Source organism: Flavobacterium sp. W20_MBD1_R3 (assembly GCF_052119725.1).
Classification (GTDB): domain Bacteria; phylum Bacteroidota; class Bacteroidia; order Flavobacteriales; family Flavobacteriaceae; genus Flavobacterium.
Genome location: NZ_JBGQOR010000005.1, coordinates 115,344 through 173,014 on the forward strand (window position 1 = coordinate 115,344; position 57,671 = coordinate 173,014).

Below are 57,671 nucleotides of genomic sequence, written 5' to 3' on the forward strand. Positions count from 1 at the left end.
TCACGCCTACGCTTCCCGAAACGGAAAATACTCCAGTCTTTCACACGCCAAAATAGAAAATGGTATTTTTACTTTTTGGCTAGAAATCCCTTTAGCATTAGGAACTGTTGGTGGTTTGACTTCCCTGCATCCATTGGTAAAATTGTCACTGGAAATGCTGGAAAAACCATCTGCCAAAGAGTTAATGCAGTTTGTAGCCGTAGCTGGTTTAGCCCAAAACTTTGCCGCTTTACGTTCCTTGACTACAACAGGAATTCAGGAAGGACATATGAAAATGCATTTGAATAACATCATCAACCAATTTGAAGCTACTGATGAAGAACGTATTTTAATCCAGAAACATTTTAGAAAAAATGCCGTTTTGCATAGTGCAGTAGTAAGTTTTATTGAAAATTTAAGAAAATAATTTTATCTTGAAGCAACAAAGAATAAGGTTGCTTCGTTCCTCGCAAAGACAATGAAAAAAACATTCTACAGTAACGGAAAACTTTTAATAACAGGAGAATATCTAGTTCTGGATGGCGCCAAAGCATTTGCACTACCCACAAAAATGGGACAAAACCTCATTGTAGAAGAAGGAAACAACGAAGAAATCATCTGGAAAAGTTACGATGCAGATGGAAGCATTTGGTTTGAAGACACCCTTTTATTTTCTGATATTTCTAAAGAAGTTAATCCTGAAACTGAATCGGTGAAGGCTACACTTACGACCATTTTGCACGAAGCATTTAAACTAAATCCGGATTTTATTTTAAATTCAGACGGCTACACAATCACTACCGAACTTAGTTTTCCAAAAAGCTGGGGTTTGGGAACGTCATCGACTTTGATCAACAATATTGCACAATGGTTGCAAATCGATGCTTTTACATTGCTTAAAAACAGTTTTGGAGGCAGTGGTTACGACATTGCCTGTGCGCAAAATGACACTCCTATTGTCTATCATTTAAAACAAGGAAATCCTGCAGTTGAAAAAGTATCTTTTAATCCGGATTTTACTAAAAACCTTTATTTTGTCTATCTGAATAAAAAGCAAAGCAGTAAAAGTGCAATAGCGGCTTACAATATGAATAAGAAGAACAATCTGCCGAGAACAATCGCTTTAAATGACGAAATAACTTCTGAAGTTTTGAATGCCACTACAATTCCATCTTTTGCTACAGCAATTCAAAAACACGAAGTACAAATGAGTATTATATTGGAAACTCAAACAATAAAAGAATCTTTATTCCCTGATTTTAATGGCGTAATAAAAAGTCTGGGAGCTTGGGGAGGTGATTTTGTAATGGCAATTGCAACTGAAAATCCAAGCGAGTATTTTATTTCAAAAGGTTATGAAACTATAATTCCATATAATGAAATGATATTGTCCTAACTTTTATTATTCTTAATATTCCTCAAAAAACCTATGAAATAAAAAATCCCGATACATTCAGCATGTATCGGGATTTTTTATTTGATTACTTACGTTATAACTAGTAATTGAATTCTTGTCTGTTGTCTTCAATTTTAGCATTTCCTTTCAACGCAGGAACTACTCTATTAGCATCTGAAGCACTTTGCTCTTTAAGTTTCAACACATAAGAAGTATGACTTTTTAAAACGGGCGCTTTTACAGTGCTATTGTTTTTTACCACATAAACCCCTGTATTTCCTTCAATTGGAGCTGACATTTTATTTGCCGCTAGAGCAAATGCATTTCCTACTACACTTGGCTCTTGACCAACACCCGGCAACATAGTATTTAGCATTGTTAAGTCAGTAGCTTGTTGCACTGTTCCTCCTACTGCTTTCGCGATTACTTCCAGCGAAGAACCTGCCATTTTAGCCTTAATTAATACTGCTTTTTTCTTATTTTTAAGTATTTGCTCTACATAAGGTCTGGCTACAGAAACGGCTACTAAACCAGAATCGTCAATACTTTTCAATTTGGCGATTACGTGACCTACATTGGCTACTTCAAATCTTTTTACAGCACCAACTTTTACTCCTTTTTCAAATGCCCAACGAACGATTGTTCTTTGATTTCCTAAAGTTCCAAAATTCTCATCCATCCCTTTTACGGAAACAGCCGGTGCAACTACAAGTCCCATATCTTTAGCGACTTTGTTAAAATCTTTATCCACAGCATCCATTTCTAATTTAGTTGCTTGTGTAAACATTTTATCGGAAGTAGCCTCTGAGGCTTCTATTTTTTGCGCTACAGTTGCTAAACGAATTCCGTCTTGTTTGTCCGTAACCTTAATAATATGAAATCCAAAATCAGTTTCTACTAAACCTATTTTCCCAATACTATTATTAAACACAAAATCATTAAATGGCTTTACCATTTGGTTTGGACCAAAATAACCTAAATCTCCACCTTGTTGAGAAGACGAATCATCAGAAGCGGTGAAAGCTAACATCAAGAAACTATCAGGACTAGCGGTAACTTGTGCTAAAACACTTTCTGCTTTTGCTTTTGCTTCTTCTTTAGTTCTTCTTTCTTTTTGATTTGGAACCTGAGTACCTTCATAACTGATCAAAATATGACTTGCTTTTGCATTCACACCTGATTTCATTCCCATTGATTTTGAAATACAGTAATATTTTCCATAAATATAAGGACCGTAAACAGCTCCAGGAGCAAGATTAAACAATTTCTCCGCATCAATTGCAGGTAAATCTTTTTTAGCCACATAAGAGGAATCATAAGGAACATCTGAATTTGAATTTACAAAATCAATTGTATTAGTTGTTGCTCTAAATCCAGGCAAAGTATCATTTTTTCCAGTAGTTTGATTGTATACTACCGTTCCATCTAACAAAGCATTTATTTTTGATTTCACTTCGGCTTCATCAGCTGGAGAAGCTTTGTCTTCAATCAAGACATATTCTACTTCACGAGACTCATCTGCTTTGAATTTTTTTTCATTTTTCTTCATGTAATCAACAATTTCAGCATCAGTGACTTTTACTTCACTGTCTTTAATTGTTGAATATAAACCTGCAACGTAAGCAAAGTTTACTTTATTAGCCTCCATTTCATACTGCATTTTCCCTTCGCTTTCCGTTGTAAAAACAGACGCCTTGATCAATGTGTTATAAATTTGGTATTTCGCATTAAGATCTGCATCTTTCTCTCTGTCTTTCAAAAACTGAGCTTGTGCTGGATTCGCTTTAAAATATTCTTTAAATTTCACAACATCAAAAACACCAGCTGCATTCAAGAACAATGGATTTCCACCAATATTTTGATCTCCTTTCAATACTTCTAATAGGTGTTTAGCACCAACTCTCAATCCTAATTTTTCAAATTCAGAAGTTAGTAAGGCTACAGAAACTTCTTGTTCCCAAACTCTATTAGCGGCTTGAGTTGAAGTAATTCCTTGACCACTTTTTTCAACATTACTTACTTTAACTCTAAAATCTTCGAATGAAATATCCTTTCCGTCAATGCTTCCTACATCTTTTGATGTACTACTGAAACCTCCACTACTAAATATATCACCTATGATAAATGCTAATAAACAAAATCCAATAACTAAGATCAGAAGAAGCGAACGTTGTCTAATTTTTTGTAATAATGCCATTTTATTGTTGTTAATTTTTATATTCAGGTTGCGAAAATACAATTATCTAATTAATAATTATAGTAGTAGCGTTTTATTTTATAAGAAATTTCAATTTTACAAAAAAAACTACTCTTGCACGGTCATTTTCACTAATTCTATTTTCTTATTTGTTGCTTCTTCAATTACAAAGCGAAAGATTCCGATAGTAATAATAGCTCCGTTTTGAGGGATTTCAGTAGTAAAATTGACAATAAATCCGCCTAGTGTACCATACGAATCACTTTCCGGGATAGCTAGTTTATAAGTGTCATTAAGATACTCAACGTCTAACCGAGCTGAGAAAATATATTCGCCGTCACCAAGTTCTTTTTCAATCAATTCTTCATCTGAATCGTGTTCATCTTCAATTTCTCCAAAAAGCTCCTCTACAATGTCCTCAATAGTAATGATCCCTGAAGTACCGCCGTATTCATCTAGAACAATAGCGACACTTTTGCGTTTTTTAATCAACAAACTCATTGCATCTTTAATAAATATCGTTTCAGGAACAAATTCTACCGGGATCACGATATCCTTGATACTTACTGGTTTTTTGAACATATCAAACGAATGTACATACCCTACAATATCATCTAGTGAATTTTGATACACCACTATTTTAGAATAGCCTGTTTCTATAAATAATTCCTTGAGATCTATTATGGTATCAAATAAGTCAATTGCAATAATTTCTGTTCGAGGGTTCATGACATCTCTGGCTTTGACTCCTGAAAACTCTAACGCATTTTGAAACATAAGAATTTCAGAATCCATTGCGTCATTATCCTCAACACTGCTCATTTGTTCTGTGATGTAATTTCCCAATTCTACTTTACTAAAAAAAAGCTGCACATTATCGCCTTCTGTTTTGAAAAATTTTCTCAGAACAAAATCAGAAACCCAAATGAAAAATGTAGATATATAATAGAAAAAGCTAAAAAAGAAATAGGCTGGTATTGCAAAAAACTTAAATAAGGAATTGGCATAAATTTGGAAGAATACTTTCGGAAAAAACTCTGCAGTAATCAATACAATAATAGTAGAGATTATAGTCTGAATCAATAAATTAAAAAAGTCCGAAAATTGAAAACCGAGTGTAAGAAACCACCTCATCAACAATTCACCCATAAAAAAACCATATACTACCATGGTTATATTATTTCCAATAAGCATGGATACAATAAACTTGGATGGTTTTTCAGTAAGTTTAGTTAATATTTTTGAAACAAAACCGCGTTGTTTTTTTTCAATTTCAAGATATATTTTGTTCGAAGATACAAACGCTATCTCCATTCCTGAGAAAAAAGCACTTAGTATTAGACACAATATAATAATACTAATCTCCATTGCTTATGATTTTTTGTTTCGGTCTTCAAATTTTTTGGCAAACTTTCTTCTGAAGAAAAACATAAAAATAGCTAATCCTGCAATCATAAAACTCAACCAGGGATTGGCCTCAGGAGTATTTAGTTTAGTAAAACCATCAAAAATAAAATAGGCTCCAAAAACAAGGTAAACGTATTGTGTGTATTTTAAGTAGTTCATATCATTTTGTATTATTCGGCGGTTTCCAGTTCGCCTGTTATTTTTTGAGAATTAATCACTTTGAAATCTTTACTAAAATCGATTCCTTGTCCATTTGAAACTCCCTTTGGATCTGTTAATTTAAATTTTCTTTCGGTAAAAAACCACTCATTTCTTTGATCAAAATAAAGTTGTTCTGTTTCTAAAAGCTGGCCATTTTCAGTAGAAATCCTTACTTTTCCCTGCAAATCAATCACTGTGGTTCCTTTGTAAGAAATGGCATAATTCGATTTGATAAATGTTTTCTTCCCCTTTTTGTCGTACAAAGTAACATCAATTCCTTTTGGAAATTCGGTAAAAGGAAAGTCAACCGTAGCATAATCCAACATTTTTGAGGTGATCAGAATAGAGGTGATTCGTCCTGAATCGGTATATTTCAAATTTACCATATCAGCATCGCTGCTAGGAACAAACTCAGAGAAATTTATTTTTTGTATTTCCTTAAAGTTACTTTCGCACCCCAAAAAAAGCGCAGCGGCAAAAACCGTGATACTTAATTTGATATAATATTTTTTGACTATTGTCATATTGGTTAGGACGAAATAATTTGAAAATGCAATTCTATATATTCTAGTTGAATTTTCTTCTAACAAACCATTGATCGTTTAGAGAAAAACTCACACTTACGTTAGCGTAATTTTCTTGCACTAAATTTGATGCTGTAGTTCCTTTTTTACCTAATTCAAAACCAATATTCACATTAGAAAAAGAACCTGTTAACGGCAATCCAACTCCAAAAGTTAATCCCATATCATCAATGGATTCTGAGTTGATAACCATGCCCGTTTTCTCAAATTTCAAACCACCTCGGTAGGTAATTCTTTTGGCATAACTTGTAAAAGAGTTATACTCAGGAATGAAATAGCCTCCAATACTGTATTTCGAATATTTTTCGTAAGTCACATTTGACATCGAATTGTAATTGTTTGCCAGTGAACTCGCATCTTGAAGTGTCAATCCAACTCCTACAAGCCATTTTCTGGCCTGACCAAAACCTGCTGCTAGGGCTAATTTATTGGGCATTTTCAAATTTACTTCCTCTTTTACATCATCTAACGCATCCACCACAACAATATCAAAATTTGAATTAAAAACTACCGTCGATATGTTTCTATTATTTTTAGACACTAACGTACTTTCAAGTGTATAATTTGCACTACTAAAAAAAGAGATTTTTTTGAATATTTTAGCCTGATACATCATTCCTAAATTGAAATTCACTCCTGATAAATCAATCGTATTCAATTCTCTGGTTCCAACAGGTACGCCAGTGACAAATTCTAAATTATTAGATTCAATTTTTCCAAAATTATAATTCACATCGGCACCTAAACTAAAGTTTGGTGTAACTTTGTATCCAACTCCTAAAAAGGCTTTATTCAAACCACCAGTTCCATTGAAACGCTTGTTAGTAAGCGACGCATCATCAGCGAGAGATTCGATTTTGTAACCCACTGAAGAATATGGAATCAACCCAAAACCCAATCCAAATTTACCAATAGGCAAACCCACGGCCAAATAATCTAAAGTTGTTCTTCTGGCATTTGCAGATTCAGTATCTGTTTTCATATTTGTAGTAGCATAGGTACCACCCAAAGTAAAAGTAGTCAGCTTAAGACTCGCGTAACTCGCAGGATTTTGCAAGTTCATGTGTATGCTATCTTGTTCAATCGCTATTCCTGCCATCGAACGATTTTCCAACGTTCCTTTGAATCTAACATCGCCTATTCCATAAAAAGAATATGGAGATGCTGTTCCTTCTTGAGCAAAAGACATTAAAGACAAAAGCAAACACGCGATTATGACAATTTTTTTAATCATTTTTGGTTTTATGTTGAAATGTTTGGTTTAAACTTTCCAGAAGAAAATTTGAATTGGCAAATATGGTATTTTTTAATCGTTTAGCCAAAAAATCTGTGTCCCCACCCGTTAAAATTATTATAAAATTTAAATAACGTGCTTTATATTCATTAATAAAACCATCAATCTCAAAAACAAAACCATTTACCACTCCAGAATGAATTGATTCTGAAGTTGAATTTCCGATTAGATTATCAGGATTTTTAAATGACAATAAAGGTAGTTTAGCCGTATACTGGTGCAAGGCCTCATAACGTAATCGAAGTCCGGGAGCAATAGCGCCGCCTAAATAATTATCGTCCTGATCTATAAAATCATAAGTAATACATGTTCCTGCATCAATAACCAACCGGTTCTGATTAGGAAACTGAAGCGTTGCTCCTGCGGCAAGAACCATCCGATCTATACCTAAGGTTTGCGGCGTAGCATATTTATTTTGGAACGGGAAGACATCCCTATTTGTAATAAAGTGAACATTTAAAACATTTTCAAAAGCTAAAAACCACTGTTTTCCGAGATCGCCAACAGAACAAACGACCAAATCTGTTGTTTTTTGAAAGTTTTTTAAAATATTTTGAATTTTTTTTTCTGCTTCTATATTGGTAAAAATAAAAACTTCCAAAAGCATAGTGCCCTCAAAAACAGCGGCTTTAATTCTGGTATTTCCTGCATCAACTACTAAAATCATAAATTATTTTTTGCTGTTGCAAAGGTACGAATTGATTTTTTTTAAAAATTGTTTTGGATAAACTAAAAATCATACTATATTTGCACCCGCATTAGCGCGGTACCTTAGCTCAGATGGTAGAGCAATGGACTGAAAATCCATGTGTCCCTGGTTCGATCCCTGGAGGTACCACAAAACCCAAACAGAAATGTTTGGGTTTTTTGTTTATATGCACTTTTTAAAGATCTAAAACTTTAATCAACAAGCATCTCTGGAATTTCAAAATCAATAATTAAGTGAGCTTCAGTAGCTTTTATGATTTCTTCCACTGCAACTCCGGGCGCTCTTTCCGTCAATCTAAAGCCTTCTGGTGTCACTTCTAAAACAGCCAACTCTGTTACTACTTTTTTTACGCAGCCAACACCGGTTAATGGAAGTGTACATTTTTTTAGAATTTTAGATTCTCCTGCCTTGTTTACATGCATCATTGCCACGATAATATTTTCGGCAGACGCGACTAAATCCATCGCGCCTCCCATTCCTTTGACCATTTTTCCGGGAATTTTCCAATTAGCAATATCTCCATTTTCAGAAACTTCCATGGCGCCCAAAATCGTCAAATCTACTTTTTGAGCCCGAATCATTCCAAAACTAAATGCCGAATCAAAGAAACTTGCCCCAGGCAAAGTAGTAATCGTTTGTTTTCCGGCATTAATCACATCTGCATCTTCTTCCCCTTCAAAAGGAAACGGCCCCATTCCTAAAACTCCGTTTTCACTTTGAAATTCCACCGAAAGACCTTCCGGAATAAAATTAGCGACCAAAGTGGGAATACCAATTCCTAAGTTGACAAAAAAACCTTCTTTCACCTCTTTGGCAATTCGTTTTGCTATTTGATTTTTGTCTAAAGCCATGATTAATTTCTTTTACGCGTTGTACGTTGTTCAATTCTCTTTTCAAATTGTGCTCCTTTAAAAATGCGCTGCACCATAATTCCGGGCATGTGAATTTGGTTTGGATCCAATGTTCCCGCAGATACTAATTCCTCCACCTCAGCAATTGTAATTTTAGCTGCTCCCGCCATGCATCCGTTAAAATTTCTCGCGCTTCCTTTAAAAATTAAATTTCCCGCCTCATCTCCTTTCCAAGCTTTTACAATGGCAAAATCTGCTTTATAAGCCAATTCCATTAGATGCATTTTTCCGTTGAACTCGCGGACTTCTTTCCCTTCGGCTACTTCAGTTCCGCAACCTGCAGGAGTAAAAAAAGCAGGTATTCCGGCCTGAGCAGCACGACATTTTTCGGCCAAAGTTCCCTGCGGAGTAAGTTCAACCTCTAATTCACCGGAAAGCATTTGGCGTTCGAATTCGGCATTTTCACCCACATAAGAAGAAATCATTTTTTTGATCTGTTTCTTTTGCAGTAATAAGCCCAATCCAAAATTATCCACACCGGCATTATTTGAAATACAGGTCAAATCAACTGTTCCTTTTTTTACCAATTCGGCGATGCTATTTTCCGGAATTCCGCAAAGGCCAAAACCACCTAACATAAGCGTCATTCCGTTCTCGATTCCTTCGAGAGCTTCCTGAACCGTGTTTACTTTTTTATTTATCATAACTCATCTTGTTTATTATCAATTAGAATTTCAAAAAAAAAATCCATCAAAATTACTCTTGACAGATTTTTTACTAACTAAAGCATAACTAAAAAACCAAACCAAATTTTTATTGAGCGCTCCAACCTCCGTCTAAGGTAAAAGTTGTTCCTGTAATTGTTGTTGCATGATCTGTGGCCAAAAGAAGGGCCATTTCGGCAATAGTCTCAATAGGAATAAACTCTTTGACCGCCTGTTTTTTCAGCATAATCTTATCGATCACCTCCTCTTCCGAAAGATGGTGTGCTTTTGCCTGATCCTTAATTTGGTTTTCCACCAAGGGTGTTTTTACATAACCGGGACAAATTGCATTTGAAGTTATATTGTATGGCGCTCCTTCTAAGGCCATTACTTTTGTCATACCTACAACGCCATGTTTGGCAGTTACATAAGCCAACTTGAACTCAGAAGCTCTAATCCCGTGAACCGAAGAGATATTGATTATACGACCAAATTTTTGCTCTTTCATATGTTTCCAAGCTGCTTTGCCAGCATAAAAAGCAGCATTCATGTTAATCGCTATGATCTTTTCATACATTTCGTTTGGAAAGTCTTCAATTGGCGATACATATTGAATACCAGCGTTATTAATCAGCACATCAATCGAACCCAATTGTATTATTGTATCTTCAACAAGTTGCGTAATTGCTTTAGAATCTAATAAATTAGCATTTGAATAGCCCGTTTTGACCTGATATTTTTTACCGATTTCTGACGCAAGTTCTGCACCATTCTTTTCCAATCCGTGAAGCATGATCTTATAACCATTTTTTGCAAAAACCTCAGCTATTCCCAATCCAATTCCGCTGGTACTTCCTGTGATAAGAACTGATTTATTCATTTTCCAAAAAGTTTAAAATGACTTTATTAAACGCTTCAAATTGATCCATTACAACTCCATGTCTGGAATTAGAAACAATAACCACACTTGCATTCTGCATCCTAGAAGCAAAGCCTTCTTTGTAGGAAACAGGCATATAATCCATGTCAGATCCAACAACTAATGTTTGATGAGAAATAGTTTCCAACTTGTCTCCCAATCCCCAATTCATTAATGTTACAAATGTTTTATAATACACCTCTGGATTATTTTTACTGCAACGTTCTTCAAATTCCTCTTTTAGTTGTTGCTGTTGTGGCTCCGGAAACATATTTTTTGAAATTTCTTTGGCGAGTTCCTGAAGTCCCCTTGTTTTTAAAAAAGAAGTTCTGCTTTGTAAAAGATCTGTGCCAATTTTACCCATATTATCAAAATCAGGACCACTGTTCACAATTATTAACCTGTCAACTATATCCGGATGCGATACCGCCATTTGAAAAGCAACAGCTCCTCCCATGGAAAAACCGACAAAGGAGGCTTTATCAATTTCTAATTTTTGCAACAATTGATAAATATCTTCTGTTAAGAATTCAACTCCAAAATCATCCTTGTTAATCCCTGATTCTCCATGACCTCTAAAATCCGGTATAATTAATCGAAATTTTTTGGACAAGACCGGAATTTGAAAGTTCCAGTCTTTTTGTGTTGAACCCAAACCATGAAGCAAGACCAAGGTTTTTCCTTGACCAACATCTTCATAGTTGATTTCTATTGAGTTAAGCTTTACTTTTGGCATACCAAATTATTTTTAGTTAGCCAATTATTTTTTAGCAAAAAAATCGATATTGTACTTCATCTCTAAATTAAATAAGGTGCTGATTACTGGTGAAGCAACAAACTCTCTCACTTTAGCATTGAACAAATTGGTAAAACTTGCTCCAAACGACAAGCGCTCCGTTGCATAATAACCCACATTCGCATCAACTGTAAAGCCGCCTAATTGTCCGTAGTTCCATGTTCTGCCATTTCTGGCTCCTTCAATTACATCGTTACTTCCATCTCCGTTTAAATCCTGCGTTTTGGCTGCAATATTAATTCCGGAAAAGAAGTCATATTTTTGAACGAATCTTCCATAAATAGCGCCATAAAATTTGCCTTTATTGTAGTGAAGGCCCAAACTCATTTTGTTCGTTGGCGTATTGATTGGCAAATCTGTTTCAGTTACTTTTCCATCTCGATTCCCATCGTTACTGAGGTCATTTGTATCTAGATTTCTTCCAAAATAGGAATAATTAAGTGTTGTTCTAAAAGCATCATCGAAATAGTAATTTAATCCAAGGTCAAACCCATAAGTATCTACTTGTCCAAAATTAGAATAAGTAAGGATAAAAGCACCTGTTGAACCCGGAACTACCTCTCCAATTGGTTTATCTCCAACATGAGTTACCGTTCTTCCATTTGTAGCGATGTTCACTAGCGGACTAATAAATTTATCTGATTGATTATAATAAGCGTTTACATCAATAAAAAGTTTTTTTGAAAGTTTTCCTTTATATCCTACTTCATATGAATTGATGGTTTCTACTTCTAATTTTGCAATTTTGCTTCCATCAGACAAGGTAAAACCTTCCCCATTTCCTAGTACTAAACCGCCAAATAGATTCCCCTTCAGATTCAAAATTGAAGGAACTGCCATTCCTTTTCCGTAAGTAAGACGAAAAGTTCCTGTTTCAAACTTTTTGGTAATTGCTGCTTTAGGAAGTAAATTTGAGCCGTAAAAATCATGATTATCTACACGCAAAGCAGCTAGGAACGCCCATCCTGATTCTGGAGCTTTGTATTCAAATTGCGAATACACTCCCGTTTGTGCAATCTTGATTACGCCGTCTTGGTCTAATAAATAGGTTCCTTTTGAATTTGCCATATCATATTGATATTGAGCTCCAGCAGTTAAGAAAAAATTACTCCAATTGTTGTTATACTGCGCTTCGGCATTGTATCTTCTTGAAGCATCTTTAAATAAGGATCCTCTCTTTAAAGGCACCCCTCCTGAACCAATCGGAAACCATTGCTCTGCGTAAGACCTTCTTAAAGCTTCTTCCTCTGAAAAACCATTATTGATAAAGGAAACATAATTTTGTGTTCTTTGGTTAATCGCATACGTTTCATCCGTTTTACTCCAACTGTAATAAGTATTCAAAAAGAGACGCGGCGAAACATATTTCAATTGCGCTACATCAATAGACCAATCTTTAATTTGATTTCTACCAGCACTTGTTACGCCCAAATTATTATTGTTACTGTGTCCGTAATAACTGCTTACTTCCGAAGTTGCTGTAGGTTTATAAAACAATCCTGCCCCGTATTTTTGAGTGTCGAATTTGCGGTCTAATTCTAACTCTTTATATCCTTTTGTACCAACATAAACAGAATCTGTATAATTGAATTCCGTTCCTTGTGATCTTTCAAAATGAAATTTATAAGCAAATTTATCACTAACTGCCTGGGCATGACGCAAACGCGCAGTTAATACACTTTGATTTCCGCCACCAAGGGCTAAAGTGGTTCCTTGATATTTGAAGGGATTTTTAGTAATGGTATTCACTAAACCATTGTGCGCATTGGGTCCGTATAAAGTTCCGTTTGGTCCTAATAAAATCTCAACTCGTTCTACATCGTCCTTTGTCACGGTTTCCATAGATCCTAAAGGCAATCCTGTTGCTACTAATGAAGACAAACGGTCGTCTGTTATTTGAAGGTTTTTAGAATTGAACGCAGAGTTAAATCCTCTAATATTGATTCCTGTTCCCAAAACTCCTGTTCGAACAAAATCAACTCCTTTTTGTCTCGAGGCCAATTCTCCTAAGTTAAAACTTGAAAATTGCTCAATTTCTTTAGTCTTGATAATGTTCACTGTGGCCGGAACATCAGTCAGTTTTTGTGGTTTTTTATTGGCTGAAACCACTACTTCGTCCAATTGTCCAAAAGATTCCTGCATATTGAGATTCAGTTGTGTGGCCTTACCGGCTTGAATGGTTACCGATTGGGTAAAACTCTCAAATCCTACAAACGACAAAGCTATTTTGTAGCTGCCGGCCGGAACATTGTCAATAACAAACTTTCCATTTGCGTCTGTTACAGTTCCTTTTTTAAGGTTTACGATCTGAACTGTTGCTCCAGAAAGTGGCATACCGTTGGCATCGGTAATTGTTCCGTTTAATGAGCCATTATCCTGAGCATAAATTAACTGAGCAAACAGGAAAAGAAAAAGGTAAAGATGTTTTTTCATGGGATTAAGTATTTGATTAGTGAGTGCAATCTAAAACGAAATCTAAAAGAGCATTCTCACTTTTTACGTTTTTTTGGTGTGACTTTAATAACGACAAAGCCTGAAAAGTATAAATTCTGTAATCCGTACCCTTATTTATGTGGAAAGTTTCAGGTGTGACTTTAATTTTGAAAAGGCCTCAGGAAGGTTTTTTGACAATCGATCAATCACCTGTATCATCAGATTTCTTTCCTTTTCGGAAATGATTATACCTTCTAAGGGCTCTTTAATTTCCTGAAGTAATCGAACTGAATTAATTTTTCCTTCCATATATTTTGACAAGGAAACACTCCAGGCAATCGTAGGCACATAATTGCTGCTTTTTCTGCGATCATTTTCTCGTTCCTGAAGTTTGTATTTTTGAAAAAGCTGCAAAACTTCCTCGTATTTTTCTTTGGTAATCAACACATTAAAATAGGAAGTGAAGAAAAGATGCCAGCGGTGTTTTAAAATTGCTTCTTCATTTTTTCTGAGAAAATGTCGCGCAATATTTTCAGCCTGTAAAAGTTGGTTAAAGTCCGTCAGCAAGCGAATGTGGTAGGAAGTATAACTAATTTTTTGATGGTAATTGTGCGTCAATTCTGAAAGTGCTCTGAAATTTTCCAATAATTCCAATGCTTTTTGAGGCTTGTTATTTTTTATCAAAATAGCCACCAAATTGTTCACATACATCAAGGTATCGTCATTGTTCTGGCGGATGGAAAGAAATCCAAAATACTCCGCTTTTGTCAATTCGTTTTCCTTACTGTGCAGTAAAACTCTATTCGCATAATAATTAGACAACAACCTGCGCGAATACATTTCTCCCCGACTGAAAAAGACATCAATTTGATCAAAAAGTTGTTTTAATTTCTGATTATCGTTATAATTAGTAAACATAAAAGCTAATAGAACAAAGGCCTGATACCTATTTCTTCCATCAATTGTTGTGGTGCTAAAAACTTTAAACAGCCATTTTTCCCAATATTTAGTTTCGTTATTTTTGAGTGTATATTGATTGGTAATCTCCGTGGTTGCCTGATAGAGTTTGTCCTGAATTTTTTTTGCTTTTGTAAAATGAGACGAAAAAAGTTCTAAGAAATTCGCGATAATCTGATGGTCCTTATACCGCATCCGGATCAACAGATAAGCTCTGTATTCCCGAGCCAACTCATAAAGATTCTGAAAGTTGTAATCCGGTTGCTTGTATCCCTGAATGTATTGAAGAAAATGAACTTCTTCCAATGAGGAAATCGTGTCGGTCAGAATTTTCTTTTTATAAAGCATAATCCATTCAGTAATCAGATCGACATCAATGAAAGTCAGCTTTTTTTCCATCCAATTTTTAATGTAATTGAATTTCCTCTTGTCGATATTGTCATCAAAAGAAATGAAAATACTTTCTGAAACTGAATTTTTGACAACCTGATTAAAAATCTGTTGCTTCTCTGGATCCTGAAAATTACTAATCAAAGCGAGGTATTGCGCTTCGTGCGGCAGGATACTTTTGCTGAGTTCAGTGAATTTTTTTAGTTTAATCTTCATCAAATGATCTTATTACTTTTCCTCTAACCAAGTTGTAATGATACGATTTACTTCTTTAGGTTTCTCAAACTGAACAAAATGACCGCTTTCAAAAACAAAATGTAAGCTACTATTTTTGATCTTTTCTTTTGCCACGCCTCCCACCAAAGCTGTAGTCAAGCTCGGATTTAAGTATTTGTTCGGAATCAGATTGTCATTTTCTCCAAAAATCACCAATGTTTGTATAAAGAGCTGATCCAATTGTGTATGAATTGGGTCGTCTAACATTCCTGCGATACTTTTGGCAACAGCAGTACAATATTCCGAAAAATCCGAAGCTTGTTTTATCTTTTTCCGATCAGAAATCATACTTTGAGCTTCTTCTGGCAATTTAAAAAAATTGAGTAGGTAATTCCGATCAATCTGCTCGTTTGTGGTATTAGACACCACTTCTGCAGTCACCGCATTCTTCATCAAAATAGCCTGTTTGTCGCTGAATTCTTCTATTCCCGCCGGAGCAATCAAAATCAGTTTTTGTAGTTTTTTGGGATGATTCAAGGCTACTTTAATCGCCGTTTGCCCGCCCATAGAATGGCCTGCCACAATAACATTTTTCAGTTTTAGTTTATCGATTAACTTCGCTACAATTTCAGCAAAATAAGTCGGCGTATAGGCTGGTGCTCGTTTAGATGATTTTCCAAAACCCGGTAAATCCAGAGCTACACAGATATATTTTTCTTTTAAGTATTCAATATTACGAGACCAGGCATCAGCATTACTGCTTAAACCGTGGATAAAAACTATTGTCTGCTTCCCCTTGCCTTCCTTAACATAAGCAATTTCTTGGTTATCAATGGTAATATAATGAGTGGTAAACGTATAATATGAAGTGATTTTTTTCATGGTTTCAGCTTTTTGAGAAAAAGAAACAGTACTGACGGTAAGACTTAAAAATAAATAAATTCTGATCATGATTTCGGAATTAAAGAGGTGAAATATTCATATAGTTTTTTACGAGAGACTTTCCCTAAACTAGTCAACGGAATTTCGTCTACAATAAAAATGTATTTCGGGTGTTTGTATTCAGCTAAATTCACTTTGAGGAAATCACGAATCTTTTCGACAGTAATTAAAATGTCTTGACAGGTTATAAAAGCAATGCTGCAGGATCCCCATTTTTGATCTTTTACAGGTAAAATCAATGCTTTTTTGATGCCAATTAATTTTTCTATGCAAAACTCCACCTCTTGGGGATAAATATTTTCACCACCGGAAATATACATATCATCTTTTCTTCCTTTCAGATACAAATATCCTTCCAAATCAGAGCAAGCCAAATCACCGGTATGCAGCCATCCGTCTTTAATTTTATCTCTTGTCGCGACGGAGTTGTTCCAATAGCCCGGTGTTATGATATCGCCCTGAATGCACAACTCGCCAATTTCATCTTCTTTGACCTCTTGCCCCTTTTTATCAATAATTTTAATCGAAAGATAAAAGTTAGGTTTGCCAATAGAATTGGGTTTTAACAGCACCATTTCATGATGGAGAGAAGTGATGCTTGGTCCAGCTTCCGTTAAGCCGTAGCCCGGTCTGATGTCAATTCCTTTCTTTGTTTTCCAATGTGAAACCAGTTCGAAACTAATTCTTTCACCACCCGAAATGATGTACCGCAAATCGTCCAATTTTGCCTCTTGGAACACAGCAGTTTTCTGCATCATCATCAACATGGTAGGTAAGGCCATAAACAAGCTTGTTTTATTTTGTTCCAAAAGACCTATAACGCGTTCGGCATCAAATTTTTCTACCATTCCAATATGCGCTCCTTTGTGCAATAATGGGGTAATAAAAATGTTCCAGCCCGAGGTATGATAAGGTGGAAGCGTATTTATGGTAGAATCCCTGAAGGTGATTCCCAGTTGCATGGAGGTATTCAAACTATTCCAAAACAACATTTTATTGGTATACAAAACACCTTTTGGAGCTCCAGTTGTTCCTGAAGTGTAAAAAAGAAATAAGGGATTGGTTTCTTTTATTTCCTTTGTTATACTGAAATCGGGTTGTTCTTCTTTTTTAAAAATAGCAATCAATTCCGAAACGGTACAAAGAGGCATTTTTATTGTATTAAAATCAATTTTTGCTTTCTGAACATTGTTGTAAATCAATAAAGAAGGACGACAATCGTCTATCAAATCCTTAATTTCAGTCTGTGATAAACGATAATTTAAAGGTGTAAGTATAGCGCCCAGGCGCTGACATGCCGAAAAAAGAACCAGATAAAAAGGCCCGTGTTCCGCTAAAACAGCAATCCTGTCTCCTTCCTGAATGTTTAAATTCATCAGATGATTTACCAAATGGTTGGCATATTTATGAAGATCTGCGTAAGTATAACTCTCCTGATCATCAAAAGAGGTTACCGCTATTTTATCAGGCGTATAATCAGCCCATTTAGCAATCCAGTCTAATGCATTCATGTTTTGGAGGTTTTATTCCCAAATATATAAAAAATCATTCCAGTGAATAACGAAATCAAAATTGCAATCGCCGCTGACACTCCCGGATTATTAACCGTTTCTTGCATGTAAGGCGTGATGCGTAAATAATAAATTCCAAAATGTGATACTAAAGCAACTACACTAGCCGTAAATACCGCAATTGTAGGAACTTGTTTGAAAAAGGTACCAAACAAAACCGGAACAAAAGCCGCTGCAAAATAAGCATAAACTCCGTTTTGAGCAAAAATAGCAACACTTAAAGTCGGGTTTTGTATTTGTTGCCAACTTAAAATAAAACTCACAATCGCCAGCAATACAATGACCACTTTATTGATAAAAAAAGATTTTTCTTTTGCTTTTGGAGCCAAAGTACCAATAATATCTGTTGTAATTGTGATCGATAAAGACTGAATCAAACTCTCCAAAGTAGACAAGCCTGCCGAAATAAGTCCGACAACTACCAGTATTCCTGCAGCTACAGAAAATTTAGTAACCACATAAGTAGGAATAATTTCATCCATGGTTAAAGGTTTCCCATTAGCAGTTAAATCCGGAAAAGTAAGCCTTGCATACAAACCCGTAACAACAACTAAAAAGTAAACCGTCATGAAAAATATACTGCTGAACAAGTACATATTTACCTTGGACGGATTTTTTAGCATTAATGATTTAGTTATAATATGGGGCTGGCAAACAATGGCAATCCCAATCACGATCTGCGCAAAAATAATTTCGAAATAATCCCGAAATAGAAAACTAGATTCATTTGTTGTTTGTGTAAGTTTTGAATCAATCGCGTTGAGTTGGTCCAGAAATCCAGAAATACCATTTTCGAAAAAATCCTTCCCGGAAGCAATCATTATTATGGCAACAATAAACATTATTATCGCCTGAATGGTATTGGTGTAAACCATTGAATTTGCTCCTCCAAACATCATGTAACCAAAAACAAAAACGGTAATTCCCAACAATACATAAAACGGATCCGCTTGTAAAGATTTTGAAATCACCTGCGTTAAACCAACATTTATCAAAACAATGAAAGTGATCAGTAAAAGTGCGATTATACCAAAAAAGAATTTATACGAATTACTATTGTAGCGGTTCCCAATCCATTGTGCCATTGTGGTTGCTTTGACCTGACCGCCGTATTTGGCAAATCCTTTAGTAAAAACAACAAGAGAGATAAAGGCGGCTATTGGCATTACAATTCCAAAAGAAATAAATCCGGAAACTCCATATAAAGCAATGAATCCGGGATTAATTACGAAAGTCGCCGCACTAGTCATCGAAGCCGCTAATGACAATCCAACGATCCAAGAAGGGAAACCTATGTTGCCTACTGCATAATCAGAAATACTTTTTGCTTTTAAAGCACCCCTGACCACAAAAAACAAAATAACCAAAGCGTATAAGACTAATATTAGGCTGACATACAGCGTCCAGTTTTCGGAATCCTTCATAATTCTAAAATTTAGTTCTAACAAAAAAATCAAATAATAAGAACAGTTCTGTTCCAGTATTCTAAAAAGAAGGTGTGACTATTTCGTTTTAACATCTAAATTTCACCGCAAACGATATTAAAATCAAAGATATACAAAAGTGTGACTTTTATTTTATTTGGTGTTCAAGGTTTCCAAATAAGGACTTACTCCTGCAAACTGAGAAGCCCTAAATGTCCGAGTTTCTTCCCGACTGAAAAAACCCTCAATTTAGTCAAAAAGCAGTTTTGATTTATGAAAAAACGAATTGTGTAAAAATAAAGCATGATTAAAGAAAACTAAAACAGTTTAAGCCTTAATTACAATACAAAAAAACAGAAAACTGTAATTATTTTTTATGCCCTTTTAATCTAAAAAAAGGTATTTCAAATAGGCAGAACCTATTTTTATTAATCCTAAACAATTACTATATTCTAAAAAATTACTTTGTATGGAAATCATAATCACTAAGTTATAATCATACATTTACCTATAAAAATAGATAGTATGCAAAATAAATCTATTTTTTTTACATAATTCATTTTTAAATTCTTGCTAATTTACTATATTTATGCAAAATTTATATATATGGAGATTTTAAGCTGTCCTAAATGTCAAAACAATCAGATTGTAAAAAGCGGCGTAATCAACAGTAAACAAAGGTATTTATGTAAAAAGTGCAAGTACTATTTTACTGTTAATAAAATAGGAAAAAAGATTGATGATTACTACGTCACCAAGGCCCTACAACTGTATCTAGAAGGACTCAGTTATCGTGAAATTGAGCGCATTCTTGGCGTTTCACATGTCACCGTCAGCAATTGGGTAAAGTCTTTTAATATCAAAAAACCCTCTCTGGCCAACTACCATCCTACGTATAAGATTTTTAATCACTTAGAACTCGTTGAATTCTTAAAAAAGAAAGAATTACTATCCGGTGCAGGGATGATTATTACCGAGCTTGGCGACAAATTTATGCTGATAAAATGGGAACGTTTTAAAGATTAACTATACTAGTTTACATAAAAATATATCAAAATTATTTTTCTAGAAATAAACAACTTCATTTGGTACTTTATTAACCGACCATTTAATAACCAAAATTTTATTTATGAAAAAAATATTTTTTACAGTGGCAGTATTCGTGCTTTCGCTAAAAGGTTTTTCACAAGGCTCCACGGATTATGGATCCGGAATGAAATTCAATTTGAACGAAGATGGTTCAAAATACATGCGTTTTATAGCTTGGAACCAAATTTGGTTTCGATCTAGTCAAATGAATCCAGGTACAATGATTGGAGGAGAACCAGCTTCAACAGGAACTGACATTGGAAACAGACGTTTGCGTTTTCTTGCGTATGCACAAATATCAAAACGATACATGATTGTAACGCACTTTGGTATCAACAACCAGACTTTCACTAATGGTGGTGCAGCAGGAACTTCAGGAACCGGAGGATATGGCGCAGGAAAAAAACCAGGTTTATTTTTTCACGATGCATGGAATGAATATGCCTTGGTTTTGCCTGAAAAAGACAAAAAATTCAGTTTAACGCTAGGTGGCGGATTGCATTACTACATGGGATTATCCAGAGCTACAATGGCTTCTACATTGAATTTCCTTACTATTGACGCACCTATCTTCAACTGGCCTTTAATTGAAAACTCAGATCAGTTTGCCAGACAAATGGGACTTTTCGCTAAAGGGAAATACGGGAAATTTGAATACCGCTTGAGTTACAACAAACCTTTTGCAACAAATTTAGCACCAACTAATGTAACTACAGCAGATAATGCCGTAGCGGTTGACAATAGCGGAAATACAAAATGGTCGAAAGCAGGTTACTTTGAATACCAGTTCTTAGATCAGGAAGCAAATGTATTACCGTACAAAGTAGGGAGCTATTTAGGAACTAAAAAAGTGTTTAACATCGGTGCCGGTTTTTATACTGCTCCAGATGCAACCAAATCTTCGGTAAATAACACTATTGACAAACACAACATCAATCTTTTTGCTGCCGATGTTTTTCTTGATTTACCTATTGGAAAAAAAGAAAACAAAATGGCTGTAACCGGATATAGCGTTTTCTACGATTATGATTTTGGTCCAAATTATTTGCGTAACGTAGCGATCATGAACATTGGTTCTGTTGATCCAAACTTTACAGGAAGCAGAGCATTGGCAGGACCTGGAAATGCACAGGCTACTATTGGATCAGGAAATATCTGGTACACACAAGCGGGGATTTTATTGCCAAGCAAAGTAGACAAACCTAAAGTACGCGTACAACCTTTTGGGGCATTTACCTATAAAAACTTTGACGCTTTAGACAAGTCCAGTACGCAATTTGATCTTGGAACCAACTTTTTCTTAGACGGTCAACACGCGAAAATCACAGCACAATATTCAACAAGACCCGTTTACACAACTCCATCTGCTATCTCAGGATCAAAAGGGGAATTCGTAGTACAGCTTCAAATCTATCTATAACCTAATTTTAAAAAAATATAATTTATGAGTACTAAATCAACAAAAGGAATTTGGAAAGTCATTTCCGCATCCTCAATGGGTACAATGATCGAATGGTATGATTTCTATATCTTCGGAAGTTTAGCCGTTGTAATTTCAACAAAATTTTTCCCTGCAGATAATCCAACAGCAGCCTTTTTGGCGACACTAGCCACTTTTGCAGTTGGTTTTGTAGTTCGTCCGTTCGGAGCACTTTTCTTCGGAAGATTAGGAGATTTAATTGGAAGAAAATATACGTTCATGGTTACCTTACTTTTAATGGGTGGAGCAACATTTCTGATAGGTTGTATCCCAAGTTATGAAACCATTGGATTTATGGCGCCTTTACTGGTATTAGTTTTAAGGATGCTTCAAGGCCTTGCATTAGGAGGCGAGTATGGTGGAGCCGCAACTTATGTGGCAGAACATGCGCCCGTAGGACAAAGAGGTTATTGGACTTCTTGGATTCAAACTACGGCAACGGTAGGTCTATTTATTTCCTTGATGGTCATTTTAGCCACAAGAAACGTTCTGACGCCGGAACAATTTGACGAATGGGGATGGAGAGTTCCGTTCTGGGTTTCTATTATCATGGTTGGAGTTTCCTATTTGATTCGTAAAAACATGGATGAATCTCCCGTTTTTGCTAAAGCGAAAAGCGAAGGAAAAACGAGTACTAATCCATTGAAAGAAAGTTTTGGAAATCGTTACAACTTGAAATTTGTATTGTTGGCATTATTTGGAGCAACTATGGGACAAGGAGTTGTTTGGTATACCGGTCAATTTTACGCGATGAGTTTCTTAAAAACGGTAATGTCAATTGATTCCTCGCAAGTAGATACCTTACTAGGTATTGCTTTAATGCTAGGTACACCTTTTTTCATTCTTTTTGGTTGGCTAAGTGATAAAGTAGGACGTAAATACATCATGATGGGTGGAATGCTGCTAGCTATTGTATTATACAGACCGATATATAAAAGTATGTACGAAACTACATCAATAGCTAATAAAACGGAAATGGTTGAAAAAACCACAGTACTGGCAGAATTAAAAGAGACAAAAAAACAAACTATGGATTCAATCTATACTACTAATAAAGAGTATGTAGATGGAACTACTTTTCAAGAGATAAAAACCGTACATCTAGAAAACGGTATGGCGATGGTTGTAGATGGTAAAGCAAAAGTAGATACTAAAACGACTATCAAAATTAACTCCAGCGACAATTGGGCTTTGATCTTTCTAGTATTTGTACAAGTTATATTTGTAACAATGGTGTATGGTCCAATTGCGGCTTTCCTTGTTGAAATGTTCCCAGTAAAAATTAGATATACTTCAATGTCATTGCCGTACCACGTAGGAAATGGAATTTTTGGAGGATTGCTTCCTGCTATTTCTACCTATTTTGTTATTAATGCAAAAGAAGCCGGAAATCCAGAATTTTACCTAGAAGGACTCTGGTATCCAATTGTTATTGCTGCTGTCAGCTTTGTAGTTGGAATGGTTTACATTAAAAATAAAGACAAAAACGCTCACATTTAAAAAAACAGCTATGAATCAGATAAAAAGAATTTTAGGATTAGTTTGGATTGCATTAGCAGCCGCCGCGGCCTATTTCTGCATCTTCACTTTTGGATTACCCAAATTTGTATCGGGCAAACAAGAAGATTTAGTATTTGGGATTATTATCCTATTTATACTCACACCTTTAATCGTTTTAGGACTAGGAACCTTTGGCTATTATGCCTTGATGGGTGATTATGACGAAAAAAACGATTAATTAAATCCAATCTAAAACAATCTCTGCATTCTTTTGCAGAGATTGTTTATTTTTTACTTTAAAAGCACAGATTCGAATACAGAATCTTTAAAAAACAAAAGCATATTCCGCTGTAAAGCAAACTGCATTTTCTTATGAAAAAGAGACATGAACAAAAGTTGGTTATCCTTTCAATGCTAATGCTATTAGCTTTGAACGTGCCACTCTTGTTGCTATTTGATAGTTCGAAACCCCTTTTTGGATTCCCAATTATATACATTTATATCTTCTCGGCATGGTTGTTTTCAATCGCCATATCGTACCTAATCATAAAAAGATATTATGAATAGCATTGGACTCTTATTAATATTAGTACTTTATTTGTCGATTCTTTTTTACATTGCCTACTGGTCCGAAAAAAGAAGCCATTCTAAATGGACAAATAATCCTTACATCTATTCCTTTTCACTAGCCGTATATTGTACCGCTTGGACCTATTACGGAAGTATTGGTGTTGCTGCAGAATCCGGTTTGAGTTATTTACCCATTTATTTAGGTCCCATATTAATTATCCCAACGTGGATCATTATTCTCAAGAAAATTATCCGAATTTCGAGAGTAAATAAAATTTCCAGCATTGCAGATTTTATTTCTTTACGATACGGAAACAGTAGATTTCTGGGAGCAGTGGTAACCATGATTTGTATTTTTGGAATCTTACCTTATATTTCTTTACAGCTAAAATCAATTTCAGACACTTTTCATATTGTCACCAAAACGCAGGCAAGTTCTAATATTTTCACTGACACCACAACCTATGTTTGCATAGCGCTGGCTTTATTTGCTTCCTATTATGGTACCAAATATGTAGATGCTTCCGAAAAAAGACGCGGAATAGTTACCGCCGTAGCTATGGAATCTATCTTGAAGTTAGTTTTCTTTTTAATCGTGGGGATTTATGTCACCTATTTTGTTTTTGACGGCTTTGATGACATTTATCAAAAAGCGGCTGTCCTTAAAGATTTCGACAAGAAAAATACAATTGGTGGCATCACAAACGGAATCAACTGGTTCTTTCTTTGTATTTTATCGATGTTTGCTATTTTCCTTTTGCCAAGACAATTCCACACTGCAATTGTCGAGAACAATAAAGAAACCCACATCCGAACAGCGATTTGGCTTTTTCCATTGTACCTGCTACTTTTCAACCTTTTTGTTTTTCCAATTGCTTGGGGCGGCAATATCCTTTTTGAAGGAAAAGGGCATAATTCCGATACGTACTCTTTATTAATCCCACAGTTTTTTGACAATAATGTATTGACAGTGATGGTTTTTCTGGGTGGATTTTCGGCAGCGATTTCAATGATTATTGTCTCATCAATTGCACTTGCTACCATGTTAAGCAACAACTTACTGATTCCGTATGGTTTTATTGGTTCACTGGAAAATTCTTCGCAGAAAAAAAATAGCAAACGGATTGTAAACAGCCGAAAAATAGGAATATTTTCTCTTATCATTTTGGCGTACGCCATTTATAGAATATTCATTTTGGACTATTCTTTGGTTTCCATCGGACTGGTTTCCTTTGTCGTTATAGGACAATTGGCTCCTTCCTTTTTCGGTGCATTATTCTGGAAAAGAGGCTCTAAAAACGGTGCTGTAACGGGAATTATTCTTGGTTTTTTAATTTGTTTTTACACGTTGTTAGTTCCGTATGCGATTGGAATCACGAAATCAACCAGCCTGTTTATTCAGGAAGGACCTTGGGGAATTGAATTACTTAAGCCTTTTCAACTTTTTGGTTTGGATTATTTAGAACCCATTCCGCATGCCGTTTTTTGGAGTTTGTTAATTAACATTCTGAGTTATGCTGCGGTTTCCGTGAGTTTCAAAGGCAATTACAGAGAACGCAATTATGCAGAAATGTTTGTGGATATTGACAAATACATCACCAATCACGAAAACGCATTTGTATGGAAAGGAACGGCTTATATTTCTGATATTCAAAAAGTGTTGCAGCGATTTTTGGGAGAAGAAAGAACAAAACGAGCTTTGACTATTTTTAATTTAAAATACAACATTGACAAAGACATTACCACAGCAGATGCCCGATTTATAAAGTTTGCCGAGAATTTATTGACGGGACATATTGGTACGGCTTCCGCCAAAATATTAATATCGAGTGTAATCAAAGAAGACAAAATCAGTTTGCCGGAAGTGTTGCGAATTTTGGAGGAATCCAAAGAAAACATCATCATAAACAAGAAGTTGACGGACACTTCGAATGAATTAAAGAAAATATCCGAACAACTCAAAAATGCGAATCAGGAATTAGTCAATAAAGACATTCAAAAAGATGAATTTCTAGACACCGTTACCCATGAATTGAGAACTCCGATAACTGCCATTCGTGCCGCAAGTGAAATCCTTCACGATGATGACGACATTCCGGAAGAGTTAAGAAAGCAGTTTTTGCAAAACATCATTTCCGAGTCGGACCGATTGAATCGTCTGATTGATAAAATTTTGGATTTAGAAAAATTTGAAACTGGAAAACAAAAGATTTATTTGTCTAAAAACAACATTACAAAAACGATTAAAAACACGTTGGATTCTCTCCAACAATTAATAAAAAATAAAAAAATAAGCATTGAATTTGAGGATGTATCCAAAGAAATAAAAGCTTTTTATGACGAAGAGCGAATCGTTCAGGTCATCCATAATTTAGTTTCAAATGCCATAAAATTTTGTTCGGAAACAAACGGAAAAATAGTGATTTCCATTGCTGAAAATAAAGACAATATTGAAGTCAAAATACACAACAACGGCAAGGGAATTAAAAAAGAAGATTTTGAAGCCATTTTTGATAAATTCTATCAATCTCGAAACCAAAACGTAAAAAAACCAATAGGTAGCGGACTGGGTTTAGCCATTTGTAAACAAATTATTGAACATCATAAAGGTAAAATTTGGGCTGAAGATAATGTAGCTGAAGGAGCCACTCTCATCTTCACATTACCCAATTATAATACAGCAGAAAATAGTTAAAAAATGAAAAAGATTTTAATTGTAGATGACGAACCAAACATTGTAATGTCACTGGAATATACTTTCAAAAAGAACAATTTTGAAGTTTTCATAGCGCGTGACGGTCAGGAAGCACTGGATATTTTACAAAAACAACTTCCGGATGTCATTATTCTGGATGTCATGATGCCCATGGTTGATGGTTTCGCCACATTGGAACAAATAAAAAAAGACGAACGACTGCGGCATTGCAAGGTCATTTTCCTTTCGGCAAAAAACAAGGAAAAAGATATTGAAAAAGGACTTTCATTAGGCGCTAATTTATATGTTGTGAAGCCTTTTTCAGTTAAAAAATTAGTCGATCAAGTTCATGAATTAATTCAATAAGAAACAAATTCAACACAATGACATACAAGCAAATTTATGAGGACAGCATTGCGCATCCAGAAAAATTCTGGACAGAACAAGCTGATGCAATTGAGTGGTACAACAAACCGGAAACGATTTTATCGAAAGATGAAAATGGATATCCGCTTTGGTACAAAGATGGCGAATTGAACATTTGTTATCTGGCGTTAGATAAGCACATTCAGGATGGTTGTGGAGATCAGGTCGCTTTTATTTATGATTCTCCGGTGACACAAACCGTAAAAAAATATACTTTTTCGGAAGTAAAAACCGAAGTCGCAAAACTTGCGGGAGGCATGCAATCATTGGGATTAAAGAAAGGCGATACCGCCATAATTTATATGCCCATGATTCCTCAAACTGCTTTTGCCATGTTGGCTTGCGCGAGAATTGGCGTGATTCATTCGGTTGTTTTTGGAGGTTTTGCGCCGCATGAATTGGCCATCAGAATTGACGACTGCAAACCCAGAGCGATTATTACAGCTTCGTCCGGGATTGAGATCGACCGTATACTTGCTTATAAGCCTTTAGTAGATGAAGCCATTGCATTGGCGAGTCACCGACCAAAAAAGGTAATCGTTTTCAATAGAAAATTAGGCGCCCGAATTCCGTTCAAGAAATATGATGTAGATTACGACGCCTTGGTTTACGGATCAGAAGAAACACCCTGTGTCCCTTTGCTTTCAAATCATCCGTTGTATATATTGTATACATCTGGAACTACAGGAAAACCAAAAGGAATTGTAAGAGATACCGGTGGTTACGCCGTTGCCTTAAAATTTTCTATGAAGTACATCTACAATGTAAAAGAAGACGAGACTTTTTGGGCAGCATCGGATATGGGTTGGGCAGTTGGGCACAGCTATATTTTATACGGACCATTATTAAACCGAAATACCACTATAATTTTTGAAGGAAAACCCATAAAAACTCCCGATGCGAGTACGTTTTGGAGAATAATTTCAGAGCATAAAGTAGGCACGATGTTTACGGCTCCAACCGCCATTAGAGCCATCAAAAAAGAAGATCCTGACGGAGAATTCATCAAAAAATATGATTTAAGCGCTCTTAAAAATCAATTTTTGGCGGGAGAACGTTGTGATAATGCTACACTGGAATGGTACCAACAACACATTCCTATTCCTGTAATTGACCATTGGTGGCAAACAGAATCGGGCTGGCCAATGATTGCCAATTCTCTTGGTATTGAAAAAATGCCAGTAAAATCAGGTTCAGCCACAAAAGCAGTTTGTGGGTATGACATTCGGATTTTTAATGAAAACGGCGACGAATTAAAAGCCAATGAAGAAGGCTTGGTGGTTGTAAAACTACCATTACCTCCAGGAAATATGTTGGGAATTTGGGAAAACGAAGCACGTTTCAAAGCCGGTTATTTCAGCAAATTTGACGGCTATTATTTGTCTGGCGATGGTGGTTATAAAGATGAAGACGGATATATTTTCATCACTGGAAGAACGGACGATGTGATAAATGTAGCGGGACATCGATTGTCAACAGCTGAAATGGAAGAAGTTGTTGCTTCCCACTATTCCGTGGCTGAATGTGCCGTTATTGGGATTCACGATGAGTTGAAAGGGCAAATTCCTTTGGCTTTGGTGGTAACCAAATCAGGAGATGAAATCGAACATTATCAATTGGAACAAGAAATCATTAAACTGGTTCGCCAGCAAATTGGCGCAGTTGCCTCGTTGAGAAATGTTGTAATTGTACAGCGATTACCAAAAACACGCTCGGGAAAAATCCTGAGAAAATTAATGCGCAGTATTGCTGATGGTTCCGAATTTCAAATTCCATCTACCATTGATGATGAAACCATTGTCGAAGAAATTGTTACCTCATTAACAAAATATAAAATAGGAGTTTATAATATTTAAAATTTACCAAAATCATGAGTTACTATAAAATTAATAATCTAGAAGAGTACTTTAAACATTACAAAAAATCAGTTCGTGAACCCAAAAAATTCTGGGACAAAGTGGCGTCTGAAAATTTTACTTGGTACCAAGAATGGGATAAAGTTGTAGACTTTAATATGGCTGAAGCCGATATTAAATGGTTTACCAATGCAAAAGTAAACATTGTAAAAAACTGTATCGACAGGCATCTTGCCAAAAAAGGAGACAAAACAGCTATCATTTTTGAACCAAATGATCCCAACGAAGAGGCATTGCATATTTCGTATAATGAATTGTATGAACGTGTTTGCAAAATGGCGAATGTCTTACAGGAACAAGGCATACAAAAAGGAGATCGCGTTTGTATTTACTTACCAATGATTCCTGAATTAGCAATTACCACTCTGGCCTGCGCCAGAATTGGAGCGATTCACTCGGTTGTTTTTGCAGGATTTTCAGCTTCGGCAGTTGCAGCAAGAATCAACGACAGCGAATGTAAAATGGTCATCACCTCAGATGGTGGATATCGTGGGAACAAAACCATCGATTTGAAAAGTATCGTTGATGAAGCCTTACTAAATTGTCCTTGTGTAGAAAACGTTTTGGTAGCTAAAAGAATCAACTCAACTATCAAGATGAAAGAAGGTCGTGACCAGTGGTTGCAACCCCTTCTAGACCAAGCTTCGGATAATAATGTAGCTGAAATCATGGATGCCGAAGATCCTTTGTTCATCCTTTATACTTCCGGTTCAACAGGAAAACCAAAAGGAATGGTACATACTACAGCGGGTTATATGGTATATTCTGCCTATACGTTTAAGAACGTTTTTAATTATGAAGACAATGATATTTTCTGGTGTACCGCTGATATTGGATGGATTACCGGACATTCGTATATTCTTTATGGGCCGTTATTGAACGGTGCTACGACGGTAATTTTCGAAGGCGTTCCGTCTTATCCTGATTTCAGTCGCTTTTGGCAAACCATCGAAAAGCACAAAGTCACCCAATTTTATACGGCACCAACTGCGATTAGAGCTTTGGCAAAAGAAAGCATCGAATACGTGCAAAGGTACCAATTGACCTCCTTGAAAGTACTTGGATCCGTGGGAGAACCTATCAATGAGGAAGCTTGGCACTGGTATAACAACCACGTAGGAGACAAGAAATGTCCTGTCGTGGATACTTGGTGGCAAACTGAAACAGGAGGAATTATGATTTCGCCAATTGCGTTTGTAACGCCAACAAAACCAACTTATGCTTCATTACCCTTACCGGGAATCCAACCCGTTTTGATGGATGAAAAACGCAACGAAATTGAAGGCAATCAGGTTACAGGAAGTTTATGCATTAAATTTCCTTGGCCAGGAATTGCCAGAACGATTTGGGGCGATCATCAAAGATACAAGGAAACTTATTTTTCTACCTTTCCAGGTAAATATTTCACTGGGGATGGCGCTTTGCGTGACGAAGTTGGGTATTACAGAATCACTGGTCGTGTAGACGATGTGGTTATCGTTTCTGGGCACAATCTGGGAACTGCTCCTATTGAAGATGCCATCAACGAACATCCTGCGGTTGCAGAAAGTGCTATTGTAGGTTTCCCGCATGATATCAAAGGAAATGCTTTGTATGGTTTTGTAATTCTAAAAGAAACCGGAGAATATCGTGATAGAGAAAACCTTAGCAAAGAAATTAACCAACACATATCCGACCATATTGGACCAATCGCCAAATTGGACAAAATCCAGTTTGTTTCCGGTTTACCAAAAACCCGTTCCGGTAAAATCATGCGTAGGATTCTGCGCAAGATTGCTGAAGGTGATTATTCTAATTTTGGCGATACCTCAACATTGTTGAATCCTGAAATTGTGGACGAAATCAAAGACGGTAAAATTTAATATTTAGTTTTAATTGTAGTTAAGAACTGCTTCATCTTTGGAGCAGTTTTTTTTATGCAAAAACGGCTGTCTTTTTAGAGACAGCCGTTTTTGCATGATTCAACGTATTCTTAATTTTTCAACAGTTTCAATACTTTCATTTCATTATTATCATCAAATGTTTTTACGATGTAAAGTCCTTGATTCAAATCACTAACTGGAAACTGAGATCCCGCCGTTTTATTGGCATCAAAACTCTTGACCAATTGTCCTGTGATAGAAAAAATCTGAACTTTTGAAGTTGTTTCATTCAATGTAAAATAATCAGAAGCTGGATTTGGATACAACACAATCGTTGGTGATTTTTCGTAATCGGCTATTGCCAATGAAGCTGTTTTGTTACCGTAAATTCGAAAATCACCTGCCGCAATTGCTATCAGATCATTTACATTGTTAACGGTAATCGTTGTGTTATCCATCAAATTGTACCACGTTCCTGCATACGGAAATCCAGAAGGAACGTTTTGTGTGGTTACATTAAAATTAGCCAAGATCAAAACATCTTTAAGTTGGCTTGACGCCAAAGCACCGTTGGCTATTTTAATATTTGGATATAATGAACTTGAATTGGCCATGCTTGCAGTTCCTGAAAATACAGGTTCTATAGTCTTCATAGTAATCATTTTAGCCCAGTCATCGAAAATTTTACTTCTGCTGGTGTCACCAAGCCAATTACTTGCCCATTGCGGCTGTGGTTTAATATCTAATTTGCAATCGCCAGATAATGCATCCGATGGGGTATTTACCGTACCATTATTACAGGCAAAAATAGAATTTTCCCAACCTAGCTCTCCAAACTGCCAAATCATCTTTGGTCCCGGAACCAATAAAGAAACGGCGCCAAGTGCTGACATACGCGATAAGGCAACATTTAATGTTTTAACATTATGAGCAGAATTGGACGTATTTCCAAATTGTAAATTTTTGTACATCAGTCGTTCCTCATCATGACTTTCGGCATAACCCATGAGTCTGTGAGCCTCAAAACCTCTACTGGAACTATTCATACGAGAAATATTTCCGGTATACCCCATGGATAATTCATTGTATGGATTGGTCATTATTCCCCACATCATAATTCCCTTACTTGGTGTTTCATCCAATTTATAATTAGCCCAAAGTTGCTCTTCATCATTGCTTCCTAAATGTTCAAAAATAGTGTAATGAGTTGGATCTAAACTCCAAGAATAATCTGCATAGCCTTTCAGCACCGCAACGCGATCCTGTTGCAGAATATCTGTGCAGGCACCCTGACCGCCAGAAACATTCGTGGGGCAATTTTGTGTAAATCCTTTGGTTAAATCCCAACGGAAACCATCGATTTTGTATTCTTCAATCCATTGTTTGATAACACGTTGCACATAATTTTGTGTTCTTGGCTGTTGATGATTAAAATCTTCTCCAACACTATAACTGTGCATTGCTGTTGTATTAAAATAAGGATTTTCAGTTGAAGGTGAACCCCAGCCATCACCATCAGGATCATTCATCCACATCCGAAGCATTGGATTTCTTCCAAAAGCATGATTTAAAGCAACATCCAGAATTACAGCAATTCCGTTTTGATGACATAAATCTACAAACTCTTTTAACTTATCCGAAGTACCATAGAATTTATCCAATGCCATGTGAAAAGAGGTATTGTATCCCCAGCTTTCGTTGCCTTCATATTCCATTACAGGCATTAACTCAATCGCATTTATTTTCAAATTTTTGAAATAGTCTATTTTATTAATTAGATCCTGATAACTTCTGTTAGCATCAAAATCACGAACCAATAATTCATAAACAACCAGTTTTTCTTTTTCTGGTTTAACAAAATTTGTAGTGGCACTACTCCAAGAGTAAGCTATTTTCCCGGTTTGCAATACCGTTACCTCACGCTGCTGACCAGCAGGGTATAAAGGAAGGTTAGGATAACTGGAAGCCGGAATATAAGGATCATCATCAGGAGACAATACTAAAGTCGAATATGGATCAGCAGTCTTCACTAACGAAGGCGTTCCTGCAATAGGGGTTGCATCAACTACCCAATATTGGTAGGTGTAATTTGTTCCTGAAACTAATCCGGTTAATTCTAACCAAAACTTTCCCGAAGCTGGATCTTTTTTCATTGCAAAAGAACCCGTAGGCTGCCAATTATTAAAACTTCCCGCTACGTAAATAAAATCTTTGAATGGCGCATCCAAAACCACAGTTGCCTTTGTAGCATCGGAAGAATTATAATTTATTCCGTCTAATAAACCCACAGGCATAACTTCACTAACCACATTTGGATTCACTAAAGCACTAAACTTTTTAGTGATTACCGTTGTTCCTTGAGTAACCTGCAATTCGTAGTTTTGATTCCCTGTAATATTTGTGTGATTAAAAGTATAACTGGAAGTAGCTGTATTTGTGTTTAAAGTTGTCCCGTTTGCCTTTAATACATAACTGGCATTTCCGCCTGTATTAGCAGCTGAAATATTCAAATTTCCACCAGATGCAATAATTGTTGAGCTATTTTCAGCTGGTGCTGAAAGTGTCACTTGATAAGTACCGACTTCAATAAAATTATCTTGCGATTTTTTATCTCCAGTTCCGTCTTTAGCTTTTACAAGGAACCCAATTCTACCAATTCCGTTTCTGTTATAGAAAACATTTGGTGTAAATGTTTTGGTATAGGTATTCGTAGCCGAATTATAAGCAAAACGATTGGCTTCGTTAGACGAAGTCCAAGTTCCATTAGTTGGGCAATCCACACTGTTGGCATCATTGATATCCAGAGACCAAGTCCACATGTACAAAGCATTTCTGGTAATTTCCCAAGCAGCTTCATCAACATTATTGCCAGAGATGGTGATGGTTACGGATGTTGTTTCTTCAAAAGTGGTCGGACTTATTGAATACGGAATGGTTTTTTGCTGCGCAGTAGCTCCAATTGAAAGAAAGAACAATAAAAAAAGTATAGTTTTTTTCATGGTTTACGGTTGGTTAAGTTAAAAGCTAAAAAAAAGGGCTATCCATAGATAGCCCTTAAATTTTTTGAAATAAATTATTCTTGATTAGGAATCATCAAATAACTGCCATCTAAATCATTGAAAAAGATTTTATATTTTGATTTAGATACAGGAATATCAGCTCCACTTGTGCCATTTCCAGGGTATCCAGAAAAGGCCTTGTCGCCTCCCCAACTTACATCCCAAGCATTGTTCGCTCTAAATTTAGCCGCACCATCATTTAAAGATACGCCTAAGGACCAAACATGTGCGTTAAAACTAGATTGTGTCATAGCCGTAGAACCATCCCAACCTAAAGGAGTACTGCTTCCTATAACACCAACCGTTGTGTAAGTCGTAGCAGCAGATGCATTGTAAGCAACCAAAGAAGCTGCTAAAGTTTCTGTATTCATAGTAAAGGTATAATAACCTGCTGTGGCAATAAGAAAAGTTCCAGGATCTCCTTGAGAATCAAGTGATTTTATTGCAATTGAACTATTATCAGCACCTTTACCTAATTGGGGCAACCAACTCCCTAATGTAGAAATAAATTTAAATTCTCCAGCCATAAAATAGCCTGTGAATTTGTATTCCTTAGCATTGGTAGCGCTTCTAAACAAGGGTTGGTGTTTTGTTGTTGTATTATTATCCCATCCACCATAAACAGCACTTCCAATTAAGTACCAATCTGTAAAATCATAAGCAACTAAACCACTGTAGGCGTTGACACTTATAGTAATGAGAGTTTCAGATATCATAACAACCGCTCCTGAAACGCTCGATTTCACTTTAATATCAAAAGGTGTAGCTTCTCCCGGGACAGCGCCTAATTCGATAGCTACTTGGTTTAAATTCTTTACCAAAACGGCAAGTTTATTGGTATCACTTGTTGTACCAAGAGCTATCGCATTCGTAAAATCACCTCCTTTTAGATCCATCAAAACCGTATATTGAACAACTACTGTATTCGAATATTTAGCTTTAGTCCATGTTACTGTATCGGCAACATTTGCAGCATTGGCTTCTGTTAAAACAAAGGCCGTATTATTTTCAGGAGTTACTAACTCAGGAGCACTAATTGACTCAATTACCGGCCTATTATCAACCGCATCAGCAGTACATGAAACTACTAATATCGCTATAAACGCTATTAGAATTTTATTTAAATTTTTCATTTATATGATTTTTAATAATTTAGTAGCCCGTATTTTGTTTCAATGTTGGATTTGCTTGTATTGCAGTGGCTGGAATTGGCATTAAATTGCGGAAGGAAGAAGTAGCAGTTCCATTTTGAACACCACCTTTCCATTGCCAAATTTTATCCCCACCTGAGAATTTACCAAAACGAATTAAATCTGTTCTACGGTGACATTCCCAGTACAACTCTCTACCTCTTTCATCAAGAATAAAGTCAAGAGTTAAATTACCAGCAACAATTGGTGAAGCATTCGCTCTGTTTCTTATTTTATTTACATAAGTAAGAGCAGTAGCTGCATTTCCACTTGTAGCGCCTCTAAGAGTTGCCTCGGCATACATCAAGTAAACATCGGACAATCTAAACATAGGAAAATCAGTGTCAGGCATATCATTTCTTTGTGCCAAAGATCCATCTGAATTTACATTTGAATATTTCGTTAACGCATAACCATTAGTAAAAGTTGCCACATTAGCAATATCCAAAGTTTGACCTGGAGTATAAGTAGAAATACGACTATCAGCCCATGTAATTTGCATTCCTAATAAATCTGGTTTATTGACCGCATTTCCTGTTGGAGCCGCAACCACAACACCATTTGTTGTAATCGTACCATCGGTTAAACTAAACGAATACGTTTTGCTGGAGTCATAACCGGATTGATCTTCTGCTAAATCATTTGAATCAAAAGCCAATCCATTCTCATTGACTAAAATTCCTGTACGAGTAGCTAAATTTTTAGACTTGGTTCTATAAAATTCGAATTCTCCATTTGGCTCTCCAAAACTAGAAACAAACTCTCTTCTGGTTCTGTTTCCTGCCCATCCGCCATCCATTCCTTGTGCGGCTGCATCCATGCTACCGCCAATAGCAGCATGAAGAATAAAACTCATTCCTCCTCCAATGGCTCTGATCGCGTTTCCATCTCCAACTACTGGAAAAATAGTTTCGGTTTGCGCACCATTTCTATTGTTATCCGCAGCAAACAAGAATTCGTAAGGAACCTCTGCAAATGTATATCCGGAAGCGGTAATAATTTCATTACTTAAGGTAGCTGATTCCGTATATTTTTTGTTTCCAGTGTACACTTCTGAATTTAAATAAATTTGTGCTAATAAAAATTTAGCAGCTGTTTTATCAATTCTTCCATACTCATTAGATTTAGAAGCAGCTAAATCAGCATCAATAGCAATTAATTCGCTTTCAATATAAGCAAATACTTCTGCTCTGGTTTTTTGTTCTGGATAATAAAATCCTACTGCATCGTTTTCGGTAGTGATTGGTACATTCCCAAACAAGTCCATCAGTTGCGTATAAGAAAAAGCTCTTAAAAATCGAGCTTCGGCTCTAAAAGTAGCAATTTCTGTCTTTAGAGAAGCATCAACACCTCTTGCCGTTAATTTTTCCTCTGTGGTTTGTCTTAAAAACTCATTGGCAATACTAATTTCATAAAAAGCTCTTGAATAAATTCCGTATAAAAACTCATTATTAGACGACCACTTTTGCGTGTTCATCGTAGGCAATGCTCCATCAGCCCAACCAATAATTGCTTCATCAGTAGTAACTTCCTGCATTATAAACAGCAATCGTAAATAGCTGCTAAAATCACCACCAATACCTGAAATATCAGCATTTCCATCACCATCGTTTCCTCCCACATATAGGCCGGAATATAATTTAGCTAATACCTGTTTGTAAGAAGCTGGATCCGAAAAGAAGGTTTCAGACAAAAACTCATCATCATCTTTGGGTGTTACCTCTAAGTCTTGCGTACAAGATATAAGGGTCATATTTAATCCTAAAATTAATAGGAGAAAATAAGATATATATTTAAATGATATTTTCATTTTGTTTAATTTTTAAATTTTGTTTTCAATATAATATTCCGACTTAAAAGTTTGCATTTACCCCAAACAAAAAAGTTCTTGCTCTTGGGTAAATATTCCCATCGATCCCATTAAATTTTTCAGGATCTAAACCGTCATACTTGGTTAAAGTCAACACATTTTGAACCCCTGCTGAAAATCGTAGTGAAACTGCTTTTAGAATTGATTTATCTAGTGTGTACCCAATGGTAACATTATCTAATTTGATGAAAGAAGCATCTTTTACAAAATAATCAGAATAATACCGTTGTGTTCCGTTATCTTCAAATGTAAATCCAGTATTATAATAATCTGTAGTGATATTTGCTAAATCGGTGTCTCTTCTTAGAGCTTCATCTAAATAGCCTTTGGAAGAACTTACATTATCAAAAATGTAGTTTCCTAAATTAGCTCTCCAGTTCATAACAAAATCAAGATTCTTGTAGTTAAACGTACTGAATAATCCAAAAGAGTAATCAGCTGCTGGTTTGTTAAATCGGTAACGGTCTGAATTATCGATAGTTCCATCCCCATTTCGATCTACATAAGCACCTTGAATTGGTCTTTTGTTCGCATCATATAACTGTTCGTAAACGTAGAATGAATTTGGAGCAAATCCCACGGAGTTTATTAAAACTTTGTTTCCGGTTCCTCCTACAATATTATCACCAGTAAGGTAACCTTCAAATCCCGGAACTGTAATTCCTAAATCAGAAACTTTCTGGTTGATGTAGGTTGTATTAAATGCTAAATTCCAATTTAAATTTTCGGTTTTAACAATATCTGATTCGATACTAAATTCAACACCTTTGGTTAACACACTTCCAATATTTGCAAAACCTGCATTTCTTAAATTGGCTCCATCAGGATAAGCGATAAAGGCAAGAAGATCATTGGATTTTTTATTAAAATAGTTTACAGAACCTGTAATTCTATCGTTAAATAAACCGTAATCTAGACCAATATTCGTTTCTGTTATTTCTTCCCATTTTACATTTTCATTGTACCCTTCCGTTCTGGCCACTGGATAAATAGTGTTTCCAAAAATATACTGCGAATTAATAGTTCCCAGGGTTACTCTTCTTAAATAATCATAGGAAGCATCAATATCTTGTTGTCCAGTTTGACCATAACCTACTCTTAATTTCAGATTCGATAAAGTATTGTTATCTTTTAGAAAAGATTCTTCTGAAACATTCCATGCTAAAGCTGCTCCTGAGAAATCAGCCCATCTGTTTTCTTTAGAAAAACGGGAAGATCCATCGCGTCTGTGATTAATAGTCAACAAATACTTGCTATCAAAATTTAAAATCAATCGACCAAAATACGATTGTAAATTGATATCCGGATCCGTTTGCACATCTTCTAAAGGAGTTGGTCTTCTGGTGTCTCCACTTACATAACCTTCTCTTTGAAATAATTGGTAGTTATAACCTGCGGTTGCATCTACTTTAAACTTCCCTACCTCTTTAACATAATTAAAATAAGCATTTAAGTTTTTGTTTTGGCGTGCATCGGTATAACTTTTATAATCTCCAAGGTTAGACCAGTTGCCTGTACTAAAACTACTTGGTTGAAACCCTGTAATACTTGCTGTGCTAACATCTGTAAAACCGCTTCCGTCAAATCGATCAATCCCTAATTCAACTACAGCTCTTAAATCTTCAAAGAAATGCAATTTATAATCCAATCTTACATTTCCCCATTTTCTTGTTGAAGTCGATCTGTTATTAGTTTGATTCAATAAAGCAACTGGATTTTTGGCCGCTAATAAATTCACATTTCCGTTAGGTTCCAGCCATTCAAAATAGCCTCCATAACGAGAACCCTCTTGATAAACGGATTGCGTAGGATCAAAACCTACTGCAGCACCAATAACTCGACCTTCATCTTGAAATCTATTTTTACCAAAGGACAAATTTCCACTGATGTCAATTTTCAAATGATTATCAAGGAAAACAGGATTCAAAGACAAGGAAACAGTTGATCTTTCAAAACTGGTGTTATTCAATATTCCTGGATTGCTAGTGTTTCCTACCGAAATTCTAGCTGGTAACTTATTAAATAAAGAACCACTTGCAGATATATTGTTATTTGTAGTCAAAACAGTACTGAAAATCTCGTCTTGCCAATTGGTATTAGCCGTTCCTAATTTCGCTTTTTGAGCATCGTTTCCCTTTTCATTAACTAAGGCACGAAATTGATCAGCACTTAATGCGTCAATCTTTCTATCAATCGTATTTACACCTACTTGGGAGTTAAACGAAACTTTAACGCCACCTCTGGCTCCTTTTTTGGTAGTAATAACAATTACACCATTAGCCGCTCTGGAACCATAAATAGCAGCCGCAGAAGCATCTTTAAGAACCGTGAAAGACTCAATATCACTAGGATTTATTGTAGATAAAACACTGGTAGCCCCATTTGGAGTGGCATTACTCAAAGGAAGTCCATCTATAACAATCAAAGGATCGTTAGAAGCACTTAAAGAAGATCCACCTCGAATACGAATATCTGCTTTTGCTCCAGGAGCACCACCGCCTGTTACATTAACACCCGCAATACGACCGTTAATTAAACTTTCAGGAGTAACTGTCAACCCTTGATTAAAATCTTTTGTAGAAATTACCGCTACAGCTCCTGTGGCATCTTTTTTCTTAACAGTACCGTAACCCACTTGAACCACAACTTCTTGCAATTGGTTAGCATCTTCTTCTAAAGATACGTTTAATACATTTTGAGTACTATAACTCACCATCACATCTTTGTATCCAATATAAGAGAATACGATTTTGTTGCCACTTTTTACATTAGACAACTGAAATTTACCATCAAAATCAGTAGAAACACCATTGGCAGTGCCTTGTACATTTATGTTAACTCCCGGGATTGGCTGTCCTGACACTTTGTCAACAACGGTTCCGCCAACAGTATTCTGAGCCAGAACACTGAAAGGAATCAACAGTACTAAAATTAACAACTTTTTATAAATTGTTTTCATACGTTTTGTTTAATTTAATTGAATTTTTCTTGAATTTTCAAGTGTAACTATTACTTCGAATGTTAAATTTATGTAAATTTTGGCACTCCCGACAATAGGTCTTTTTAATTGGGTTACGAAAACGTAATAGTGTTGAAAACTTTCTGTTTTATTTAAATTTTAACGCGTTTAATTACCATTTGTAAAATTAAATTTTACCTTTATTACGAAATAAATTTTTACCACTTCTGTACATGAAAAGGAAAATAACGCTTAAACAAATTGCAAAAGAATTAGACGTTTCTATTTCTACCGTTTCAAAATCTCTTCGAAACAGCCTCGAAATAGGGGAAGAAACCAGACTTAAAGTGCAGGCTTTCGCCAAATTTTATAACTACAAGCCCAATAATATTGCACTAAGCCTAAAAAACCGAAAAACCAAAACCATAGGAATCATCATTCCGGAAATTGTACATCACTTTTTCTCGACGGTCATTAATGGAATTGAACAAGTGGCTAATGAAAACGGATACAGCGTAATCATTTGTTTGTCAGACGACTCCTTTGATAAAGAAGTCCTAAACATGGAGATGCTGGCTAACGGCAGTATTGACGGCTTTATCATGTCGCTCTCTAAAGAAACACAATTCAAAGGCGATTTTCACCATATTACAGAAGTCATCAATCAAGGAATGCCTGTTGTCATGTTTGATAGAGTTACTAACGATATCCTTTGCGACAAAGTCATCATAGACGATCAATCTGCAGCGTATGAAGCCGTTCAAAGTTTGATTGACAAGGGAAGAAAAAAAATTGCCTTAGTGACCACCGTTGATTACGTAAGTGTAGGAAAACTTCGCACTGACGGCTACACAAAAGCACTTCTGGACAACGGAATACCTTTTAATGAAAACCTTATCATCAAAATTGAAGACATTGATACCTGTGAAATTACCATTGGAAAACTGTTGGAAGACAAAGCAATTGATGCTGTTTTTGCAGTAAACGAACTTTTTGCAGTGACGATAATTAAAACCGCCAGTAAAATAGGATTAAATGTCCCTAAAGACCTTGCCGTTATAGCCTTTACAGATGGTATAATCTCTAAATATTCTACACCTAGTATAACCACCGTCAGTCAAAACGGTATCAAAATGGGAAATAAAGCGGCAAAAATGTTAATTGACCGACTCGAATCTAAAGAAGATGAAGAAGATGAAAATTACAAAACCGAAGTCATTGAAACGCATTTGATAGAAAGAGAATCTACAAATTAGATTTTATAAGTTTTCAGTTGGCTTAAGAAAAGTGCGACTGAAAACTACGGCTAATTTTAAAAATAACTGTATTATATTCAGTACTACAACCTTGTAGTGAAAAAAGTTCTAGAATATTTCTTTCTCAAAAACAAAAGTTTGAAATATATTTTTATATTTACCCCTCAAAACTTTAACTTTTACTTCGAAAAATAAGATGAGTTTTGATAAGCATAGCGCTTATCGTATTAATATTTAAATTACGATAATGGAAAAGCGTAGATTAAGTTTCTGGCAAATCTGGAACATGAGTTTTGGTTTCTTAGGAATACAAATGGGTTTTGCACTGCAAAATGCTAATGCCAGTAGAATCCTCCAGATTTTTGGCGCCGATGTTCATGAATTATCCTGGTTTTGGATCATTGCACCGTTGATGGGACTTATTGTACAACCCATTATAGGTCATTATAGTGATAAAACGTGGGGCAAATTCGGAAGAAGAAAACCATTCTTTTTAGTGGGCGCTTTATTAGCCTCTATTGGTTTAATACTAATGCCTCAAGCCGAGATTTTCATTGCTTTTCTGCCTGCTTTATGGGTTGGTGCTGGAATGCTGATGATTATGGATGCTTCTTTCAACATTGCCATGGAACCTTTCAGGGCTTTAGTGGGAGATAATTTAAGAACGGACCAAAGAACCCTTGGATTTAGCGTTCAAACTGCATTAATTGGTTTTGGTGCCGTTATTGGTTCATTATTACCTTATGTATTAACGAATTATTTTGGCGTTTCAAATAGAGATGAGAATGGCGGTGTACCTATGCACCTGATTTTATCCTTTATAATTGGAGCTGCAATTCTGATAGGTTCTATCTTGGTTTCCATCTTTACAACAAAAGAGTATTCGCCAGAAGAATTACTACAATTTGAGGACGAAATGGCGCATCAGAAAACTAAAGTGACGGATGCAAAACCAAAAGAATCCAGTTTACTGGACATTTTTGATGATTTCAGAAAAATGCCTACCACGATGCGACAATTAAGCTGGGTGCAATTTTTCTCTTGGTTTGGCCTTTTCGGAATGTGGGTTTTTACCACTCCAGCCATAGCCCACCATATTTATGGCTTACCTATTAGTGATAGCAAAAGTGAGGGTTATCAAAACGCAGGGGACTGGGTTGGAGTACTGTTTGGTATTTACAATTTAGTATCTGCTTTCTACGCCTTTGCCTTACCCTACATTGCAAAAAAATTCGGAAGAAAATTAACGCACTCCATCTCACTCATTATTGGAGGTCTTGGTTTAATCTCGATCTATTTTGTACCCAATGAAGACTGGCTTATCTTATCGATGGTTGCTGTTGGTATTGCTTGGGCAAGTATTTTATCTATGCCGTATGCCATATTAGCAGGATCAATATCTCCTATGAAAATGGGCGTTTACATGGGTATTTTCAACTTCTTTATCGTTATCCCACAAATTATCAATGCCTTAATTGGCGGACCATTAGTTAAATATGTATACAATGACAATGCCATATTTGCATTAGTCACTAGTGGCGTCAGTTTCTTGATTGCAGCTATTTTAGTAGTAAAAGTACAAGATGTTGACGACCAAATAAAAAAATAACAATGAACACAAAAGCATTTATATTCGACCTAGACGGAGTGATTGTTGACACGGCTAAATACCATTATTTAGCATGGCAAAAAATCGCAAATGAATTGAATATCGAATTTACACTCGAAAACAACGAATTATTAAAAGGAGTAAGCCGGGTGCGCTCCTTAGATATCATATTAGAATTAGGAAAAGTAACCGCATCACAAGAAGACAAAAACAAATGGCTGATTCAGAAAAATGAAGAATACCTGACGTATTTGGTAGACATGGATCAAAGCGAACTACTGCCCGGCGTTCTAACGATGTTGCAGTATTTAAAAGAAAAAAACCAACCCATCGCTTTGGGTTCAGCCAGCAAAAATGCACGTCCTATTTTGGAAAAAACGGGAATCAGACATTATTTTGATGCTGTTGTAGATGGAAATGATGTGACCAATGCCAAACCGGATCCTGAAGTATTCCTGATGGCTGCAAAATTATTGAACACTACTCCAGAAAATTCAATCGTTTTTGAAGATTCAGTGGCGGGAGTTCAAGCGGCGAATATTGGTAATATGACCAGCATAGGAATTGGTGAAGCATCAACTTTGCATGAAGCAAAATACATATTTAAAGACTTTACCGCTATAAATACCCAATTCATAGAAGAATTAATTAGCAAATAAAAAGAAACAAGAAAAAAGAGATTAAATAAGCTGTGATAATTTGCAACAATTTTAAACCTCTAAAACGTTAAACTTTTTAAACTTTAAACAAAAGCAAAGAATGAATCAAGATTATATAAAACCAGATAATTGGTCCATCATAGAAGAAGGTTTTGATGCCGAACGCGTTAAATCATCTGAAAGTCTGTTCAGCATTGGCAACGGCGCTATGGGACAACGTGCTAATTTTGAAGAAAATTATAGCGGCGAAACATTTCAGGGAAGTTACATTGCCGGAATCTATTATCCTGACAAAACCAAAGTGGGCTGGTGGAAAAATGGATATCCAGAATATTTTGCCAAAGTTTTGAATGCACCCAACTGGATTGGTATCGACATTGAAATCAATGGTGAAAAACTGGATTTGAATACTTGTTCCGAAGTCAAAAATTTTCGTCGTGAATTGAATATGAAAGAAGGTTGGTACCATCGTTCTTTTGAAGCTACTTTAAAAAACGGGACTGAAATTGCAGTGAGCATTCGCCGGTTTCTTTCTATCGTCTTAGACGAAGTTGGGGTTATCAATTATGAAATCACTCCTTTAAACAAAGATTCCAAAATTGTATACAAACCCTATGTCGATGCTGGTGTAACGAATGAAGATGCGAACTGGGAGGAAAAATTCTGGGAACCTCTTGATGTAAAAAAATCAGGAAATGAAGCATTTGTAACGGCTCAAACGTTCAAAACACATTTCAAGGCTACCACTTTTATGCAAAACACCATTTTAAGAAATGGTGAGAAAACAGGAATTTCTCCTTCTAATATTGATGCAACTACTGATAAAATTCAGTTTAGCTATGATGTAATTGTGGCTCAAGGCCAAAAATCTTCTATACAAAAAATTGGAGGTTACACGGTTTCCTTAAACCATGAAAACACCATTACTGCTGCCGAAAAAGTGATTCAATCCGCTTTATCAGTAGGATATGACCAAATGTTACAGGACCAGATTGATGCTTGGGCAAAAATTTGGGAAATGTCAGATATTACAATCGATGGCGACGTCAAAGCACAACAAGGAATTCGTTTCAATATTTTCCAGTTGAACCAAACGTATTTAGGAAAAGATTCCCGATTGAATATTGGACCAAAAGGATTCACTGGCGAAAAATACGGCGGATCTACCTATTGGGATACTGAAGCGTATTGCATTCCGTTTTACATGGCGACGAAAGACCAAGAAGTGGCTCGAAACTTACTGACGTACCGCTACAATCAATTGGACAAAGCCATTGAAAATGCTGCTAAATTAGGATTTACTAATGGCGCTGCTTTGTATCCAATGGTAACCATGAATGGCGAAGAATGTCATAACGAATGGGAGATTACTTTTGAAGAAATTCATAGAAACGGAGCCATTGCATTTGCCATTTATAACTTTTACAGATACACAGGAGATTACAGCTACATTCCTGAAAAAGGGTTGGAAGTATTAATAGGAATTGCGCGTTTTTGGCATCAAAGAGCGAATTTTTCTACTAATTTGAACCAATACGTAATTCTTGGAGTTACGGGTCCAAACGAATACGAGAACAACGTAAACAATAATTTCTACACCAATTATATTGCAAAATGGTGTTTGGAATATACCTACGAACAAATTCAGAAAGTATCCCTGGAATATCCTGTTGACCACAAAAGAATTACCGAAAAAGTAAAAATCTCAGATTCCGAATTACAATCTTGGAAAAAAGTTTCAGATCATATGTACTTCCCTTTTTCAGAAGAACACAATGTATATTTACAGCAAGACGGTTTCTTGGATAAGGATTTAGTTCGCGTAGCTGATTTGGACAAAAGCCAAAGACCAATCAATCAAAAATGGTCTTGGGATAGAATTTTGCGTTCGCCTTATATCAAACAAGCCGATGTTTTACAATGTTTCTATTTCTTCGAAAATCATTTTTCGAAAGAAGAATTGAAAAATAATTTTGAATTTTATGAATCCTTTACGGTTCATGAGAGTTCCCTTTCACCTTGTGTACACTCCATTCAAGCCGCTTTATTGGACAAAATGGATATGGCCTATACTTTCTATTTGAGAACGTCGCGTTTGGATTTAGATGACTATAATAAGGAAGTCGAAGAAGGCTGTCATATTACCTCTATGGCTGGAACCTGGATGAGCATTGTAGAAGGTTTTGGCGGAATGAGAATCAAGGACGACACACTTCATTTTTCTCCAAAAATTCCAAAAGAATGGGAAGGGTATTCCTTTAAAATCAATTTCAGAAATCAAATTTTGAAAGTAGCGATTAATCCTAAAGAAACTACATTCTCAATTGTTGGGGATAAAGAACTACAAATCGTAGTAAATGGCAAGAATGTTGTTGTGACTACTAAAAACGTAGTCACCATAAACTAAACATTTGCTAGAACTTGTAGTTAATTCTAACATTTGAACACAAGCCTTACTCGGCTAACTGACAATCCCGATATTTATTGGGATTGTTCAATTGATACCTACTCCTACATTAAAAAAGAGTGGCTATCAAATTACTAAAACAGTCATTTCTAAACATAAATTAGCTTCATTTGAAGCTTACAAAAAATGAAATGACACAAAAAAAATAGTTACAATGAATAAAACAGATCAATTTCCGTTCATAAGCAGGAGCTTTCTAAAAAAAATAACCTTATTCCTTTTTTTTATGTCTTTAACTGTAAACGCTCAAATCGACAAAATTGAACCGCCTTTTTGGTATGCAGGAATGCACAATCCAGAACTGCAAATTCTTTTTTATGGCAAAGACATTGCTCAAAATCAGGTTACGGTTTCTAATGGCATAAAAATAACCAACGTAAAAAGAACAGAAAACCCCAACTATATTTTTGTTACAATCGACACTAAAAAAGTAGCAGCATCTGATTTAGTGTTTACTTTTAAAAGTAAAAACAAAGAAACCTTTACACATAAATATTCTTTACGAAAAAGAAGAGAAAACTCAGCGCTACGCAAAAGCTTTGACTCTTCGGATATGATGTATTTGCTGATGCCCGATCGCTTTGCCAATGGAAACAGAACCAACGACAGTCAAAATTCAACACAAGAAAAATACAACAGAGAATTACCCGGAGGGAGACACGGTGGCGATATTGAAGGAATTATAAAAAATCTGGATTACATAGCAGAACTAGGCGCAACAACCATTTGGAGTACTCCGCTTTGTGAGGATAACGATGCTAAGTATTCGTATCATACCTACGGCCAATCTGATGTGTATAAAATAGATCCCCGTTTTGGAACTAATGCTGATTATGTTCGATTAGCAGCTGAAATGCATAAAAGAGACCTAAAACTAGTGATGGATTATGTGACAAATCATTGGGGAATTGAACATTGGATGATGAAAGATTTACCTACAAAAGAATGGATCAATCAATTTGAAACCTACACGCAAACCAATCATAAAAGATCGGTTATACATGATACAAATGCTTCAGAAATTGACAAAAAAATCACGATAGACGGTTGGTTTGTTCCATCGATGCCCGATTTAAATTTAAAAAATCCTTTGACTTTAAAATATTTGATTCAAAACGCCATTTGGTGGATTGAGTACGCTGACTTAGACGGTTTCAGAGTTGACACCTATAACTATTCAGACCCGCAAGGAATCGCAAAATGGACCAAATCAGTGACAGATGAATACCCAAATTTTAATATTGTAGGTGAAGTCTGGATGCAAAGTCAAGCACAAATGGCATATTGGCAAAAAGACAGTAAAATTGCTGCAATACAAGATTACAATTCGTATTTGCCCAGCGTTATGGATTTTACATTATATGAGGCAGCCACGAAGGTTTTCAATGAAGATGATGGCTCTTGGGACAAAGGGTTGGTAAAACTCTATGATAATTTTACCAATGATTTTTTGTATCCAAACAGCAATAATTTATTGATTTTTGTCGAAAATCATGATACCAATCGAATCAATCAAACCTACGGCAACGACATCAGAAAATACAAAATGGCCATGACTTTGATGGCGACCACTCGTGGAATCCCACAATTGTATTACGGCAGCGAAATAGGCATGGCTGGTGACAAGGACAAAGGTGATGCAGCTATTCGGCTTGATTTCCCTGGCGGCTGGGAAGGCGACAAAAACAATGCTTTTACGAAGGAAGGAAGAACTCCGGGACAAAATGAGTATTTTGATTTTACCGCTAAATTGTTCCAATGGAGAAAAACAAAAGCGGCGATTCATTCCGGAAAAATGACCCATTACATTCCAGAGAATAATACTTATATATATTTTAGATACAACGCAAATGAAACGGTAATGGTTTTGATGAACAACAGCAACGAGACCAAAACGGTAAACACCAAACGTTTCAAAGAAAACATCAAAGACTTTAAGACTGGAAAAGATGTCATTTCTGAACTCACCTTTGATGTGACGAACGAAATAATAATCGAACCTAAATCTGTTTTAATTTTAGAGCTAAAGTAATTCCCGCTCTAAAATACAAGAATCCAGAGAACTCACTGAAAAGAATGGCAGATACATTTCGTGTTATTGAAAACTAGTCACCGCATATAATAATTATTCGATTTAGAAAAAATGAAAAAAAACTCCTTGTTATTAATTTTGTCCGTACTCGCTTTTTGTGTGAGTTGTTCAGGAAATAAAGCTGTTACGGACAGCAGCAAACCAATAAAAAAGACAAGAAAAGCACCCTTTATCTGGGAAGGTGCCACGGTCTATTTTTTGATGACAGATCGCTTTAATAATGGAGATCGTTCCAATGATATTACTTTAAACAGAACTAAAAATACAGGAAAACTTCGTGGTTTTGAAGGAGGAGATATCAAAGGAATTACAAAAAAAATAGAAAACGGCTATTTTGACAAATTAGGAATTAATGCCATTTGGTTTACTCCTATTGTAGAACAAATTCATGATGCTGTAGATGAAGGAACTGGTTTGAGTTATGGCTATCATGGCTATTGGGCAAGAGATTGGACGACTTTAGATCCCAATTTTGGAACTAAAAAAGAATTAGCCCTATTAGTAAAAAAAGCACATGCGCGAGGAATCAGAATCATCCTCGACGGTGTCATTAATCACACCGGCCCAGTGACTGAAATAGATTCTGTTTGGCCAAATTACTGGGTTCGCACCAATCCGGTTTGTGATTATAAAAATTATCAAAACACAACAGACTGCACTTTGGTGGCCAATCTTCCAGACATCAGAACTGAAAGCACCCAGAATGTAGACTTACCGCCTTTTCTTGTCGAAAAATGGAAAAAAGAAGGTCGATATGAGCAGGAAATGAAAGAGTTAGACGCTTTTTTTGCTCGAACGGGCTATCCAAAAACTCCAAGATATTACATCATCAAATGGCTAACGGATTACGTTACTGATTATGGTATAGACGGCTACAGAGGAGATACCGTAAAACATACAGACGAAACCGTCTGGGCAGATTTCAAAACGCAATGTGACTATTCTTTTAAAACTTGGAAGAAAAAAAACCCAACAAAAGTATTGGATAACAATTCCTTTTACACCATTGCCGAAGTCTATAATTATGGCATCAGCGGCGGACAGTATTTTGATTTTGGAGACAAAAAAATAAACTATTTTAAAAATGGTTTCAACAACATGATCAATTTTGAGTTCAAATGGGATGCCCAAAAAGACTATGAATTCATATTCTCAAAATATTCGGACAAGCTCAACACCGATTTAAAAGGATACAGTGTTTTAAACTATTTATCCTCGCATGATGACGGTGCTCCTTTTGATGCAAAACGCACCAAAAGCATCGAAGCCGGTACAAAATTATTGTTGAGTCCAGGACTTTCTCAAGTCTATTATGGCGATGAGAGTGCGCGTCCCTTAGTCATTGAAGGGACAAACGGCGATGCTACCTTGCGTTCCTTTATGAATTGGGAAGACATAAAATCTAATCCAGAAACTAAAAAAACACTGACACATTGGAGAAAATTAGGAAAATTCAGAAAGAACCATCCTGCTGTGGGAGCTGGAATTCACACTATGATTTCGGACACGCCCTACACTTTTTCAAGAACATTCACTAAAGGAACTTTTACGGACAAAGTAGTGGTTGGTCTGGATCTGTCTACTGGTAAAAAAGAGCTTATTGTAGCCACTGTTTTTAAAGATGGATCTAAAGTAAGAGATGCCTATTCCGGAAAAGAAGCTAAAGTTTCAAAAGGGAAAGTAAAAATTCGAACCGACTTTGATATTGTTTTATTAGAATTGAAGAAATAAATGTCCTCTCCCCAGCCCTTTCCAAAAGAAAGGGAGACGAAACCAAAAAAATTAAACTGAGTTTGAGTTTACTTTTTAAATCCAAACGCCTTTAGAAATGAAGGCGTTTTTTTTATGTTTACCTTTACCCAAAATAAAAAGGCAATGCTCAAAATTGGACATCGTGGCGCAAAAGGATATGAACCGGAAAACACTCTTGTTTCGTTTCAAAAAGCAATAGACCTGCAAGTGGACGGCATTGAACTCGACGTGCATTTGAGTGCTGATGGGGAAATAATCGTTATTCACGACGAAACTATTGACCGTACGACCAATGGAAAAGGTTTTGTAAAAGCATTATCTTTGCACAAATTAAAAGCATTTCGAATAGAAGGTAAATACCAAATTCCAACCTTACACGAGGTTTTTGATTTGGTAAACCAAGATTGTTTGATCAACATTGAGCTCAAAAGTTTTGAAGCAACAGATAAAGTGGTTTCACTGATTGAAAAATACGTTACTAAAAAAGGGTGGAAATACGATCGTTTTTTAGTTTCCAGTTTTGATTGGAATGCGCTGCAACAAGTGGCGTTTTTAAATGATAAAATTCCGATTGGCGTTTTAACGGAAACCGATTTAGACTTGGCTTTGGCTTTCGCCAAATTCATTCAGGCAAAATCCATTCATCCGCATTTTAAGTTATTGACAAAAGAAAACACAGGAAAAATACAGGAAAAAGGATTGCAGGTGTTTACTTGGACTGTTAATGAAGCAGAAGACATTCAAAAAATAAAAACATTCAACGTAAACGGAATCATCACTGATTTCCCAAATAGAATATGAACCAGAATTTCGATATAATAATAGTAGGCGGTGGCGCAGCCGGATTTTTTACAGCGATCAATATTGTGGAGAAAAATTCAAGACTGAAAGTCGCAATTTTAGAGCGAGGTGCAGAAGTACTGCAAAAAGTTCGCATTTCCGGCGGTGGAAGATGCAACGTGACGCACGCTATTTTTGAACCGAATGAATTGGTGAAATTTTATCCGCGTGGCGAAAAAGAATTACGCGGTCCTTTTCATCAGTTTTGCTCTGGGGATACGATTGAATGGTTTGATAATCATGGCGTAGAACTCAAAATTGAAGCGGACGGACGCATGTTTCCCATTTCGAATTCCTCACAAACGATTATTGATTGTTTCCTAAAAGCAACACAAAAACTGGGAATTGCAGTACTTACGGGACAAAGTGTACAATCTATTTTCAAAAAAGAAAACGAATGGAAAATCGAAACACAAACTGAAAATTATCTTGCCGAAAAGCTGATTCTAGCTACTGGAAGCAATCCTAAAGTTTGGGAAATGTTGCAGAATTTTGGTCATGCAGTTGTAAGCCCAGTTCCTTCCCTATTCACTTTCAACATCAAAGATTCGAGAATAAAAGAATTACCCGGAGTTGCGGCACAAGTAACCGTAAAGGTAAAAGACACCAAACTCACATCGACAGGACCTTTGTTAATTACGCATTGGGGAATGAGTGGCCCAGCGATTTTGAAACTCTCCGCTTGGGGTGCCCGAATCTTGCATGACAAAAATTATCAGTTTACCATTTTTGTGAATTGGTTGAATGATGCTGACAAAGAAGATGTCGAGAAAAAGCTAAAAGAATTAAAACAGGAACACGCGAAAAAATCAGTTTCCAAGAAATCCCCTTTTGAAATCACCAATAGATTATGGGAAAGTTTAGTGCTCGCTTCCGGAATTGAAGTGGAAACTAAATGGGCTGATTTGTCTAAAACACAATTGCAAACTTTAGCGAATCAATTGACAAATGCCACATTCCAAGTCAACGGAAAAAGCACGTTTAAAGAAGAGTTTGTGACTGCCGGTGGAATCGATTTAAAAGAAATCAACTTCAAAACCATGGAAAGTAAGCTTCATAAAAACCTATATTTTGCCGGAGAAATCGTCAATATTGATGCCATTACAGGCGGATTTAACTTTCAGAATGCGTGGACAAGCGGGTTTATTGTGGCAAATGCTATATAAAACCAAAGTCATTACAGTTCAATACTTTAATTAAGATAACTTTAGTTTTAGATTAACAAGACTTTACCATACTGTTTTCATTTTCATGAAACGATTTGAATATTTTTGTAGTCAGATAACTACGAATGATTAAAAACTACTTTTTTCCTTTCTTACTATTATTTGTACTTCAATCTGGTTTCTCACAAACCGAAAAAATAATCAGCGGAAAAGTTTTACACGAACGATTTCCTGTTGAAAAAGTTGACGTTGTTAATTTCATTTCTAAAAAAGTCACCATTACAAACGCAGCCGGCGAATTTTCTATTTTGGCAAAAGCGGGTGACGAACTCATTTTTATTTCAAAAAACCATGATATCAAAAAAATAGTTTTGGATGAAAAGACCATTGATAAAAACAACCTTCTTATTTCATTAATACTTAAACCAGAAGAATTAAAAGAAGTCGTAATTACAAAAATGCCGTCAATTCAATGGAAAAAAGACACAAAATGGGAAAAGGAAAAAATTAGTCAATATGCAGTAGAGAAAGCTGCAATCACTCAAAAGGTAATAGGGATCAACACTGGGACTATAGAGAATGGAATTTCGAAGATTAAAAGATTGTATAACCGAACTAAGGAAACTCCTCAAATTGAATTCAAACAAGTGGCAAAAAGCATCTGTGATCAAAAGTTTTATCTTCAAACTTTGAAATTAAAACCAGACCAAATAGAGCTTTTCCTGCAGTTTTGTGATGCTGACCCAAAATCGACAATACTACTAGAAAATAGTAATGTTTTATCGATGATGGATTTTTTATCTAGCAAGAGTATTGAATTTAAAAAACTATGAAGTTATTCAAAAATAATAGAACTTTTTCATGACGCAAACTGATCACTAAAAAACTGAATAATGAACACTATCCTTTATTCAACCACCAGATACTTCCATTTAAAACCGCTGCAAAACTTACCCAAGCTAAATACGGAATGAATAAATAACCAGCAATTTTATTGATTTTGGAAAACTGAATGTAAGTTTCAAAAATCATTAACCACAGTACAATAATTTCTAATCCGGCTAACATGGGGTTGTGTAATCCAAAGAATAAATACGACCACAAAGCGTTTAGTGCCAATTGTATTGCAAAGAAAACCAAGGCTTTTTTTACGGCTTCTTTTTCTGATTCAATTCTATCCCAAACTAAACCTGCCGCAACACCAATCATTACGTACAACATACTCCAAACTGGTGCAAAAACCCAATTAGGAGGATTAAAACTTGGTTTTATTAAGGTTGGATACCAAGTGGTAATAGCAGAACGAGTAACCGATCCAGAGAAATATCCAATGGCAAGACACGTAACAACAACAGCTAATATTCGGGTGATTTTATTCATTTTTAATTTTTTGAAATGTACTATTTTATTGAAACATATAAGCGATTTGAAATATTGAAATTTCATCAAAAATAACTTAACTGTTTTTTCTGCCACTGATTCACAGATTTTTTTTGAATTCCCTTCTAAAAAGAAACAAACTACAAAATTTATAAATAGTGCATTTTAAATCAGTGAATCAATGGCAGATTTAAAAAAATCGTTGGAGCGTGGTACAAACCACAAAATTTATTTAAAAAATATCTGTTTTTTGATTCTCGTATTCAATCTACAGTTTTGAACCATTAAGAAATGAAGAAAAATTAAGCTCAATTCTTAATAAAACTTAATTCTTAAACGGTCAAAAAAACCTTGTTGTAGATTTATGACTACTTATATGGTGCAAAATTACTCAAATCTTTGGAGGATTAACCATCTAATCGAATAAACAAATAACGTAAAAAAAGTATATTTGCGTAAATTTATACATTCATGATTTCAGCAAACGATTTTATTCCATCACAATATACACATTCAGTTGAAAAGGGAAATTTTCAATGGAGCGCACCCAGCAACATTGCCCTTGTTAAATATTGGGGAAAAAAAGACAATCAAATTCCAGCGAATCCTTCGGTGAGTTTTACGTTGAATAATTGTAAAACGATTACTAAATTGGCTTTCGCCAAAAGAACCCTTTCGACTGCGCTCAATGTGGCGGATAATAATTTCTCTTTTGATTTACTTTTTGAAGGAAAACCAAAAGAAGATTTCAAACCGAAAATCCAAAAATTCCTGGAGCGAATTGAAATCTATTTGCCATTTTTAAAAGAGTATCATTTTACGATCGATACGGAAAATACCTTTCCGCACAGCTCCGGAATTGCTTCATCAGCATCTGGAATGGCTGCTTTAGCAATGAACTTAATGAGTTTAGAAAGAGCTTTAAATCCTGAAATGACTGAGGAATATTTCTATCAAAAAGCGTCTTTATTAGCGCGATTAGGTTCCGGAAGCGCCTGCAGAAGTGTAAAAGGTCAAGTGGTAGTTTGGGGAAATCACGCCAATATCTCCGGAAGTTCGGACTTATTTGGAGTTGAATTTCCAAATGCGATTCATCCACATTTTAAGAATTTTCAAGATACCATTTTATTGGTAGACAAAGGAGAAAAACAAGTTTCAAGTACCATTGGACATGATTTAATGCACAACCATCCTTTTGCAGAAAGGCGATTTGCACAAGCGCATGAAAATTTGGATGTCTTAATTTCAATTTTTGAAAGTGGAAATCTGGACGAATTCATCAAAATTGTAGAGAGTGAAGCCTTGACGTTGCATGCCATGATGATGACCTCGATGCCGTATTTTATATTAATGAAACCGAATACTTTGGAAATTATAAATGCGATTTGGAAATTTAGAAATGAGACTAAACTTCCAGTTTGTTTCACGCTGGATGCCGGTGCAAATGTCCATGTTTTATATCCGGAAAATGTTGCCGAAACAGTTTTACAATTTATTAAGAACGAATTAGTTGGCTATTGTCAAAATGGTCAGTACATTTGTGATCAAATTGGAAATGGGGCGGTTTTGATTTAATTTGTTTTTTCCCTATCTTTATTTTTTTAAAGAGCTAAAAATATGGACATTCAATCCGAGAAATTAGAATTGATAAAATTGTTGTTAGAAACTGACGACACAGCCATAATCGAGGCTGTAAAAAATATTTTTAAATCCGAAAAAAAAGAAGTTTGGAAACAATTATCTCCTGAACAGCAAGAAGAAATTGATTCTGAAATTCTGGAAGCAAATCGCGGAGATCAACTCGAATTATAACAAATTGCTCACTAAAAAACTTTGATTTCCAAGCTTATATCGTTAACCTACAACTTCATATGAAAGGACCTTTGTTTTACTCAAAAATATTACTCTTTGGAGAATACGGAATTATTCGTGACTCAAAAGGGCTTTCAATTCCATATAATTTTTACAATGGTGCGCTCAAAAGAGAAGCGAATCCAACGGAAGAAGCCATCAAATCAAATGGTCACCTAAGACGTTTTTTGACGTACTTAGAAGCCTTACAAATCGAACAACCGGAATTGGTCACATTTGATTTAGACTTGTTGAAAAACGATGTGGAAACCGGAATGTATTTTGATTCCAGCATTCCTCAAGGATATGGCGTAGGCAGCAGTGGCGCTCTTGTAGCAGCTATTTATGACAAATATGCACAAAATAAAATTACGGTTCTAGAGAATTTGACCCGTGAAAAATTATTGAAGCTAAAAAATATATTTTCTCAAATGGAGAGTTTTTTCCACGGAAAAAGTTCCGGATTAGATCCTTTAAACAGCTATTTGAGTATTCCAATTCTAATCAATTCTAAAGATAATATTCAAGCAACTGGCATTCCTAATCAAAGTTTTGACGGAAAAGGGGCTGTGTTTTTATTGGACTCCGGAATTGTGGGTGAAACGGCTCCAATGGTCAGTATTTTTATGGAAAGTCTTAAAGACAAAGGTTTCCGTGCGATGTTAAAAAATCAATTTGTTAAATATACGGATGCTTGTGTTGAAAATTTCCTTGGCGGAGACATGAAATCATTGTTCATGAATACCAAGAAATTATCAAAAGTAGTGTTGAATAATTTTAAACCAATGATTCCGGAACAATTTCATGGTATTTGGCAACAAGGAATTGACAGCAATGATTACTATTTAAAATTGTGTGGTTCTGGCGGTGGCGGTTACATCTTAGGTTTCACCGAAGATTTAGAAAAAGCCAAAGCATCGCTGAAAGATTACAAACTAGAAGTGGTATATCAGTTTTAGCCCCTAACCCCTAAAGGGGAATTTAAAAATTAAATTATACTTCTATAATGTTAAGCAGGCAGCACAAACTTCTCCTAATGAAAATTGCAAGTTTGTTCTCTGTCGTTAGAGGTTATAACATACCGGTAATTATTTTGGCGCAATACCTTTCGGCAATATTTATTCTGGCCCCGGAAAAAAGAGCCCTTGATATTTTACTGGACTTCAATTTATTCATTCTGGTTTTTGCATCATCACTTACGATTGCTTCCGGATATATCATCAACAATTTTTATGATAGTCAGAAAGATTTAATCAATCGGCCAAACAAGTCGATGCTGGATCGATTGGTGAGTCAAAAAACAAAACTGAGCGTCTATTTTACACTGAATTTTATAGTCGCCTTAATTGCCTTGTTCATTTCCTGGCGGGCTTTTTTATTCTTTTCCCTTTATATTTTCGTTATTTGGTTTTATTCCCATAAAATAAAAAAATATCCTATAATAGGAAATCTGACGGCCGCTTTATTAGCTGTGATTCCATTTTTTGCCATACTGTTGTACTACTATAATCAAATTCCGTTTGAAGAAATTGAAAACTATAAAAGACAGCTTGGGGTAATCTTTGTGCATGCCTCTTTTTTGTTTTTATTGCTGCTGATTCGCGAAATGCTTAAGGATTTAGAAAATCTAAAAGGCGACTTAGTTACTGATTACAAAACGATTCCTGTAGTTTATGGCGAAGAAATTTCAAAAAAAATCATTACCGTTCTGACTGTTCTGACTGTTTTTCCGGTCTATGTTCTAATCGAAATTTACGACGTAGGCTACATGGATATTTATTTTTACAGCACTTTGATTATCCTTATTTTTTCTATGCTATATTTATGGAAGTCAAATGCAAAACCTCAATTTTTATTACTTCACAATGTACTCAAATTCCTTATTGTTTCTGGAGTATTTTGTATTGTGCTCATTGATCCAAGTGTTTTATGGCACGGCAAAAGGCTCTTGATGACATTCTAATTTTGCTTGTTATTCCCTATACTAAGATTCAAAAACATTTTCATAAAACATCAAAATATCTCCTTTGGCTTAGCCCCGATAGCAGCGGCATCCTTTTACTTTTTTCTTTAAAAAGTAAAAGATATAGCGAATAGCGGGAAATAGCTCCTGATTACCCTATTTCTTACAATGACTTTTCAAACAAATCATTTATATTTGCAGTTCAGTTACAAGACAATTTTTAATATCAATTATATACATAAAATGAGACATACAAAAGTTAAAGACTTACTAAACAGCACGACAACGCTTCATGAAGTGAATGCAAAAGGATGGGTGAGAACTTTTAGAAACAATCAATTTATTGCCTTAAACGATGGTTCGACCATTGATAATATACAATGTGTTGTCGATTTTGAGAACACGCCGGACGAAACCTTGAAGCGAATTACGACTGGAGCAGCCATATCTGTGACGGGAACTTTAGTGGAAAGTAAAGGTGCCGGACAAAAATTTGAAATTCAAGTAGCAAAACTGGAAATCCTTGGCGATTCAGATGCGGAGAAATTCCCAATACAACCAAAAAACAAACCGAGCTTGGATTTCTTGCGTGAAAATGCGCATTTAAGAGTTCGTACCAATATGTTTGGAGCGATTATGAGAGTACGCTCCGTATTATCGTATGCGGTTCACAGTTATTTTCAAGAGAAAGGTTTTGTGTATGTGAATACGCCAATCATCACAGGTTCAGATGCTGAAGGTGCTGGCGAAATGTTTAAAGTTACCGCTTTGCCATTTGACGGAACGCCAAGAACCGAAGACGGAAAAGTGAATTACAAAGAAGATTTCTTCGGGAAAGAAACGAACCTCACGGTATCGGGACAGTTAGAAGGAGAAACTTTTGCAATGGCTTTGGGCCAAATTTATACTTTTGGACCAACCTTTAGAGCCGAGAATTCGAATACTTCACGTCACCTTGCTGAATTTTGGATGATTGAGCCGGAAGTGGCTTTCAATGATTTGAATGATAACATGGATTTGGCCGAAGATTTTATTCAGTATGTAATCAAA

The 57,671-nt window shown here is 35.7% G+C and carries 44 protein-coding genes and 1 tRNA gene (2 of these 45 cut by a window edge); 25 read left to right on the top strand and 20 right to left on the bottom strand.

Annotated elements, in window-relative coordinates; genetic code table 11:
- Both ACEN2F_RS09320 and ACEN2F_RS09325 read left to right on the top strand, forming a co-directional pair.
- A protein-coding gene (locus tag ACEN2F_RS09320) for a hydroxymethylglutaryl-CoA reductase, degradative (protein ID WP_441738228.1) crosses the window boundary here: on the top strand, positions 1 to 406 show its final stretch. It extends 911 nt beyond the left edge of the window; only the last 406 of its 1,317 coding nucleotides appear in the window; its start codon lies off the left edge, out of view; its stop codon occupies positions 404 to 406.
- A 51-nt stretch (positions 407 to 457) separates the two neighbouring features.
- Positions 458 to 1,375 (top strand): GYDIA family GHMP kinase, encoded by a 918-nt coding sequence (locus tag ACEN2F_RS09325; protein ID WP_441738230.1) that lies wholly within the window; start codon positions 458 to 460, stop codon positions 1,373 to 1,375.
- A gap of 100 nt (positions 1,376 to 1,475) precedes the next feature.
- Here ACEN2F_RS09325 and ACEN2F_RS09330 read toward each other — a convergent pair whose 3' ends face one another.
- The 6 genes from ACEN2F_RS09330 to ACEN2F_RS09355 all read right to left on the bottom strand — a co-directional run bounded on the left by ACEN2F_RS09330 (position 1,476) and on the right by ACEN2F_RS09355 (position 7,725).
- Positions 1,476 to 3,572, bottom strand: a complete 2,097-nt coding sequence (locus ACEN2F_RS09330; RefSeq protein WP_441738232.1) for a peptidylprolyl isomerase — start codon at positions 3,570 to 3,572, stop codon at positions 1,476 to 1,478.
- A gap of 108 nt (positions 3,573 to 3,680) precedes the next feature.
- Positions 3,681 to 4,940, bottom strand: coding sequence for a hemolysin family protein (locus ACEN2F_RS09335; RefSeq protein WP_441738234.1), 1,260 nt, complete (start codon positions 4,938 to 4,940; stop codon positions 3,681 to 3,683).
- A 3-nt stretch (positions 4,941 to 4,943) separates the two neighbouring features.
- Positions 4,944 to 5,138: a hypothetical protein gene (locus tag ACEN2F_RS09340; RefSeq protein WP_441738237.1), complete on the bottom strand. Its 195-nt coding sequence runs from the start codon at positions 5,136 to 5,138 to the stop codon at positions 4,944 to 4,946.
- Between the two features lie 11 nt (positions 5,139 to 5,149).
- On the bottom strand, positions 5,150 to 5,704 hold the full coding sequence (gene lptC / locus ACEN2F_RS09345) for an LPS export ABC transporter periplasmic protein LptC (RefSeq protein WP_441738240.1): 555 nt from the start codon (positions 5,702 to 5,704) through the stop codon (positions 5,150 to 5,152).
- A 43-nt stretch (positions 5,705 to 5,747) separates the two neighbouring features.
- Positions 5,748 to 6,998 (bottom strand): hypothetical protein, encoded by a 1,251-nt coding sequence (locus tag ACEN2F_RS09350; RefSeq protein WP_441738242.1) that lies wholly within the window; start codon positions 6,996 to 6,998, stop codon positions 5,748 to 5,750.
- On the bottom strand, positions 6,991 to 7,725 hold the full coding sequence (locus ACEN2F_RS09355) for a type III pantothenate kinase (RefSeq protein WP_441738245.1): 735 nt from the start codon (positions 7,723 to 7,725) through the stop codon (positions 6,991 to 6,993). Before ACEN2F_RS09355 ends, ACEN2F_RS09350 begins: the two co-directional genes overlap by 8 nt.
- 98 nt (positions 7,726 to 7,823) lie before the next feature.
- Between ACEN2F_RS09355 and ACEN2F_RS09360 the strand changes: the two genes are divergently transcribed.
- Positions 7,824 to 7,896, top strand: a tRNA-Phe gene (locus tag ACEN2F_RS09360).
- Between the two features lie 62 nt (positions 7,897 to 7,958).
- On the opposite strand, the gene ACEN2F_RS09365 is transcribed toward ACEN2F_RS09360, so the two are convergent.
- From ACEN2F_RS09365 to ACEN2F_RS09405, 9 genes are all read right to left on the bottom strand, one after another.
- The gene (locus ACEN2F_RS09365; protein WP_441738246.1) at positions 7,959 to 8,618 is read right to left on the bottom strand and encodes a CoA transferase subunit B; all 660 of its coding nucleotides are present in this window, start codon (positions 8,616 to 8,618) and stop codon (positions 7,959 to 7,961) included.
- A 2-nt stretch (positions 8,619 to 8,620) separates the two neighbouring features.
- Positions 8,621 to 9,322, bottom strand: coding sequence for a CoA transferase subunit A (locus ACEN2F_RS09370; RefSeq protein WP_441738249.1), 702 nt, complete (start codon positions 9,320 to 9,322; stop codon positions 8,621 to 8,623).
- 109 nt (positions 9,323 to 9,431) lie between these two features.
- Entirely contained in the window at positions 9,432 to 10,202 is a 771-nt protein-coding gene (locus ACEN2F_RS09375; RefSeq protein WP_441738250.1) for a 3-hydroxybutyrate dehydrogenase, read from the bottom strand.
- On the bottom strand, positions 10,195 to 10,977 hold the full coding sequence (locus tag ACEN2F_RS09380) for an alpha/beta fold hydrolase (RefSeq protein ID WP_441738253.1): 783 nt from the start codon (positions 10,975 to 10,977) through the stop codon (positions 10,195 to 10,197). The genes ACEN2F_RS09375 and ACEN2F_RS09380 overlap by 8 nt, the downstream gene beginning before the upstream one ends.
- 24 nt (positions 10,978 to 11,001) lie before the next feature.
- Entirely contained in the window at positions 11,002 to 13,470 is a 2,469-nt protein-coding gene (locus tag ACEN2F_RS09385; protein ID WP_441738255.1) for a TonB-dependent receptor, read from the bottom strand.
- Positions 13,471 to 13,605: 135 nt separating this feature from the next.
- Positions 13,606 to 15,033, bottom strand: a complete 1,428-nt coding sequence (locus ACEN2F_RS09390; RefSeq protein ID WP_441738258.1) for a hypothetical protein — start codon at positions 15,031 to 15,033, stop codon at positions 13,606 to 13,608.
- A 12-nt stretch (positions 15,034 to 15,045) separates the two neighbouring features.
- Positions 15,046 to 15,984 (bottom strand): alpha/beta fold hydrolase, encoded by a 939-nt coding sequence (locus tag ACEN2F_RS09395; protein WP_441738261.1) that lies wholly within the window; start codon positions 15,982 to 15,984, stop codon positions 15,046 to 15,048.
- A complete protein-coding gene (locus tag ACEN2F_RS09400; protein WP_441738264.1) occupies positions 15,981 to 17,486 on the bottom strand; it encodes a class I adenylate-forming enzyme family protein in 1,506 nt (501 codons plus the stop codon). The genes ACEN2F_RS09395 and ACEN2F_RS09400 overlap by 4 nt, the downstream gene beginning before the upstream one ends.
- Positions 17,483 to 18,970 (bottom strand): sodium:solute symporter family transporter, encoded by a 1,488-nt coding sequence (locus ACEN2F_RS09405; protein ID WP_441738267.1) that lies wholly within the window; start codon positions 18,968 to 18,970, stop codon positions 17,483 to 17,485. Before ACEN2F_RS09405 ends, ACEN2F_RS09400 begins: the two co-directional genes overlap by 4 nt.
- 606 nt (positions 18,971 to 19,576) lie before the next feature.
- On the opposite strand from ACEN2F_RS09405, the gene ACEN2F_RS09410 reads away from it, so the two are divergent.
- The 8 genes from ACEN2F_RS09410 to acs all read left to right on the top strand — a co-directional run bounded on the left by ACEN2F_RS09410 (position 19,577) and on the right by acs (position 30,508).
- Positions 19,577 to 19,996, top strand: coding sequence for a transposase (locus tag ACEN2F_RS09410; RefSeq protein WP_441738270.1), 420 nt, complete (start codon positions 19,577 to 19,579; stop codon positions 19,994 to 19,996).
- A 103-nt stretch (positions 19,997 to 20,099) separates the two neighbouring features.
- The gene (locus tag ACEN2F_RS09415; protein ID WP_441738273.1) at positions 20,100 to 21,479 is read left to right on the top strand and encodes a porin; all 1,380 of its coding nucleotides are present in this window, start codon (positions 20,100 to 20,102) and stop codon (positions 21,477 to 21,479) included.
- 24 nt (positions 21,480 to 21,503) lie between these two features.
- The gene (locus ACEN2F_RS09420) at positions 21,504 to 23,039 is read left to right on the top strand and encodes an MFS transporter (protein WP_441738276.1); all 1,536 of its coding nucleotides are present in this window, start codon (positions 21,504 to 21,506) and stop codon (positions 23,037 to 23,039) included.
- A gap of 10 nt (positions 23,040 to 23,049) precedes the next feature.
- Positions 23,050 to 23,277, top strand: a complete 228-nt coding sequence (locus ACEN2F_RS09425; RefSeq protein ID WP_282713779.1) for a DUF6814 family protein — start codon at positions 23,050 to 23,052, stop codon at positions 23,275 to 23,277.
- Positions 23,278 to 23,598: 321 nt separating this feature from the next.
- Entirely contained in the window at positions 23,599 to 26,304 is a 2,706-nt protein-coding gene (locus tag ACEN2F_RS09430) for an ATP-binding protein (RefSeq protein WP_441738280.1), read from the top strand.
- A 3-nt stretch (positions 26,305 to 26,307) separates the two neighbouring features.
- The gene (locus tag ACEN2F_RS09435; protein WP_113637591.1) at positions 26,308 to 26,670 is read left to right on the top strand and encodes a response regulator transcription factor; all 363 of its coding nucleotides are present in this window, start codon (positions 26,308 to 26,310) and stop codon (positions 26,668 to 26,670) included.
- Between the two features lie 17 nt (positions 26,671 to 26,687).
- Positions 26,688 to 28,586 carry an acetate--CoA ligase gene (locus tag ACEN2F_RS09440; protein ID WP_441738283.1) on the top strand — a complete coding sequence of 633 codons (1,899 nt, stop codon included), beginning with the start codon at positions 26,688 to 26,690 and terminating at the stop codon, positions 28,584 to 28,586.
- A 14-nt stretch (positions 28,587 to 28,600) separates the two neighbouring features.
- Complete coding sequence (gene acs, locus ACEN2F_RS09445; RefSeq protein ID WP_441738285.1) at positions 28,601 to 30,508, top strand: acetate--CoA ligase; 1,908 nt, start codon at positions 28,601 to 28,603, stop codon at positions 30,506 to 30,508.
- A 110-nt stretch (positions 30,509 to 30,618) separates the two neighbouring features.
- On the opposite strand, the gene ACEN2F_RS09450 is transcribed toward acs, so the two are convergent.
- From ACEN2F_RS09450 to ACEN2F_RS09465, 4 genes are all read right to left on the bottom strand, one after another.
- The gene (locus tag ACEN2F_RS09450) at positions 30,619 to 33,507 is read right to left on the bottom strand and encodes an alpha-amylase family glycosyl hydrolase (protein ID WP_441738288.1); all 2,889 of its coding nucleotides are present in this window, start codon (positions 33,505 to 33,507) and stop codon (positions 30,619 to 30,621) included.
- 74 nt (positions 33,508 to 33,581) lie between these two features.
- Positions 33,582 to 34,700, bottom strand: coding sequence for a SusE domain-containing protein (locus tag ACEN2F_RS09455; protein ID WP_441738290.1), 1,119 nt, complete (start codon positions 34,698 to 34,700; stop codon positions 33,582 to 33,584).
- A gap of 19 nt (positions 34,701 to 34,719) precedes the next feature.
- Positions 34,720 to 36,567, bottom strand: a complete 1,848-nt coding sequence (locus ACEN2F_RS09460) for a RagB/SusD family nutrient uptake outer membrane protein (protein WP_441738292.1) — start codon at positions 36,565 to 36,567, stop codon at positions 34,720 to 34,722.
- Between the two features lie 43 nt (positions 36,568 to 36,610).
- Positions 36,611 to 39,586 carry a SusC/RagA family TonB-linked outer membrane protein gene (locus ACEN2F_RS09465; protein WP_441738295.1) on the bottom strand — a complete coding sequence of 992 codons (2,976 nt, stop codon included), beginning with the start codon at positions 39,584 to 39,586 and terminating at the stop codon, positions 36,611 to 36,613.
- Between the two features lie 233 nt (positions 39,587 to 39,819).
- Between ACEN2F_RS09465 and ACEN2F_RS09470 the strand changes: the two genes are divergently transcribed.
- The 9 genes from ACEN2F_RS09470 (at position 39,820) to ACEN2F_RS09510 (ending at position 52,260) form a co-directional block, all read left to right on the top strand.
- Entirely contained in the window at positions 39,820 to 40,842 is a 1,023-nt protein-coding gene (locus ACEN2F_RS09470; protein ID WP_441738298.1) for a LacI family DNA-binding transcriptional regulator, read from the top strand.
- Positions 40,843 to 41,089: 247 nt separating this feature from the next.
- Positions 41,090 to 42,451 (top strand): MFS transporter, encoded by a 1,362-nt coding sequence (locus ACEN2F_RS09475; RefSeq protein WP_441738301.1) that lies wholly within the window; start codon positions 41,090 to 41,092, stop codon positions 42,449 to 42,451.
- 2 nt (positions 42,452 to 42,453) lie between these two features.
- Positions 42,454 to 43,110, top strand: coding sequence for a beta-phosphoglucomutase (gene pgmB / locus ACEN2F_RS09480; RefSeq protein ID WP_441738304.1), 657 nt, complete (start codon positions 42,454 to 42,456; stop codon positions 43,108 to 43,110).
- 100 nt (positions 43,111 to 43,210) lie between these two features.
- On the top strand, positions 43,211 to 45,517 hold the full coding sequence (locus tag ACEN2F_RS09485) for a glycoside hydrolase family 65 protein (protein WP_441738306.1): 2,307 nt from the start codon (positions 43,211 to 43,213) through the stop codon (positions 45,515 to 45,517).
- A 214-nt stretch (positions 45,518 to 45,731) separates the two neighbouring features.
- A complete protein-coding gene (locus ACEN2F_RS09490) occupies positions 45,732 to 47,609 on the top strand; it encodes a glycoside hydrolase family 13 protein (protein ID WP_441738308.1) in 1,878 nt (625 codons plus the stop codon).
- Between the two features lie 111 nt (positions 47,610 to 47,720).
- The gene (locus ACEN2F_RS09495; protein WP_441738311.1) at positions 47,721 to 49,400 is read left to right on the top strand and encodes an alpha-amylase family glycosyl hydrolase; all 1,680 of its coding nucleotides are present in this window, start codon (positions 47,721 to 47,723) and stop codon (positions 49,398 to 49,400) included.
- A 144-nt stretch (positions 49,401 to 49,544) separates the two neighbouring features.
- Positions 49,545 to 50,222, top strand: coding sequence for a glycerophosphodiester phosphodiesterase (locus ACEN2F_RS09500; protein ID WP_441738314.1), 678 nt, complete (start codon positions 49,545 to 49,547; stop codon positions 50,220 to 50,222).
- Positions 50,219 to 51,427 carry an NAD(P)/FAD-dependent oxidoreductase gene (locus ACEN2F_RS09505; protein ID WP_441738317.1) on the top strand — a complete coding sequence of 403 codons (1,209 nt, stop codon included), beginning with the start codon at positions 50,219 to 50,221 and terminating at the stop codon, positions 51,425 to 51,427. The genes ACEN2F_RS09500 and ACEN2F_RS09505 overlap by 4 nt, the downstream gene beginning before the upstream one ends.
- A gap of 125 nt (positions 51,428 to 51,552) precedes the next feature.
- Positions 51,553 to 52,260, top strand: coding sequence for a hypothetical protein (locus ACEN2F_RS09510; protein WP_441738318.1), 708 nt, complete (start codon positions 51,553 to 51,555; stop codon positions 52,258 to 52,260).
- A 67-nt stretch (positions 52,261 to 52,327) separates the two neighbouring features.
- Here the strand turns inward: ACEN2F_RS09510 and ACEN2F_RS09515 are convergent, their stop codons facing one another.
- Positions 52,328 to 52,807, bottom strand: coding sequence for a TspO/MBR family protein (locus tag ACEN2F_RS09515; RefSeq protein ID WP_441738320.1), 480 nt, complete (start codon positions 52,805 to 52,807; stop codon positions 52,328 to 52,330).
- A 471-nt stretch (positions 52,808 to 53,278) separates the two neighbouring features.
- Here ACEN2F_RS09515 and ACEN2F_RS09520 point away from each other — a divergent pair, with 471 nt between their 5' ends.
- The 5 genes from ACEN2F_RS09520 to asnS form a co-directional block, all read left to right on the top strand.
- Complete coding sequence (locus ACEN2F_RS09520; RefSeq protein WP_441738322.1) at positions 53,279 to 54,382, top strand: diphosphomevalonate/mevalonate 3,5-bisphosphate decarboxylase family protein; 1,104 nt, start codon at positions 53,279 to 53,281, stop codon at positions 54,380 to 54,382.
- Between the two features lie 42 nt (positions 54,383 to 54,424).
- Positions 54,425 to 54,619: a hypothetical protein gene (locus tag ACEN2F_RS09525; RefSeq protein ID WP_441738325.1), complete on the top strand. Its 195-nt coding sequence runs from the start codon at positions 54,425 to 54,427 to the stop codon at positions 54,617 to 54,619.
- Between the two features lie 59 nt (positions 54,620 to 54,678).
- Entirely contained in the window at positions 54,679 to 55,617 is a 939-nt protein-coding gene (locus tag ACEN2F_RS09530; RefSeq protein ID WP_441738328.1) for a mevalonate kinase family protein, read from the top strand.
- Between the two features lie 47 nt (positions 55,618 to 55,664).
- Positions 55,665 to 56,621 (top strand): geranylgeranylglycerol-phosphate geranylgeranyltransferase, encoded by a 957-nt coding sequence (locus ACEN2F_RS09535; RefSeq protein WP_441738330.1) that lies wholly within the window; start codon positions 55,665 to 55,667, stop codon positions 56,619 to 56,621.
- 243 nt (positions 56,622 to 56,864) lie between these two features.
- Positions 56,865 to 57,671, top strand: partial view of an asparagine--tRNA ligase gene (gene asnS, locus ACEN2F_RS09540; protein ID WP_441738333.1) — the 5' portion only. Its footprint extends 630 nt past the window's final position; only the first 807 of its 1,437 coding nucleotides appear in the window; its start codon is at positions 56,865 to 56,867; its stop codon lies off the right edge, out of view.

What these genes read in the sequence shown, in the direction of transcription:
- ACEN2F_RS09325 (WP_441738230.1), top strand. Translation starts at nt 458, where the DNA reads ATGAAAAAAACATTCTACAGTAACGGAAAACTTTTAATAACAGGAGAA.
- ACEN2F_RS09330 (WP_441738232.1), bottom strand. Translation starts at nt 3,572, where the DNA reads ATGGCATTATTACAAAAAATTAGACAACGTTCGCTTCTTCTGATCTTA.
- ACEN2F_RS09335 (WP_441738234.1), bottom strand. Translation starts at nt 4,940, where the DNA reads ATGGAGATTAGTATTATTATATTGTGTCTAATACTAAGTGCTTTTTTC.
- ACEN2F_RS09340 (WP_441738237.1), bottom strand. Translation starts at nt 5,138, where the DNA reads ATGAACTACTTAAAATACACACAATACGTTTACCTTGTTTTTGGAGCC.
- lptC (WP_441738240.1), bottom strand. Translation starts at nt 5,704, where the DNA reads ATGACAATAGTCAAAAAATATTATATCAAATTAAGTATCACGGTTTTT.
- ACEN2F_RS09350 (WP_441738242.1), bottom strand. Translation starts at nt 6,998, where the DNA reads ATGATTAAAAAAATTGTCATAATCGCGTGTTTGCTTTTGTCTTTAATG.
- ACEN2F_RS09355 (WP_441738245.1), bottom strand. Translation starts at nt 7,725, where the DNA reads ATGATTTTAGTAGTTGATGCAGGAAATACCAGAATTAAAGCCGCTGTT.
- ACEN2F_RS09365 (WP_441738246.1), bottom strand. Translation starts at nt 8,618, where the DNA reads ATGGCTTTAGACAAAAATCAAATAGCAAAACGAATTGCCAAAGAGGTG.
- ACEN2F_RS09370 (WP_441738249.1), bottom strand. Translation starts at nt 9,322, where the DNA reads ATGATAAATAAAAAAGTAAACACGGTTCAGGAAGCTCTCGAAGGAATC.
- ACEN2F_RS09375 (WP_441738250.1), bottom strand. Translation starts at nt 10,202, where the DNA reads ATGAATAAATCAGTTCTTATCACAGGAAGTACCAGCGGAATTGGATTG.
- ACEN2F_RS09380 (WP_441738253.1), bottom strand. Translation starts at nt 10,977, where the DNA reads ATGCCAAAAGTAAAGCTTAACTCAATAGAAATCAACTATGAAGATGTT.
- ACEN2F_RS09385 (WP_441738255.1), bottom strand. Translation starts at nt 13,470, where the DNA reads ATGAAAAAACATCTTTACCTTTTTCTTTTCCTGTTTGCTCAGTTAATT.
- ACEN2F_RS09390 (WP_441738258.1), bottom strand. Translation starts at nt 15,033, where the DNA reads ATGAAGATTAAACTAAAAAAATTCACTGAACTCAGCAAAAGTATCCTG.
- ACEN2F_RS09395 (WP_441738261.1), bottom strand. Translation starts at nt 15,984, where the DNA reads ATGATCAGAATTTATTTATTTTTAAGTCTTACCGTCAGTACTGTTTCT.
- ACEN2F_RS09400 (WP_441738264.1), bottom strand. Translation starts at nt 17,486, where the DNA reads ATGAATGCATTAGACTGGATTGCTAAATGGGCTGATTATACGCCTGAT.
- ACEN2F_RS09405 (WP_441738267.1), bottom strand. Translation starts at nt 18,970, where the DNA reads ATGAAGGATTCCGAAAACTGGACGCTGTATGTCAGCCTAATATTAGTC.
- ACEN2F_RS09410 (WP_441738270.1), top strand. Translation starts at nt 19,577, where the DNA reads ATGGAGATTTTAAGCTGTCCTAAATGTCAAAACAATCAGATTGTAAAA.
- ACEN2F_RS09415 (WP_441738273.1), top strand. Translation starts at nt 20,100, where the DNA reads ATGAAAAAAATATTTTTTACAGTGGCAGTATTCGTGCTTTCGCTAAAA.
- ACEN2F_RS09420 (WP_441738276.1), top strand. Translation starts at nt 21,504, where the DNA reads ATGAGTACTAAATCAACAAAAGGAATTTGGAAAGTCATTTCCGCATCC.
- ACEN2F_RS09425 (WP_282713779.1), top strand. Translation starts at nt 23,050, where the DNA reads ATGAATCAGATAAAAAGAATTTTAGGATTAGTTTGGATTGCATTAGCA.
- ACEN2F_RS09430 (WP_441738280.1), top strand. Translation starts at nt 23,599, where the DNA reads ATGAATAGCATTGGACTCTTATTAATATTAGTACTTTATTTGTCGATT.
- ACEN2F_RS09435 (WP_113637591.1), top strand. Translation starts at nt 26,308, where the DNA reads ATGAAAAAGATTTTAATTGTAGATGACGAACCAAACATTGTAATGTCA.
- ACEN2F_RS09440 (WP_441738283.1), top strand. Translation starts at nt 26,688, where the DNA reads ATGACATACAAGCAAATTTATGAGGACAGCATTGCGCATCCAGAAAAA.
- acs (WP_441738285.1), top strand. Translation starts at nt 28,601, where the DNA reads ATGAGTTACTATAAAATTAATAATCTAGAAGAGTACTTTAAACATTAC.
- ACEN2F_RS09450 (WP_441738288.1), bottom strand. Translation starts at nt 33,507, where the DNA reads ATGAAAAAAACTATACTTTTTTTATTGTTCTTTCTTTCAATTGGAGCT.
- ACEN2F_RS09455 (WP_441738290.1), bottom strand. Translation starts at nt 34,700, where the DNA reads ATGAAAAATTTAAATAAAATTCTAATAGCGTTTATAGCGATATTAGTA.
- ACEN2F_RS09460 (WP_441738292.1), bottom strand. Translation starts at nt 36,567, where the DNA reads ATGAAAATATCATTTAAATATATATCTTATTTTCTCCTATTAATTTTA.
- ACEN2F_RS09465 (WP_441738295.1), bottom strand. Translation starts at nt 39,586, where the DNA reads ATGAAAACAATTTATAAAAAGTTGTTAATTTTAGTACTGTTGATTCCT.
- ACEN2F_RS09470 (WP_441738298.1), top strand. Translation starts at nt 39,820, where the DNA reads ATGAAAAGGAAAATAACGCTTAAACAAATTGCAAAAGAATTAGACGTT.
- ACEN2F_RS09475 (WP_441738301.1), top strand. Translation starts at nt 41,090, where the DNA reads ATGGAAAAGCGTAGATTAAGTTTCTGGCAAATCTGGAACATGAGTTTT.
- pgmB (WP_441738304.1), top strand. Translation starts at nt 42,454, where the DNA reads ATGAACACAAAAGCATTTATATTCGACCTAGACGGAGTGATTGTTGAC.
- ACEN2F_RS09485 (WP_441738306.1), top strand. Translation starts at nt 43,211, where the DNA reads ATGAATCAAGATTATATAAAACCAGATAATTGGTCCATCATAGAAGAA.
- ACEN2F_RS09490 (WP_441738308.1), top strand. Translation starts at nt 45,732, where the DNA reads ATGAATAAAACAGATCAATTTCCGTTCATAAGCAGGAGCTTTCTAAAA.
- ACEN2F_RS09495 (WP_441738311.1), top strand. Translation starts at nt 47,721, where the DNA reads ATGAAAAAAAACTCCTTGTTATTAATTTTGTCCGTACTCGCTTTTTGT.
- ACEN2F_RS09500 (WP_441738314.1), top strand. Translation starts at nt 49,545, where the DNA reads ATGCTCAAAATTGGACATCGTGGCGCAAAAGGATATGAACCGGAAAAC.
- ACEN2F_RS09505 (WP_441738317.1), top strand. Translation starts at nt 50,219, where the DNA reads ATGAACCAGAATTTCGATATAATAATAGTAGGCGGTGGCGCAGCCGGA.
- ACEN2F_RS09510 (WP_441738318.1), top strand. Translation starts at nt 51,553, where the DNA reads ATGATTAAAAACTACTTTTTTCCTTTCTTACTATTATTTGTACTTCAA.
- ACEN2F_RS09515 (WP_441738320.1), bottom strand. Translation starts at nt 52,807, where the DNA reads ATGAATAAAATCACCCGAATATTAGCTGTTGTTGTTACGTGTCTTGCC.
- ACEN2F_RS09520 (WP_441738322.1), top strand. Translation starts at nt 53,279, where the DNA reads ATGATTTCAGCAAACGATTTTATTCCATCACAATATACACATTCAGTT.
- ACEN2F_RS09525 (WP_441738325.1), top strand. Translation starts at nt 54,425, where the DNA reads ATGGACATTCAATCCGAGAAATTAGAATTGATAAAATTGTTGTTAGAA.
- ACEN2F_RS09530 (WP_441738328.1), top strand. Translation starts at nt 54,679, where the DNA reads ATGAAAGGACCTTTGTTTTACTCAAAAATATTACTCTTTGGAGAATAC.
- ACEN2F_RS09535 (WP_441738330.1), top strand. Translation starts at nt 55,665, where the DNA reads ATGTTAAGCAGGCAGCACAAACTTCTCCTAATGAAAATTGCAAGTTTG.